Annotated in this window: 56 protein-coding genes, 1 tRNA gene and 1 pseudogene (1 of these 58 only partly in view); 21 read left to right on the forward strand and 37 right to left on the reverse strand. The window is 54.5% G+C overall.

The features are described 5' to 3' along the window. Window positions 1-42: 42 nt before the first annotated feature. From ACRDD5_RS06170 to mltB, 7 genes are all read right to left on the reverse strand, one after another. Window positions 43-135 (reverse strand) — tRNA-Ser (locus ACRDD5_RS06170). A gap of 341 nt (window positions 136-476) precedes the next feature. Next, entirely contained in the window at window positions 477-662 is a 186-nt protein-coding gene (csrA, locus tag ACRDD5_RS06175) for a carbon storage regulator CsrA (protein WP_000906486.1), read from the reverse strand. Window positions 663-896: 234 nt separating this feature from the next. Further along, the gene (gene alaS, locus ACRDD5_RS06180) at window positions 897-3,524 is read right to left on the reverse strand and encodes an alanine--tRNA ligase (protein WP_438676224.1); all 2,628 of its coding nucleotides are present in this window, start codon (window positions 3,522-3,524) and stop codon (window positions 897-899) included. Window positions 3,525-3,655: 131 nt separating this feature from the next. Continuing rightward, on the reverse strand, window positions 3,656-4,156 hold the full coding sequence (gene recX / locus ACRDD5_RS06185) for a recombination regulator RecX (protein WP_271281736.1): 501 nt from the start codon (window positions 4,154-4,156) through the stop codon (window positions 3,656-3,658). A gap of 70 nt (window positions 4,157-4,226) precedes the next feature. Next, window positions 4,227-5,285: a recombinase RecA gene (recA, locus tag ACRDD5_RS06190; protein ID WP_271281735.1), complete on the reverse strand. Its 1,059-nt coding sequence runs from the start codon at window positions 5,283-5,285 to the stop codon at window positions 4,227-4,229. 87 nt (window positions 5,286-5,372) lie between these two features. Next, window positions 5,373-5,870 (reverse strand): nicotinamide-nucleotide amidase, encoded by a 498-nt coding sequence (gene pncC / locus ACRDD5_RS06195; protein WP_271281734.1) that lies wholly within the window; start codon window positions 5,868-5,870, stop codon window positions 5,373-5,375. A gap of 173 nt (window positions 5,871-6,043) precedes the next feature. Further along, window positions 6,044-7,135, reverse strand: a complete 1,092-nt coding sequence (gene mltB / locus ACRDD5_RS06200) for a lytic murein transglycosylase B (protein WP_271281733.1) — start codon at window positions 7,133-7,135, stop codon at window positions 6,044-6,046. A gap of 275 nt (window positions 7,136-7,410) precedes the next feature. On the opposite strand from mltB, the gene srlA reads away from it, so the two are divergent. From srlA to gutQ, 7 genes are all read left to right on the forward strand, one after another. Next, entirely contained in the window at window positions 7,411-7,974 is a 564-nt protein-coding gene (gene srlA, locus ACRDD5_RS06205; protein ID WP_438676225.1) for a PTS glucitol/sorbitol transporter subunit IIC, read from the forward strand. After that, window positions 7,971-8,930, forward strand: a complete 960-nt coding sequence (srlE, locus tag ACRDD5_RS06210; RefSeq protein ID WP_438676226.1) for a PTS glucitol/sorbitol transporter subunit IIB — start codon at window positions 7,971-7,973, stop codon at window positions 8,928-8,930. Before srlA ends, srlE begins: the two co-directional genes overlap by 4 nt. Before the next feature lie 12 nt (window positions 8,931-8,942). Then, on the forward strand, window positions 8,943-9,305 hold the full coding sequence (srlB, locus tag ACRDD5_RS06215; RefSeq protein ID WP_271281730.1) for a PTS glucitol/sorbitol transporter subunit IIA: 363 nt from the start codon (window positions 8,943-8,945) through the stop codon (window positions 9,303-9,305). Window positions 9,306-9,319: 14 nt separating this feature from the next. Next, window positions 9,320-10,099: a sorbitol-6-phosphate dehydrogenase gene (gene srlD, locus ACRDD5_RS06220; protein ID WP_438676227.1), complete on the forward strand. Its 780-nt coding sequence runs from the start codon at window positions 9,320-9,322 to the stop codon at window positions 10,097-10,099. A 72-nt stretch (window positions 10,100-10,171) separates the two neighbouring features. After that, complete coding sequence (gene gutM / locus ACRDD5_RS06225; protein WP_438676228.1) at window positions 10,172-10,531, forward strand: transcriptional regulator GutM; 360 nt, start codon at window positions 10,172-10,174, stop codon at window positions 10,529-10,531. Between the two features lie 63 nt (window positions 10,532-10,594). After that, the gene (srlR, locus tag ACRDD5_RS06230) at window positions 10,595-11,368 is read left to right on the forward strand and encodes a glucitol operon DNA-binding transcriptional repressor SrlR (RefSeq protein WP_271281727.1); all 774 of its coding nucleotides are present in this window, start codon (window positions 10,595-10,597) and stop codon (window positions 11,366-11,368) included. After that, complete coding sequence (gutQ, locus tag ACRDD5_RS06235) at window positions 11,361-12,326, forward strand: arabinose-5-phosphate isomerase GutQ (protein ID WP_271281726.1); 966 nt, start codon at window positions 11,361-11,363, stop codon at window positions 12,324-12,326. The genes srlR and gutQ overlap by 8 nt, the downstream gene beginning before the upstream one ends. Here the strand turns inward: gutQ and norR are convergent. Then, complete coding sequence (gene norR, locus ACRDD5_RS06240) at window positions 12,323-13,843, reverse strand: nitric oxide reductase transcriptional regulator NorR (RefSeq protein WP_271281725.1); 1,521 nt, start codon at window positions 13,841-13,843, stop codon at window positions 12,323-12,325. The genes gutQ and norR overlap by 4 nt on opposite strands. A 189-nt stretch (window positions 13,844-14,032) precedes the next feature. Between norR and norV the strand changes: the two genes are divergently transcribed. Continuing rightward, entirely contained in the window at window positions 14,033-15,484 is a 1,452-nt protein-coding gene (gene norV / locus ACRDD5_RS06245) for an anaerobic nitric oxide reductase flavorubredoxin (RefSeq protein ID WP_438676229.1), read from the forward strand. Next, complete coding sequence (gene norW / locus ACRDD5_RS06250; protein ID WP_271281723.1) at window positions 15,481-16,614, forward strand: NADH:flavorubredoxin reductase NorW; 1,134 nt, start codon at window positions 15,481-15,483, stop codon at window positions 16,612-16,614. The genes norV and norW overlap by 4 nt, the downstream gene beginning before the upstream one ends. A 108-nt stretch (window positions 16,615-16,722) precedes the next feature. Here norW and ACRDD5_RS06255 read toward each other — a convergent pair whose 3' ends face one another. Continuing rightward, on the reverse strand, window positions 16,723-17,736 hold the full coding sequence (locus ACRDD5_RS06255; RefSeq protein WP_271281722.1) for a LacI family DNA-binding transcriptional regulator: 1,014 nt from the start codon (window positions 17,734-17,736) through the stop codon (window positions 16,723-16,725). A 242-nt stretch (window positions 17,737-17,978) separates the two neighbouring features. Between ACRDD5_RS06255 and ascF the strand changes: the two genes are divergently transcribed. Further along, window positions 17,979-19,430 carry a PTS cellobiose/arbutin/salicin transporter subunit IIBC gene (ascF, locus tag ACRDD5_RS06260; protein ID WP_438676230.1) on the forward strand — a complete coding sequence of 484 codons (1,452 nt, stop codon included), beginning with the start codon at window positions 17,979-17,981 and terminating at the stop codon, window positions 19,428-19,430. A gap of 19 nt (window positions 19,431-19,449) precedes the next feature. Then, complete coding sequence (locus ACRDD5_RS06265; RefSeq protein ID WP_438676231.1) at window positions 19,450-20,874, forward strand: 6-phospho-beta-glucosidase; 1,425 nt, start codon at window positions 19,450-19,452, stop codon at window positions 20,872-20,874. A 75-nt stretch (window positions 20,875-20,949) separates the two neighbouring features. Here ACRDD5_RS06265 and ACRDD5_RS06270 read toward each other — a convergent pair whose 3' ends face one another. Continuing rightward, on the reverse strand, window positions 20,950-22,041 hold the full coding sequence (locus ACRDD5_RS06270) for a peptidase domain-containing ABC transporter (RefSeq protein WP_438676232.1): 1,092 nt from the start codon (window positions 22,039-22,041) through the stop codon (window positions 20,950-20,952). Further along, complete coding sequence (locus tag ACRDD5_RS06275; RefSeq protein ID WP_438676233.1) at window positions 21,981-23,078, reverse strand: cysteine peptidase family C39 domain-containing protein; 1,098 nt, start codon at window positions 23,076-23,078, stop codon at window positions 21,981-21,983. Before ACRDD5_RS06275 ends, ACRDD5_RS06270 begins: the two co-directional genes overlap by 61 nt. Before the next feature lie 48 nt (window positions 23,079-23,126). Here ACRDD5_RS06275 and ACRDD5_RS06280 point away from each other — a divergent pair. Beyond that, window positions 23,127-24,238 (forward strand): IS3 family transposase gene (locus ACRDD5_RS06280; RefSeq protein WP_438676234.1). Its coding sequence is split into 2 segments (ribosomal slippage): window positions 23,127-23,388 and window positions 23,388-24,238, totalling 1,113 coding nucleotides; the frame shifts between segments, so codons are not numbered across the junction. A gap of 80 nt (window positions 24,239-24,318) precedes the next feature. Here ACRDD5_RS06280 and ACRDD5_RS06285 read toward each other — a convergent pair. The 9 genes and pseudogenes from ACRDD5_RS06285 to ACRDD5_RS06325 form a co-directional block, all read right to left on the reverse strand. Then, complete coding sequence (locus ACRDD5_RS06285) at window positions 24,319-25,584, reverse strand: HlyD family secretion protein (protein ID WP_438676235.1); 1,266 nt, start codon at window positions 25,582-25,584, stop codon at window positions 24,319-24,321. Further along, complete coding sequence (locus tag ACRDD5_RS06290; protein ID WP_438676236.1) at window positions 25,584-26,522, reverse strand: hypothetical protein; 939 nt, start codon at window positions 26,520-26,522, stop codon at window positions 25,584-25,586. Before ACRDD5_RS06290 ends, ACRDD5_RS06285 begins: the two co-directional genes overlap by 1 nt. 74 nt (window positions 26,523-26,596) lie before the next feature. After that, the gene (locus ACRDD5_RS06295) at window positions 26,597-26,794 is read right to left on the reverse strand and encodes a hypothetical protein (protein ID WP_438676237.1); all 198 of its coding nucleotides are present in this window, start codon (window positions 26,792-26,794) and stop codon (window positions 26,597-26,599) included. Window positions 26,795-26,972: 178 nt separating this feature from the next. Then, entirely contained in the window at window positions 26,973-27,146 is a 174-nt protein-coding gene (locus ACRDD5_RS06300) for a hypothetical protein (RefSeq protein WP_438676238.1), read from the reverse strand. Window positions 27,147-27,219: 73 nt separating this feature from the next. Beyond that, window positions 27,220-28,395: a glycosyltransferase family 2 protein gene (locus tag ACRDD5_RS06305; protein ID WP_438676239.1), complete on the reverse strand. Its 1,176-nt coding sequence runs from the start codon at window positions 28,393-28,395 to the stop codon at window positions 27,220-27,222. Further along, entirely contained in the window at window positions 28,388-29,041 is a 654-nt protein-coding gene (locus tag ACRDD5_RS06310) for a hypothetical protein (RefSeq protein WP_438676240.1), read from the reverse strand. Before ACRDD5_RS06310 ends, ACRDD5_RS06305 begins: the two co-directional genes overlap by 8 nt. Window positions 29,042-29,097: 56 nt before the next feature. Then, on the reverse strand, window positions 29,098-29,715 hold the full coding sequence (locus ACRDD5_RS06315; protein WP_438676241.1) for a hypothetical protein: 618 nt from the start codon (window positions 29,713-29,715) through the stop codon (window positions 29,098-29,100). 10 nt (window positions 29,716-29,725) lie between these two features. Further along, complete coding sequence (locus ACRDD5_RS06320) at window positions 29,726-30,211, reverse strand: toxin-activating lysine-acyltransferase (RefSeq protein ID WP_438676242.1); 486 nt, start codon at window positions 30,209-30,211, stop codon at window positions 29,726-29,728. Window positions 30,212-30,766: 555 nt separating this feature from the next. Next, window positions 30,767-30,853 (reverse strand): annotated as a pseudogene (locus ACRDD5_RS06325) (nitrous oxide-stimulated promoter family protein); the annotation flags it as partial. A gap of 174 nt (window positions 30,854-31,027) precedes the next feature. Between ACRDD5_RS06325 and ACRDD5_RS06330 the strand changes: the two are divergent. From ACRDD5_RS06330 to ACRDD5_RS06345, 4 genes are read left to right on the forward strand one after another with little or no spacing between them, the layout of a single operon-like run. After that, window positions 31,028-32,026 carry an ABC transporter substrate-binding protein gene (locus tag ACRDD5_RS06330; protein ID WP_271281719.1) on the forward strand — a complete coding sequence of 333 codons (999 nt, stop codon included), beginning with the start codon at window positions 31,028-31,030 and terminating at the stop codon, window positions 32,024-32,026. Further along, the gene (locus ACRDD5_RS06335; RefSeq protein ID WP_438676243.1) at window positions 32,026-33,063 is read left to right on the forward strand and encodes a FecCD family ABC transporter permease; all 1,038 of its coding nucleotides are present in this window, start codon (window positions 32,026-32,028) and stop codon (window positions 33,061-33,063) included. Before ACRDD5_RS06330 ends, ACRDD5_RS06335 begins: the two co-directional genes overlap by 1 nt. After that, window positions 33,063-33,824: an ABC transporter ATP-binding protein gene (locus tag ACRDD5_RS06340; protein WP_438676244.1), complete on the forward strand. Its 762-nt coding sequence runs from the start codon at window positions 33,063-33,065 to the stop codon at window positions 33,822-33,824. The genes ACRDD5_RS06335 and ACRDD5_RS06340 overlap by 1 nt, the downstream gene beginning before the upstream one ends. A 16-nt stretch (window positions 33,825-33,840) precedes the next feature. Then, complete coding sequence (locus ACRDD5_RS06345; RefSeq protein WP_438676317.1) at window positions 33,841-35,070, forward strand: MDR family MFS transporter; 1,230 nt, start codon at window positions 33,841-33,843, stop codon at window positions 35,068-35,070. Window positions 35,071-35,072: 2 nt separating this feature from the next. On the opposite strand, the gene ACRDD5_RS06350 is transcribed toward ACRDD5_RS06345, so the two are convergent. Continuing rightward, window positions 35,073-35,417: a nitrous oxide-stimulated promoter family protein gene (locus ACRDD5_RS06350; protein WP_438676245.1), complete on the reverse strand. Its 345-nt coding sequence runs from the start codon at window positions 35,415-35,417 to the stop codon at window positions 35,073-35,075. A 187-nt stretch (window positions 35,418-35,604) separates the two neighbouring features. Here ACRDD5_RS06350 and ACRDD5_RS06355 point away from each other — a divergent pair, with 187 nt between their 5' ends. From ACRDD5_RS06355 to ACRDD5_RS06365, 3 genes are all read left to right on the forward strand, one after another. Beyond that, window positions 35,605-35,835, forward strand: coding sequence for a SymE family type I addiction module toxin (locus tag ACRDD5_RS06355; protein WP_271281715.1), 231 nt, complete (start codon window positions 35,605-35,607; stop codon window positions 35,833-35,835). Window positions 35,836-35,948: 113 nt separating this feature from the next. Then, complete coding sequence (gene mutS, locus ACRDD5_RS06360; protein WP_438676246.1) at window positions 35,949-38,510, forward strand: DNA mismatch repair protein MutS; 2,562 nt, start codon at window positions 35,949-35,951, stop codon at window positions 38,508-38,510. A gap of 87 nt (window positions 38,511-38,597) precedes the next feature. Next, complete coding sequence (locus ACRDD5_RS06365) at window positions 38,598-38,975, forward strand: DUF4440 domain-containing protein (protein WP_438676247.1); 378 nt, start codon at window positions 38,598-38,600, stop codon at window positions 38,973-38,975. Between the two features lie 52 nt (window positions 38,976-39,027). On the opposite strand, the gene rpoS is transcribed toward ACRDD5_RS06365, so the two are convergent. From rpoS to cysG, 13 genes are all read right to left on the reverse strand, one after another. After that, entirely contained in the window at window positions 39,028-40,020 is a 993-nt protein-coding gene (gene rpoS, locus ACRDD5_RS06370; protein WP_271281712.1) for an RNA polymerase sigma factor RpoS, read from the reverse strand. Between the two features lie 60 nt (window positions 40,021-40,080). Continuing rightward, on the reverse strand, window positions 40,081-41,205 hold the full coding sequence (gene nlpD / locus ACRDD5_RS06375) for a murein hydrolase activator NlpD (RefSeq protein WP_438676248.1): 1,125 nt from the start codon (window positions 41,203-41,205) through the stop codon (window positions 40,081-40,083). A gap of 116 nt (window positions 41,206-41,321) precedes the next feature. Continuing rightward, the gene (locus tag ACRDD5_RS06380) at window positions 41,322-41,948 is read right to left on the reverse strand and encodes a protein-L-isoaspartate(D-aspartate) O-methyltransferase (RefSeq protein WP_271281710.1); all 627 of its coding nucleotides are present in this window, start codon (window positions 41,946-41,948) and stop codon (window positions 41,322-41,324) included. Then, complete coding sequence (surE, locus tag ACRDD5_RS06385) at window positions 41,942-42,703, reverse strand: 5'/3'-nucleotidase SurE (protein ID WP_271267076.1); 762 nt, start codon at window positions 42,701-42,703, stop codon at window positions 41,942-41,944. Before surE ends, ACRDD5_RS06380 begins: the two co-directional genes overlap by 7 nt. Further along, the gene (truD, locus tag ACRDD5_RS06390; RefSeq protein WP_271281708.1) at window positions 42,684-43,733 is read right to left on the reverse strand and encodes a tRNA pseudouridine(13) synthase TruD; all 1,050 of its coding nucleotides are present in this window, start codon (window positions 43,731-43,733) and stop codon (window positions 42,684-42,686) included. Before truD ends, surE begins: the two co-directional genes overlap by 20 nt. Beyond that, the gene (ispF, locus tag ACRDD5_RS06395; protein WP_040074259.1) at window positions 43,730-44,209 is read right to left on the reverse strand and encodes a 2-C-methyl-D-erythritol 2,4-cyclodiphosphate synthase; all 480 of its coding nucleotides are present in this window, start codon (window positions 44,207-44,209) and stop codon (window positions 43,730-43,732) included. The genes truD and ispF overlap by 4 nt, the downstream gene beginning before the upstream one ends. After that, window positions 44,209-44,919: a 2-C-methyl-D-erythritol 4-phosphate cytidylyltransferase gene (gene ispD, locus ACRDD5_RS06400; protein WP_271281707.1), complete on the reverse strand. Its 711-nt coding sequence runs from the start codon at window positions 44,917-44,919 to the stop codon at window positions 44,209-44,211. The genes ispF and ispD overlap by 1 nt, the downstream gene beginning before the upstream one ends. Before the next feature lie 19 nt (window positions 44,920-44,938). Next, window positions 44,939-45,250, reverse strand: coding sequence for a cell division protein FtsB (gene ftsB / locus ACRDD5_RS06405; protein ID WP_271267079.1), 312 nt, complete (start codon window positions 45,248-45,250; stop codon window positions 44,939-44,941). A 166-nt stretch (window positions 45,251-45,416) separates the two neighbouring features. Next, on the reverse strand, window positions 45,417-45,740 hold the full coding sequence (locus ACRDD5_RS06410; RefSeq protein ID WP_271281706.1) for a DUF3561 family protein: 324 nt from the start codon (window positions 45,738-45,740) through the stop codon (window positions 45,417-45,419). Between the two features lie 61 nt (window positions 45,741-45,801). After that, entirely contained in the window at window positions 45,802-46,407 is a 606-nt protein-coding gene (gene cysC / locus ACRDD5_RS06415) for an adenylyl-sulfate kinase (RefSeq protein ID WP_438676249.1), read from the reverse strand. After that, window positions 46,407-47,834: a sulfate adenylyltransferase subunit CysN gene (cysN, locus tag ACRDD5_RS06420; protein WP_438676250.1), complete on the reverse strand. Its 1,428-nt coding sequence runs from the start codon at window positions 47,832-47,834 to the stop codon at window positions 46,407-46,409. Before cysN ends, cysC begins: the two co-directional genes overlap by 1 nt. A 9-nt stretch (window positions 47,835-47,843) precedes the next feature. Beyond that, window positions 47,844-48,752, reverse strand: coding sequence for a sulfate adenylyltransferase subunit CysD (gene cysD / locus ACRDD5_RS06425; RefSeq protein WP_271267083.1), 909 nt, complete (start codon window positions 48,750-48,752; stop codon window positions 47,844-47,846). Between the two features lie 9 nt (window positions 48,753-48,761). Next, window positions 48,762-50,120, reverse strand: coding sequence for a siroheme synthase CysG (cysG, locus tag ACRDD5_RS06430; RefSeq protein WP_438676251.1), 1,359 nt, complete (start codon window positions 50,118-50,120; stop codon window positions 48,762-48,764). A 239-nt stretch (window positions 50,121-50,359) separates the two neighbouring features. On the opposite strand from cysG, the gene ACRDD5_RS06435 reads away from it, so the two are divergent. Beyond that, window positions 50,360-51,403 carry an aminopeptidase gene (locus ACRDD5_RS06435; RefSeq protein WP_438676252.1) on the forward strand — a complete coding sequence of 348 codons (1,044 nt, stop codon included), beginning with the start codon at window positions 50,360-50,362 and terminating at the stop codon, window positions 51,401-51,403. A 49-nt stretch (window positions 51,404-51,452) separates the two neighbouring features. Here ACRDD5_RS06435 and cysH read toward each other — a convergent pair whose 3' ends face one another. From cysH to cysJ, 3 genes are read right to left on the reverse strand one after another with little or no spacing between them, the layout of a single operon-like run. Next, window positions 51,453-52,187: a phosphoadenosine phosphosulfate reductase gene (gene cysH / locus ACRDD5_RS06440; RefSeq protein ID WP_271281701.1), complete on the reverse strand. Its 735-nt coding sequence runs from the start codon at window positions 52,185-52,187 to the stop codon at window positions 51,453-51,455. A 15-nt stretch (window positions 52,188-52,202) separates the two neighbouring features. Next, a complete protein-coding gene (cysI, locus tag ACRDD5_RS06445) occupies window positions 52,203-53,915 on the reverse strand; it encodes an assimilatory sulfite reductase (NADPH) hemoprotein subunit (protein WP_438676253.1) in 1,713 nt (570 codons plus the stop codon). Then, window positions 53,915-55,720 carry an NADPH-dependent assimilatory sulfite reductase flavoprotein subunit gene (gene cysJ, locus ACRDD5_RS06450; RefSeq protein WP_438676254.1) on the reverse strand — a complete coding sequence of 602 codons (1,806 nt, stop codon included), beginning with the start codon at window positions 55,718-55,720 and terminating at the stop codon, window positions 53,915-53,917. Before cysJ ends, cysI begins: the two co-directional genes overlap by 1 nt. Before the next feature lie 307 nt (window positions 55,721-56,027). Between cysJ and queD the strand changes: the two genes are divergently transcribed. Then, a protein-coding gene (queD, locus tag ACRDD5_RS06455) for a 6-carboxytetrahydropterin synthase QueD (protein ID WP_438676255.1) crosses the window boundary here: on the forward strand, window positions 56,028-56,259 show its 5' portion. It continues 131 nt past the right edge of the window; 232 of the gene's 363 nt are visible here — the first part of the coding sequence; it begins with the start codon at window positions 56,028-56,030; the stop codon falls past the right edge of the window.

The following is a 56,259-nucleotide window of genomic DNA, read 5'->3' on the forward strand; positions in this document are numbered from 1 at the left end:
TCGTAGCCGAGTACTCTATCCAGCTGAGCTACGGATGCAAAATGGCGGTGAGGCGGGGATTCGAACCCCGGATGCAGCTTTTGACCGCATACTCCCTTAGCAGGGGAGCGCCTTCAGCCTCTCGGCCACCTCACCACACAACGCCTCTTTCGAGTGCCTCGAGTTACTCGTTAAGAGCTTCTCGTCGCTGCGTGGCGCATATATTACTTTCTGGGACTTATAAGTCAAACCTTTTTCCATACTCTTTTTTCGTTTGCACAAATCGCAGGCAAATTGCATGTAAAAGCCACAAACAGAGTGTTTTATAAGCGTATTTTTCAGCGCTGATAACAATAATGTGCAGGTAGATAGAGGATCTCAGGTAGAGATAGCAGATGCGGATCGGTTAAAGAGGCAGCAGTTGAATTCGAACGGTAACTTTTGGCAGGAGTAGAGCGAGTGGGTTGCGTCTCGCCAGACAGCGAGACGCGATAATATCAGTAACTGGACTGCTGGGATTTTTCAGCCTGGATACGCTGGTAGATCTCTTCACGATGAACAGAGACTTCTTTAGGGGCGTTCACACCAATACGTACCTGGTTGCCCTTCACCCCTAAAACTGTCACGGTGACCTCATCCCCAATCATGAGGGTCTCACCAACTCGACGAGTCAGAATCAGCATTCTTTGCTCCTTGAAAGATTAAAAGAGTCGGGTCTCTTGTATCCCGGCATTATCCATCATATAACGCCAAAAAGTAAGCGATGACAAACACGTAATGTGTATGCAGTCACGGCATTACATTCTGTTAAACGTAAGTTTAGCCGATATACACAAACTCAACCTGACTTTATCATTATCGATAGCGCAGTGCGGCATAACGATAACGTTATGCCGCCTGTGTACGCTTTGTAGTTTTTACAGTTTAGAACTTACCCAGCCTTCTACACTGGCTAATGCTGCTGGGAGGGCTGCTGCGTCCGTACCACCGGCTTGCGCCATGTCCGGACGACCGCCCCCTTTGCCACCCACTTGCTGAGCGACCATACCAATCAGCTCCCCTGCTTTCACACGGTCGATCACGTCCTTAGATACGCCCGCAATCAGAGAAACCTTACCTTCCGCTACCGTTGCCAGAACGATAACCGTTGAACCGAGCTGGTTCTTCAGATCGTCGACCATGGTACGAAGCATTTTCGGCTCAACGCCCGCCAGTTCACTCACCAGCAACTTGACGCCATTAATCTCAACCGCTTTGCTGGAGAGGTTAGCGCTCTCCGCAACAGCAGCCTGCTCTTTCAGCTGCTGCAGCTCTTTCTCAAGCTGACGGGTACGTTCCATGACGCTGCGCACTTTCTCGCCCAGGTTATGGCTGTCGCCTTTCAGCAGCTGTGCAATATCGTGCAGCTGATCGCTCTGCGCATGCAGAACGGCAATCGCCCCTTCCCCAGTGACCGCTTCGATACGACGCACGCCTGCTGCCGTACCGGATTCGGAAACGATGCGGAACAGGCCGATGTCACCCGTGCGAGCCGCGTGCGTACCGCCGCACAGCTCGGTGGAGAAATCACCCATGCTCAGCACGCGCACGCGTTCGTCATATTTCTCGCCGAACAGCGCCATCGCGCCTTTATTCTTCGCCGCATCGAGATCCATGATGTTGGTCTCGATTGGCAGGTTGCGGCGGATCTGGGCGTTCACCAGATCTTCCACCGCGCGGATTTCTGCCGGTTTCATTGCTTCGAAATGTGAGAAGTCAAAACGCAGCACTTTGTCATTCACCAGCGAGCCTTTCTGCGCAACGTGCGTGCCCAGAACCTGGCGCAGCGCGGCGTGCATCAGGTGCGTCGCGGAGTGGTTCAGACGGATACGCGCGCGGCGCGCTTCGTCGACCAGCGCCTGCACGCCATCGCCCACTTTCAGCGCGCCGGAGGCCAGCGTACCGAGGTGACCAATCGCCTGGCCGTATTTCTGCGTGTCGGTGACGGTAAAGCCGAAATCAGCGCCTTTCAGCTCGCCTTTATCGCCTACCTGACCGCCAGACTCGGCATAGAATGGGGTTTTGTCCAGAACCACTACCGCGTTCTGGCCCGCGCTGATGCTGTCCACGGCTTTGCCGTCAACAAACAGCGCGGTCACTTTACCGTTCAGTTGCAGATGCTCGTAGCCCTGGAATTCGCTGCTGCCATCCACGCGAATCATCGCGTTGTAGTCGGCACCAAAACCGCTGGACTCACGCGCACGGCGGCGCTGCTCTTCCATTGCGGCTTCAAAGCCCACTTCGTCAACTTTGATATTGCGCTCGCGGCAAACGTCAGCCGTCAGGTCAACCGGGAAGCCGTAGGTGTCGTACAGGCGGAAAGCAGTTTCGCCGTCCAGCGTGTCACCTTTCAGCTTAGTCAGTTCGTCGTCCAGCAGAGCCAGACCGCGCTCCAGCGTACGTGCAAACTGCTCTTCTTCGGTTTTCAGAACCTGCTCAACCTGCGCCTGCTGGCGTTTCAGTTCGTCACCCGCAGCGCCCATAACGCCCACCAGCGGACCCACCAGCTTATAGAAGAAGGTGTCTTTCGCGCCCAGCATGTTGCCGTGACGGATAGCACGGCGAATGATGCGTCGCAGCACGTAGCCACGGTTTTCATTCGACGGGATCACACCATCAGCAATCAGGAACGCACAGGAACGGATGTGGTCGGCAATGACGCGCAGGGATTTGTTGCTCAGATCGGTCGCGCCAGTCACTTCGGCAACGGACTTAATCAGGGTGCTGAACAGATCGATATCGTAGTTGGAGTTCACGTGCTGCAGCACGGCGGCGATACGTTCCAGACCCATGCCGGTATCCACAGAGGGTTTCGGCAGCGGCTCCATGGTGCCGTCAATCTGACGGTTGAACTGCATGAAGACGATGTTCCAGATCTCAATGTAGCGATCGCCATCTTCTTCTGCGCTCCCCGGAGGCCCCCCCCAGATGTGATCGCCATGATCGTAGAAGATTTCGGTGCAAGGGCCACAAGGACCGGTGTCGCCCATCTGCCAGAAGTTGTCAGACGCGTAGGGTGCGCCTTTATTATCACCGATACGAATAATACGTTCGCGCGGGATACCCACTTCTTTTTCCCAGATTTCAAAGGCTTCATCGTCGGTTTCGTAGACGGTAACCCACAGACGCTCTTTCGGCAGGTTGAACCAGTTTTCACCGGTCAGCAGCTCCCATGCGTACTGGATTGCATCGTTTTTGAAATAGTCGCCGAAGCTGAAGTTGCCCAGCATTTCGAAGAAAGTGTGGTGACGTGCGGTATAACCGACGTTTTCCAGGTCGTTATGTTTACCGCCTGCGCGCACACAGCGCTGCGAGGTGGTCGCGCGGGAATAATTACGCTTGTCGAGACCAAGGAAAACATCCTTGAACTGGTTCATCCCGGCGTTAGTAAACAGTAAAGTCGGATCGTTATTTGGTACCAGGGAGCTGCTGGCAACAACCTGGTGTCCCTTACTATGGTAAAAATCGAGAAACGCCTGTCGGATCTCAGCGGTGCTCTTGCTCATAATTATCCTGAAATCAAGCTAACGAAATGTCACAGCGGGTCGCAGCGCAACGTTTGTTGGACGGACCAGCTACTGGAAAAAGTGGGAATAAGATAAGTTTTCTTGTGAGGGAAGTAAAATCCCGCATGCGTTCATTCGATAAAATTACGCCAGATATCCTGAATATCCTCCATCAGGTAGCCACGATAGAGCAAAAAACGCTGGATTTTGACTTTTTCTGAAAACTCCCGCGGCAGCGGTTCACCGTACTTACGCACCGCCTGCTCCCGCGCCTGCTCACACCAGTCGATCTCGCATTCGCGCATCGCTTTTTCGCTGGTTTCCCGCGCAATGCCTTTTTGATTCAGCTCCTGGCGGATGCGTGCCGGGCCGTAACCTTTCCGGCTGCGGCTGGCAATAAAGCGTGCGACAAAACGTGCATCATCAAGATAGCTGTGCTCATAGCACCAGGCGACAACGCGGTCATAATCTTCGGCAGTGGCGTCGATAGCTTCCGGCCCGTTTTTCGTCATCACGGGCGCGGTGAGTTTGCGGCGAAGTTCCTGTTCACTGTGGTCGCGAACTGCAAGAATGCGCACCGCGCGATCTAATAGTCGGGCGTACGCAGGACGACGTGCTGTGGATTCACTCATAGATAAACCTGCTACAGTTAAAAAGCAAAAAGGGCCGCATTATGCGACCCTTATTTATTTCAGCGAGTGATTAGAAATCTTCGTTGGTTTCTTCAGCGCCTTCGCCGTCAACGGCGAACTGCGGCTTAGCATCCTGGTTGGTGAGCAGCAGCTCACGCACTTTCTTCTCGATCTCTTTTGCTGCTGCCGGGTTATCTTTCAGCCAGGAAATGGCGTTCGCTTTACCCTGACCAATCTTGTCGCCGTTGTAGCTGTACCAGGCGCCCGCTTTTTCAATCAGCTTCTCTTTCACGCCCAGGTCAACCAGTTCGCCGAAGAAGTTGATCCCTTCGCCGTACATGATCTGGAATTCAGCCTGTTTAAACGGTGCAGCAATTTTGTTCTTCACAACCTTCACGCGGGTTTCGCTGCCCACCACGTTATCACCGTCTTTCACGGCGCCGATACGGCGGATATCCAGACGCACGGAGGCATAGAATTTCAGTGCGTTACCACCGGTGGTGGTTTCCGGGTTACCGAACATCACACCAATCTTCATACGGATCTGGTTGATGAAGATCAGCAGCGTGTTGGACTGCTTCAGGTTACCGGCCAGCTTACGCATCGCCTGGCTCATCATACGTGCCGCGAGGCCCATGTGAGAGTCGCCGATTTCGCCTTCGATTTCTGCTTTCGGGGTCAGCGCGGCTACGGAGTCGACGATAATCACGTCGACTGCACCAGAGCGTGCCAGGGCGTCACAGATTTCCAGCGCCTGCTCACCGGTATCCGGCTGAGAACACAGCAGGTTGTCGATATCAACACCCAGTTTACGAGCGTAGACCGGATCCAGCGCGTGCTCAGCATCGATAAAGGCACAGGTTTTGCCTTCGCGCTGTGCTGCAGCCACAACCTGTAACGTCAGGGTGGTTTTACCGGAGGATTCTGGTCCGTAGATTTCTACGATACGACCCATTGGCAGGCCGCCAGCACCCAGTGCAATATCCAGAGAAAGCGAACCGGTGGAGATAGTTTCTACATCCATGGAACGGTCTTCACCCAGGCGCATGATGGAACCTTTACCGAATTGCTTTTCGATCTGGCCCAGTGCTGCCGCCAACGCTTTCTGTTTGTTTTCGTCGATAGCCATTATTTCCTCTCATGCCGGGAGAAGCGACTGTGCTTCACCGTGGATTTCTGTTCTGTTGCCGCAATTATACTGTATGGTCATACAGTATCAAGTCTTTTGTAGAAATTGTTGCCAGAGCGTTTTTAACGCATATCCGGTCGCCTGACGGCGCACGCTTTCACGATCACCGCTAAAGCACTCCCGGCGGGTGATCCCTTCGCCTTGTGCCGTCGCAAAGCCAAACCACACGGTGCCGACAGGCTTTTCTTCGCTGCCGCCGTCCGGTCCGGCGATGCCGCTAATTGAGATAGCGTAATCCGCACGTGCGGCACGCAGCGCACCAATTGCCATCTCGACAACCACCGGTTCACTCACCGCGCCATGCTCAATCAGCGTTGGCTCGCGTACGGCGATCATTTGCACTTTCGCTTCATTACTGTAGGTGACAAAGCCGCGGTCAAACCAGGCCGAGCTGCCGGCAATATCGGTGATGACTTTTGCCACCCAGCCGCCCGTACAGGATTCTGCCGTCGTTACCGTCGCACCGCGCTGTTTGAGCGCCTGCCCCACGGCTTCACTCAGCTGCATCAATTCATGGTCAGTCATGTTGTTAAGCTCCTGAAAAACGTGCAGCACAAGATAGCACTTTACGCCGTAGCCTGAAGGAAGAGGAACCGGTTTTACGAGCCTCCTTCCGAAAACTGCCTGCCAGCGTTTGGGGAAAAGAAAAAGGTGAGTGGATAACCTCCCCTCACCTTCCTGACTGCCCAATCACGCCATTAATTGAACGGCGATGCCACCCGCGCCTGCGCCACGGCCAGCCCTAACTGCCAGACCGCCATCGCATAGTGCGTGCTGTGGTTATACCGGGTGATGGTGTAGAAGTTCGGCAGACCGTACCAGTACTGATAACCCGTACCAATATCCAGACGCAGCAGGCTCACCTGCTGATTACCGGCGATCGGTTGCTGCGGTGTTAACCCAGCAGCGGTTAGCTGTGCTGCGCTGTATTTGGTTTTGAAACCATTTTCCAGCCCGGCCGCCTGACCGTTGGCCTGAATGGCAACCGGCTCGCCTTTCTTCCAGCCGTGACCTTTGAAGTAGTTGGCGACGCTGCCAATGGCATCTTCGGGATCCCACAGGTTAATGTGCCCGTCCCCGTTAAAATCAACAGCGTACTGCTTATACGACGACGGCATAAACTGCCCGTAGCCCATTGCCCCGGCGAAGGAGCCTTTCAGATCCAGCGGGTCGTCCTGCTCGTCGCGGGCCATCAGCAGGAAGGTTTCCAGCTCGGAGGAGAAGTACTCCGCGCGGCGCGGGTAGTTAAAGGAGAGGGTCGCCAGCGCATCAAGAATGCGGGTTTTGCCCATCACGCGGCCCCAGCGGGTTTCGACGCCAATAATCCCGACGATGATCTCCGGCGGTACGCCGTACACCTGCCAGGCGCGGGTCAGCGCATCCTGATATTGGTCCCAGAACGCCACGCCGTTTTGCACGTTGTCCGGGGTAATAAACTGCTGGCGATAGCGTAGCCACGCGCCGTTCGGACCGGCCGGTGGCTGAGTGGTTGGGGCCTGGCGGTCCATCAGACGCAGTACATAGTCCAGACGCTTGGCCTGGGAGAGGATCTCCTGCAGCTGGGTTTTATTAAAACCGTGCTTGCTCACCATTTTGTCGATGAACTGCTCCGCCGCCGGGTTATTGGCAAAGTCGCCCCCCATCTGCATCACGTCGTGCTGAGGTTCCAGCAGAAAGCCGCCAGAAGGCGCGCCCGCGGTTTGCTGGGCCGCTTCGGTTTTCGGTTTGCTGCTGCAGGCAGAGAGCAAAATAAGCACAGGCAATAAGGCTGCGTAACGACGCTTGAACATGGCACATCCATTCCAGGGAATTCGATAAGTGGCAAGTATGGTAAAGCATCCGGGACACCTCAAGGAAGGGGCGCTGGCGTACGCCGCAAAATCTTTACGCTACCCAAAGGCAAATTCAGCGTCTTCTCAGCCGCATATGATTGCCCATCGCCAAAATCTTTCAAATTGATCAATTTTTCTTTCATTGTGAGATCTAATTAACACTTTAAAACCTTTCAAAGTGATTATTATTAGATGCCGTCAGACACGAACTCACACGTCCACAGGAGAGAAGAATGATAGAAACCATTACCCACGGTGCCGAGTGGTTTATCGGGCTGTTTCAGAAAGGTGGCGAGGTCTTTACCGGGATGGTCACCGGTATTTTGCCGCTGCTGATAAGCCTGCTGGTGATCATGAATGCGCTGATCAACTTCATCGGCCAGCACCGGATCGAAAAATTCGCCCAGCGCTGCGCCGGAAATCCACTGTCCCGTTATTTGCTGTTGCCCTTTATCGGCACTTTTGTGTTCTGTAACCCGATGACCCTGAGCCTCGGACGTTTTATGCCGGAGCGCTACAAGCCGAGCTACTACGCTGCGGCCTCGTACAGCTGCCACTCGATGAACGGTCTGTTTCCGCACATCAACCCCGGGGAGCTGTTCGTCTACCTCGGGATCGCCAGTGGCCTGACCACCCTCGGTCTGCCGCTGGGCCCGCTGGCAGTCAGCTATCTGCTGGTCGGCCTGGTCACCAACTTCTTCCGCGGCTGGGTCACCGACCTCACCACCGCCATTTTCGAAAAGAAAATGGGCATCCAGCTTGAACAAAAAGTCCATCTGGCAGGAGCAACAGCATGACCCGCATTCGGATTGAACAAGGCACGGGCGGATGGGGCGGCCCACTGGAACTGGACGCCACCGCCGACAAAAAGATTGTCTATATCACCGCCGGTACACGCCCGGCGATCGTCGACAAGTTGCGCGATCTTACCGGCTGGGAAGCAGTCGACGGCTTTAAAGAGGGCGAACCGCCGGAAGCGGAAATTGGCGTGGCGGTGATCGACTGCGGCGGCACCCTGCGCTGCGGCATTTATCCTAAACGGCGAATTCCCACGATCAACATTCACGCGACGGGAAAATCCGGACCGCTGGCGCAGTACATCCTTGAAGACATTTACGTGTCTGGGGTGCGAGAAGAGAACATTACCCTGGCTGACGGTGTCGCACCGGCGAAAAAGAGCGCCCCGCGCGAGTACGACACGAGTAAGAAGATCACCGAGCAGAGCGACGGCCTGCTGGCCAAAGTCGGGATGGGGATGGGCTCGGCGGTGGCGGTGCTGTTCCAGTCCGGGCGCGACACCATTGATACGGTGCTGAAAACCATTCTGCCGTTTATGGCGTTCGTCTCGGCGCTGATCGGCATCATCATGGCCTCGGGCCTTGGGGACTGGATCGCCCACGGTCTTGCTCCGCTGGCCAGCCATCCGTTAGGGCTGGTGACGCTGGCGCTGATTTGCTCCTTCCCTCTGCTGTCGCCGTTCCTTGGCCCTGGAGCCGTGATCGCCCAGGTGATTGGCGTATTAATCGGGGTGCAGATTGGGCTGGGCCATATCCCGCCACATCTCGCCCTGCCCGCGCTGTTCGCCATTAATGCCCAGGCCGCCTGCGACTTTATCCCGGTGGGTCTGTCGCTTGCCGAAGCGCGCCAGGACACCGTGCGCGTCGGCGTGCCTTCGGTGCTGGTCAGCCGCTTCCTGACGGGCGCGCCCACCGTGCTGATCGCCTGGTTTGTCTCCGGCTTTATTTATCAATAAGAGGTGCTTGCGATGACTGTGATTTACCAGACCACCATTACCCGTATCGGCCAGAGCGCCCCGGATGCGCTCTGCGACCAGATGCTGATTACCTTTCGCGAAGGCGCGCCTGCGGATATCGAAGAGTTTTGCTTTATCCACTGTCACGGCGAGCTGAACGGCGAACTGCTGCCCGGCAGCCAGTTAACCCTGGGGGAAACCCGCTATCCGGTCACCGCCGTGGGCAGTGTCGCCGAGCAGAATCTGCGCGAGTTGGGGCATATCACCCTGCGTTTCGATGGTCAGACCGAGGCGGAATATCCGGGTACCGTGCATGTCGCCGGGCCGGTTCCGCAGGCGCTGGCCACCGGTTGTGTACTGAAATTTGTAGCCTAATAAAGGAGAGAAAGATGAATCAGGTTGCTGTTGTCATTGGCGGGGGACAAACCTTAGGGGAATATCTCTGCCGTGGGCTGGCCGCAGAGGGCTATCGCGTGGCGGTGGTGGATATTCAAAGCGAAAAAGCCGCCCGGGTAGCCAGCGTTATTAATCAGGAGTTTGGCGAAGGGATGGCGTACGGCTTTGGTGCCGATGCCACCAGCGAACAGAGCGTGCTGGCGCTGTCGCACGGGGTGAACGAGATTTTTGGCCGCGTCGACCTGCTGGTCTACAGCGCCGGGATCGCCAAAGCCGCGTTTATCAGCGACGTCGCGCTGGGGGATTTCGACCGCTCATTACAGGTGAATCTGGTGGGCTATTTCCTCTGCGCCCGCGAGTTTTCCCGTCTGATGATCCGCGACGGCATTGCCGGGCGCATCATTCAGATCAACTCCAAGTCCGGCAAGGTGGGCAGCAAACACAACTCCGGCTACAGCGCAGCCAAGTTTGGCGGCGTGGGGCTGACGCAGTCCCTGGCGCTGGATCTGGCCGAGTACGGCATTACCGTGCATTCATTAATGCTCGGCAACCTGCTGAAATCGCCGATGTTCCAGTCGCTGCTACCGCAATATGCCACCAAGCTGGGTATTGAAGCGGATCAGGTGGAGCAATACTACATCGATAAAGTCCCGCTCAAGCGCGGCTGCGACTACCAGGATGTGCTGAACATGCTGCTGTTTTATGCCAGCCCAAAAGCGTCTTACTGCACCGGGCAGTCGATCAATGTTACCGGTGGGCAGGTCATGTTCTGATCGCGCGGCCAGATGCCCTCACGCCCCCTCTCCCACAGGGAGGGGGATCTGTTAATCACCCAGGAGCCACACATGGTCACCACCCTTATTACCGTCGCCGCTATAGCCTGGATTTGCCAGCTGGCACTCGGCGGCTGGCAAATCCACCGCTTTAATCGCGCCTTCGACGCCCTTTGCCAGCGCGGTCGCGTCGGCGTGGGCCGTTCCGGCGGGCGCTTTAAACCGCGGGTGGTGATTGCCATCGCGCTGGATGACGACGACCGGGTCTGCGACGCCCTGATGATGCGCGGGCTGACGGTCTTCGCCCGTCCGGTGAAAATTGCAGCACTCAACGGCCTTCCCCTGCGGGAATTAGAGCCTGGTGTGATCTTTCCCCATGATCCACTCTGTCAGAATGCACTATCATTAGCGCTTAAATTGAAACATGGATAATTTCGTTGTGAACGTTATAAGCTTGCGAAATTATCATTTCGCAACATAAGGAACTCAACGTCTATGAAACCACGCCAGCGGCAGGCGGCCATTCTTGAGCATCTGCAAAAGCAGGGAAAGTGCTCAGTCGAGGATCTGGCCCACCACTTTGATACCACCGGTACCACCATCCGCAAGGATCTGGTGATCCTGGAAAACGCCGGAACGGTGATCCGAACCTATGGCGGCGTGGTGCTGAATAAAGACGAAGCCGATCCGCCGATCGACCACAAAACGCTGATCAATACCCAGCAGAAAGCGCTGATCGCCGATGCCGCAGTGAAGTTTATCCATGACGGTGATTCCATCATTCTCGATGCGGGCAGCACGGTGCTGCAGATGGTGCCGATGCTGAGTCGCTTTAATAACATCACGGTGATGACCAACAGCCTGCACATCGTCAACGCGCTGGCGGAATTCGACAACGAACAAACTCTTCTGATGCCCGGCGGCACCTTCCGCAAAAAATCGGCATCGTTTCACGGCCAGCTGGCAGAAAACGCCTTCGACCATTTCAGCTTTGACCGCCTGTTTATGGGCACCGACGGCATCGATCTCAACGCGGGCGTCACCACCTTCAACGAAGTCTTCAGCGTCAGCAAAGCCATGTGCAATGCCGCCCGGGAGGTGATCCTGATGGCAGACTCGTCGAAGTTTGGCCGCAAAAGCCCTAATATTGTCTGTGCCCTTGAAAGCGTCGATACGCTGATCACCGACGCAGGTATCGATCCGGCGTTCAAGAAAGCGCTGGAAGAGAAAGGAATCAACGTGATCGTAACCGGAGAGAGAGATGAGTGATTTTCTGATCAACGCAGGTCGTCAAACCCTGATGCTGGAACTGCAGGAAGCCAGCCGCCTGCCGGAAAGGCTGGGTGATGATTTTGTTCTGGCCGCCAACACCATCATTCAGTGTGAAGGCAAAGTGATTGTCGCGGGCATTGGTAAATCCGGCCATATCGGCAAGAAGATTGCCGCAACGCTTGCCAGCACCGGCACCCCGGCCTTTTTTGTCCATCCGGCGGAAGCGCTGCACGGCGACCTGGGGATGATTGAAAGCCGCGACGTGCTGCTGTTTATCTCCTACTCCGGTTCGGCGAAAGAGCTGGATCTTATCCTCCCGCGCCTGCAGGAAAAATCGGTCGCGCTGCTGGCGATGACCGGCAAATCCCGCTCGCCGCTGGCGCTGGCTGCCAAAGCGACACTGGATATTTCAGTCGAACGCGAAGCCTGCCCGATGCACCTGGCGCCGACCTCCAGCACCGTCAATACGCTGATGATGGGCGATGCGCTGGCAATGGCAGTAATGCAGGCCCGGGGCTTTAACGAAGAAGATTTTGCCCGCTCCCATCCGGCCGGGGCGCTGGGCGCGCGTCTGCTGAATAAAGTGCATCACCTGATGCGCACCGATGACGCCATCCCGCAGGTGAAGCTGAATACCAGCGTAATGGACGCAATGCTGGAGCTGAGCCGTACCGGGCTGGGGCTGGTGGCGGTCTGCGATGAACACCATCAGGTCAAAGGGGTGTTCACCGACGGCGACCTGCGTCGCTGGCTGGTGGGCGGCGGTAAACTGGAGATCGCCGTCAGCGACGCCATGACCCGCGGCGGCCTGACCCTGAATGCCGACAGCCGCGCGATAGAAGCCAAAGAGCTGCTGATGAAGCGCAAAATTACCGCCGCTCCGGTGGTGGATGACAATGGCTGCCTGTGCGGGGCCATTAACCTGCAGGATTTCTACCAGGCAGGCATCATTTAAGGCTTCAGCCCCAGACGTTTTGCCAGCCGGTGCAGGTTGGCGACGTCTGTCTCCAGCGCCCTTGCGCTCGCTGCCCAGCTGCGGCTGTTCTGCTCCAGCGCCCGGCTGATCATCTGGCGCTGAAAATCTTCCGTGGCATCACGCAGGTTCCGATTCGTCACCTGCGGTTCTGGCATTTCCGACATCGTCGCAGGCGTACTCTCATCATGCAGGGAAAAATGGCGGGCGTGGATCACCACTTCATCGCCCGACCTCGCGGCCCGCGCCAGTACCACGGCGCGGTGGATCGCATGCTCCAGCTCGCGCACGTTGCCGGGCCAGCCGTAGCTCATCAGATGGGTGCGGGCACCAGGGCTGAGTACCACCCGGGATAAGCCCATCCGTAACCGGCACTGCTCGCAGAAAAAGCCCGCCAGCAGCACCACATCCTCGCCCCGCTCGCGCAGCGCCGGTACCGAAAGCGGAAACACGCTCAGGCGGTGGAACAGGTCAGCACGGAAATTCCCGGCCAGCACCTCTTCACGCAGATCGCGGTTAGTGGCCGCCAGCACCCGGACGTCAACCCGCAGGCTGCGGTCGTCGCCCACCCGCTGGATATCGCCATACTGCAGCACGCGCAGCAGCTTGGCCTGCAGCGCCAGCGACAGCTCGCCAATCTCGTCGAGGAACAGCGTGCCGTTGTCAGCCATTTCAAACTTGCCGCTGCGGTTGCTGATCGCCCCGGTAAACGCCCCTTTGACGTGACCGAACAGTTCGCTCTCGGCGACGCTCTCCGGCAGCGCGGCACAGTTCAGATAGACCAGTGGATTCACGCCGCGCGGCGAGGCCTCGTGGATGGATTTCGCCACCAGCTCTTTACCGGTGCCGGTTTCCCCTTCGATCAGTACGTTAAGATCGGAGGCGGCGACTATCTCAATCTCCTTCTTCAACTGCATGATGCCCGGTGACAGGCCGATCATCTCAGTGTGCGCCACCTGCTCAAACGCCGTCGGGCTGGCGGGGAGGCTGTTCTGGCTCTCCAGCTGCTCAATCAGCAATGCATTGTTCAGCGCCCCGGCAGCCAGCGCCGCAATCAGCCGCAGCTCTTCGTCGCTGAAGGTGTCGAACTGATCCGGCGACATGCCGTCGAGGGTCAGCGCGCCAATAAGATGTTGCCCGGCAAACAGCGGCAGGCCGATACAGGCATGCACTTTCAGGCTCTCCTGGCCGGGAATGAGTCCGTCATAGGGGTCGGGCAGATCGCTGTCGGCAGGAAAGCGAACCACATCCCCGGCGCGGGCGATGGTCTCCAGTCGGGGATGTCCCTCAAGGGTAAATCGCCGCCCGAGAACATCCTGCGCCAGCCCGTCTATAGCCAGCGGAATAAACTGCCGCCCTTCATAACGCAGCAGCGCCGATGCATCGCAATCCAGCACATGGCGCAGGGTCGAGATCAGGCGCTGAAAACGATCCTGATGGCCGATACCGCTCTGCAACTCAATGGCGATCCCCGCCAGCACTTCAACTGAAAAACTCATTTTCGCCTCGCTGTCATTCTGACAATGCATCTTGTCATATTGACTATATCAATGACAGTCAAATTGACTACCCATTAAGCGTTATTATTTTTAAAAACAATAAAAATCAATCACTTAAAAAGTTGGCACGCAAGCTGCAATAAGAAAAATATCTTTATCCCCATTCGCTTAATTATTTTCGAGGTTGCTATGTCTATTCTGGTTAAAAACAATATTCATTGGGTCGGTCAACGTGACTGGGAAGTACGTGATTTCCACGGAACTGAATATAAAACCCTGCGCGGCAGCAGCTACAATAGCTACCTCATTCGTGAAGAGAAAAACGTGCTGATCGACACCGTCGATCATAAATTCAGCCGTGAATTCGTGCAGAACCTGCGCAGCGAAATCGACCTGGCCGATATCGATTACATCATCATTAACCACGCCGAAGAAGATCACGCCGGTGCGCTGACCGAACTGATGTCCTGCATCCCGGACACCCCAATTTACTGCACCGCTAACGCTATCGACTCCATCAATGGTCATCACCATCACCCGGAGTGGAATTTCAACATCGTGAAAACCGGTGACGCCCTGGATATCGGTAACGGCAAACAGCTGATCTTCGTTGAAACCCCAATGCTGCACTGGCCTGACAGCATGATGACCTACATGACCGGCGACGCGGTGCTGTTCAGTAACGACGCCTTCGGTCAGCACTACTGCGACGAACGTCTGTTCAATGACGAAGTGGATCAGACTGAGCTGTTCGAACAGTGCCAGCGTTACTACGCCAACATCCTGACCCCGTTCAGCCGTCTGGTCACGCCAAAAATTACTGAAATCCTCGGCTTTAACCTGCCGGTGGATATGATTGCCACCTCCCACGGTGTGGTATGGCGCGAGAACCCAACCCAGATCGTTGAAATGTATCTGAAATGGGCCGCTGACTATCAGGAAGATCGCATCACCGTCTTCTACGACACCATGTCCAACAATACCCGCATGATGGCCGACGCCATTGCTCAGGGCATCAACGAAGTGGATCCCAACGTGGCGGTGAAAATCTTCAACGTGGCGCGCAGCGATAAGAACGAGGTCCTGACTAACGTCTTCCGCTCTAAAGGCGTGCTGGTGGGAACCTCCACCATGAACAACGTGATGATGCCAAAAATTGCGGGCCTGGTTGAAGAGATGACCGGTTTGCGCTTTCGCAACAAACGCGCCAGCGCATTCGGCTCCCACGGCTGGAGCGGCGGTGCGGTAGACCGTCTGTCCACCCGTTTGCAGGATGCCGGTTTTGAGATGTCCCTGAGCCTGAAAGCGAAATGGCGCCCGGATATCGACGCGCTGGAAATCTGCCGTCAGCACGGCCGTGACATTGCACGTCAGTGGGCACTCGCTCCGCTGCCAGCAGCGACCACCACTGCCTCGGCTCAACAGCAGGACGAGTGCGCCTGTGCCGCAGCGGCCGCTGCGGATCTCGGCCCTTGCATGCAGTGCAGCGTCTGCCAGTGGATCTACGATCCGGCGGTTGGCGAGCCAATGCAGGATGTACAGCCAGGCACTCCGTGGAGCCAGGTGCCAGACAACTTCCTGTGCCCTGAATGCTCCCTGGGTAAAGACGTCTTCGACGAACTGGCATCGGAGGCAAAATGAACCACGGCATCGTGATTATCGGCTCGGGCTTTGCCGCTCGCCAGCTGGTGAAAAACATTCGTAAACAGGATGCAAACGTCCCGCTGACGCTGATCGCCGCCGACAGCATGGACGAGTACAGCAAGCCAGACTTGAGCCACGTCATCAGTCAGAGTCAGCGTGCCGACGACCTCACCCGCCAGACGGCGGGGGAGTTTGCCGAGGAGTACAACCTGCGCCTGTTCCCTTACAGCTGGGTAACGGAAATCGACGCCGCCGCCCATGTGGTGAAAGCAAAAGACACCCAGTGGTCATATGACAAACTGGTGCTGGCAACCGGCGCAGCGGCCTTTGTTCCGCCGGTCGAAGGCCGCGAGCTGATGCTCACCCTGAACAGCCAGACCGAGTACCGCGCCTGCGAAACCACCCTGCGCGATGCGCGGCGGGTGATGATTGTCGGCGGGGGTCTGATCGGCACCGAGCTGGCGATGGATTTCTGCCGGGCCGGGAAAGCCGTTACCCTGGTTGACCATGCTGCCAGCATCCTGTCTGCGCTTATGCCAGCCGAAGTAAGCAGTCGCTTACAACATCGGCTGACCGATATGGGCGTGCACCTGCAGCTGAAATCCCAGCTGCACAGCCTGACCCAAACCGGGAACGGGATTTGCGCCATGTTGGATCGCGACCGCTGCATCGAAGTGGATGCGGTGATTGCCGCCACCGGGCTGCGGGCCGAAACCGTGCTGGCCCGGCGTGCGGGTGCAGAGGTAAACCGTGGCGTGAAGGTCGACAGCTATCTGCAGACCACGCAGCCGGATATCTATGCCCTGGGAGATTGCGCCGAAATTAACGGTCAGGTGTTGCCATTCCTGCAACCGATTCAACTCAGCGCCATGTACCTGGCAAAGAACCTGCTCGGCGGCAGCGCGCCGTTGAAACTGCCCGCGATGCTGGTGAAGGTGAAAACGCCGGAACTGCCTCTGCATCTGGCGGGTGAAACCCAGCGCAAAGATTTGACCTGGCAGATCGCCATTGAGCCGCAGGGTATGGTGGCAAAAGGCGCCGATGCCGAAGGCAACCTGCGCGCCTTTGTGGTCAGTGAAGATCGCATGAAGGAGGCTTTCGCCCTGCTGAAATCATTACCTGTTTAACCCTCAAGCTCGATCACTCTTTTGTTGTATGCCTGTCCGATTTTGCCTTTCGCAGCCCCGATGTCCCGGGGCTTTTTTATGCCGGACACCGGCGGTCACGCCGTAAGATCAGCGATGCGGGCCGGGCATCACCGAATCACGCAGGATCAGCTCCCCGTCAAAGGTCTGCCGGAAAGTAAAGTCCCCGCCATCGAGCATAAAGATCACCCGGCTGATGGTCTCTTTCACCATCTCGGTGACCGGCACCCGCACGCTTGAGAGCGCTGGGATCACGTATGGCGCCATCGCGATATCATCGAACCCGGCCACCGACACCTCGCCAGGTACGGCCACTCCGCTTTCATGCAGCTGCTTAATGGCGCCAATCGCCATGTCGTCGTTACTGGCCACCAGCGCCGTAAAGGTCTCGTCGCGCGCCAGCAGTTCCGTCACCCCTGCAGCGCCGCTGGCCGGGGTCCATTTGCCTTCGACAATCAGCGATTCACGCAGCGGGATCCGCTCTGCAGCAAGCGCGTCTTTATAGCCGGAGAGACGCTCAATCCCGGTAGGTGAATCGAGTGAGCCGGTAATAAACGCAATATCCCGATGGCCCTGCCCGATTAACTGCGCCACCGCCGCCTGGCTGGAGGCTTTATGATCCGACCAGACGCAGTGGCTGCTGTGCTTGCGCAAGCGTCGGTTCAGCACCAGCACCGGCTGCTCGTGCTTGTCGATGATCTCGTCCATCTCATCGACGCTGAGAAAACGCGGGTAGATGATGATCGCATCGCAGCGCATATCCAGCAGATACTGAATCGCTTCACGCTCTTCACTGGCGCTGTGCTTGCCGTCGGCGAGGATCAGCTGCCGCCCTTTTTCTTCGGTCATTCTGGCTGCGTGGAACAGCAACTCGCTGAAATAGACCCCGTGATAGAGGGTGTTGGTCACCACCAGCCCGAGGGTTTGCGTGCGCCTGGTCGCCAGATTGCGCGCCAGTAAATTCGGGCGATAGCCGCTCTCCTCAATCGCCTGAAATACCCTGTCTTTTGTCTCCTGGCTCACGTAGCCATTGCCCGAAAGCACCCGGGAAACCGTCGCCTTCGAGACCCCTGCCCGCTTCGCCACTTCCAGCATCGTGGTCATAATCTGTTCCGTCTGAAACCAATGAGCGGCAGTGTACTGCACCCCGTGAAAATTGTCGCAGCGCGAATACTGCGCTTTGTCGCGCGTTAGGTGATCGTCATCACGATTATAAAAAATGACCAAAATGTGATCTTGTTTGATCATGAGAAACTCTTCATGATTTTGTGGAACCGGTTTCCTATATAAGTTTCATCGCCCACCTGATGAAGACGTACCTTACTGATAAAACAGGATATAACCCGATGGCCAAAAATTATGCTGCGCTGGCAGATGCCGTTGTCAGCGCGCTCGGCGGCAAAGACAACATCGTCGCTGTCACCCACTGTATGACCCGACTGCGCTTTGTGGCGAAGGACGAGAGCCTGATCGACAGCGCCACGTTGAAAAGCATCAGCGGCGTGCTGGGCGTGGTGCGTAACGACAACCAGTGCCAGGTGATCATCGGGAATACCGTTTCCCAGGCGTACCGCGAAGTGGTGAACCTGCTGCCTGCCGACCTGCAACCTGCCGTGCCGCAGGGGCCACAAAAGATGACGTTTAAACGCGTGGGCGCAGGGATCCTTGATGCCCTGATCGGCACCATGTCCCCGCTGATCCCGGCGATCATCGGTGGTTCAATGGTCAAACTACTGGCGATGATCCTTGAGATGACCGGCGTGCTGACCAAAGGCGAACCGACGCTGACCATTCTGACGGTAATCGGCGACGGGGCGTTCTTCTTCCTGCCACTGATGGTGGCTGCGTCTGCCGCAGTGAAATTCAAAACCAACATGTCGCTGGCGATTGCCATTGCGGGCGTGCTGGTGCATCCGAGCTTTATCGAGCTGATGGCCAAAGCGGCGCAGGGCGAGCATGTTGAGTTCGCCTTTATCCCGGTGACGGCGGTGAAATACACCTACACGGTGATCCCGGCGCTGGTGATGACCTGGTGCCTGTCGTATATCGAACGCTGGGTAGATAAGATCACCCCGGCGGTGACTAAAAACTTCCTCAAGCCAATGCTGATCGTGCTGATCGCCGCCCCACTCGCCATTGTGTTGATCGGACCGCTGGGGATCTGGATCGGTAGTGCTATCTCCGCGCTGGTTTACACCATTCACGACTATCTGGGCTGGCTGTCCGTCGCCATCATGGGCGCACTGTGGCCGCTGCTGGTGATGACCGGGATGCACCGCGTGTTTACCCCAACTATCATTCAGACCATTGCCGAAACCGGCAAAGAAGGGATGGTCATGCCATCTGAAATCGGTGCCAACCTGTCGCTCGGCGGTTCATCGCTGGCGGTCGCCTGGAAAACCAAAAACCCGGAACTGCGCCAGACCGCGCTGGCGGCGGCAGCTTCCGCCATCATGGCGGGGATCTCGGAACCGGCGCTGTACGGCGTGGCGGTACGTCTGAAACGCCCATTAATTGCGAGCCTGATCAGCGGCTTTATCTGCGGCGCGGTCGCCGGGATCGCCGGTCTTGCCAGCCACTCGATGGCGGCACCGGGCCTGTTTACCAGCGTGCAGTTCTTCGACCCGGCCAATCCGATGACCATCGTCTGGGTGTTTGGGGTGATGGCGCTGGCGGTGGTGCTCTCCTTCGTGCTGACCCTGATGCTGGGCTTTGAAGATATCCCGGTTGAAGATGAAGCCGAGAAAGCGCGGGCGCTTCAAACCGCGCCGGTCCAGACCACAGAAGCACGCGCATAATTTGACTAGCGAGGTAAGAATGTCTGTTTTTCCACAAGGATTTTTATGGGGCGGCGCACTGGCCGCCAACCAGAGTGAAGGTGCGTACCGTGAAGGCGGCAAGGGCCTGACCACCGTCGACATGATCCCCCATGGCGCTAACCGCCTGGCGGTAAAAGTCGGTAAGGAAAAACGCTTTGCGCTGCGTGAGGACGAGTTTTATCCGAGCCACGACGCGATTGATTTTTACCATCGCTATAAAGAAGACATCGCCTTAATGGCCGAGATGGGCTTCACGGTGTTTCGCACCTCGATTGCCTGGAGCCGTCTCTATCCGAATGGCGACGAGCCGCTACCAAATAAAGACGGGATTGCGTTCTATCGCGCGGTCTTTGAGGAGTGCAAAAAGTACAACATCGAGCCGCTGGTCACGCTGTGTCACTTCGACGTGCCGATGCACCTGGTGACCGAGTATGGCTCCTGGCGCAACCGCAAGATGATCGACTTCTTTGCCCGCTATGCACGCACCTGCTTCGAAGAATTTAACGGGCTGGTGAAGTACTGGCTGACCTTCAACGAAATCAACATCATGCTGCACAGCCCGTTCTCCGGTGCCGGGCTGGTGTTTGAAGAAGGCGAAAACGAAGATCAGGTGAAGTATCAGGCGGCGCACCATGAACTGGTGGCCAGCGCACTGGCGACAAAAATCGCCCATGAGGTCAACCCGGAAAACCAGGTTGGCTGCATGCTGGCGGGCGGTAATTTCTACCCTTACTCCTGCAAACCGGAAGACGTGTGGATGGCGCTGGAGAAAGATCGCGAGAACCTGTTCTTTATCGACGTGCAGGCACGCGGCAGTTACCCGGCCTACTCTGCCCGCGTATTCCGCGAAAAAGGGGTGGTGATTGTTAAGGATCCGGGCGATGACCAGCTTCTGAAAAACACCGTCGATTTCGTGTCGTTCAGCTATTACGCCTCGCGCTGCGCCTCGGCAGACATGAATGCCAACAACACCAGCGCGGCCAACATCGTCAAATCCCTGCGTAACCCGCATATCGAGGTGAGCGAATGGGGCTGGGGCATCGATCCACTGGGCCTGCGCATCACCATGAACATGATGTACGACCGCTACCAGAAGCCGCTTTTCCTGGTGGAAAACGGACTGGGAGCGAAGGACGACATCGACGCCAACGGCGAGATTAACGACGACTATCGCATCAGCTATCTGCGCGAGCACATCCGCGCGATGGGCGATGCGATTGAAGACGGTGTTCCGCTGATGGGCTATACCAGCTGGGGCTGTATCGACCTGGTGGCGGCCTCGACGGGCGAAATGAGCAAACGCTACGGCTTTATCTATGTCGATCGCGACGATGCCGGGAACGGCACCCTTGATCGCAAACGCAAAAAATCGTTCTGGTGGTATAAGAAAGTGATCGCCAGCAACGGTGCCGATTTAGCGTAGTTTTTTGCCCGGTGGCGCAGCCAAATTTGCGGGTACCGGGCAATAAAAACGTCCTGCTGATTAAAGTCCTGTTGTCTACGCTTCGCAACAATCCTCTTTACCTCTTCCAGAAGAGGACGGTATCAACTTACCGTTTTCAAGCACCATAACTCGATCTGCAGAGGCAATAGTCTCAGGTCTGTGGGCAATCAACAGTATAGTTAAACCCAAGCCGCGCAGGGTATTGCCGATAAGAATTTCATTGGTCACATCAAGATGACTTGTAGCTTCATCCAGAATCAAAAGTCGTGGGCGTTTATATAATGCCCGAGCCAACAGCAAGCGCTGTTTCTGTCCACCAGACAAAGAATTGCCCAATTCGCCAAATAGAGTTTGATAACCCATAGGCAAGGCAATGATATCTTCATGCAATTGCGCGAGTACAGCACAATGCTGTGCCCTGGCTAAATCCATTTCTTGTGCAAAAAAAGTAATATTGTCGAGGATGGCCCCCTGGAACAACCGATCCTCTTGCATGACTGCACCTATAATTTGTCGAACCTGCCCAAAAACTTCTTGATGGTGATCTATTCCAAAAACCCGCAACCGTCCTGCAGAAGGTTGATATAGTCCTAAGATCAGTTTAGCTAATGTTGTTTTACCACACCCTGAGCGACCCACTAACGCGACCACTTCACCGGGCATAATACACATATCAGCCTCAGTTAAGATATTCACGTCTCCTTGACCATAGCTGAAGGCTACACTTTCCAGTTTCACTACCGGCCCATCCATTTTATTTAGAGGAAAAAAAGTGGAAACTGATTCAACTGCCTGGAAACTTCTTTCCTTTGGAGTCAGTACTATATCTGCTAATCGCTCGTTATAAATATCAAGCATCTGCCACGCAAAAAACTTATCAATAAGGCCATTAATGCTGGACGTGAAACGCCCTTGAAATGACATGTATGCAACCAACATACCGACAGAGAATTGACCTGATAATACTGCTTTGGCGCCAAACCATAGTACAGCAGCACCAACCACACTACCAATGACTGTATTAGCGATATCGTAATTAATGATTAATTTACTTTCACGTAACTGACTATTACGCCTTTCAACATTCAGATTACGCCATGCAGACTCACGCTGAGGTAATGCCCCATTAACTCGCAAACTGAGCATACCGTGCAGTGTTTCCAGAAATGACTAGACTCGAGCGTACTTGCCGTCCAACTGACTTCGGATGCCTTGCGTAAGGTACTAAACCACATTAATCGCAGCAAACAATATAACAGCGCAGCACCCAGAGCCACCATTGATAGTGGCACACTGTAAAGCAGCATCATGCTCAACGTACCCATTATCAACAACACATCCAGCAATGCCTCTAATATACTGGTAGTAAGTGTATTCTGAATGGTATTGACAGCATCAAATTTGGCACTGATATTCCCGATATCACGCTTCTCAAACCAGTCAATTGGTAGACGTAAAAGATGTTGAAAAACATTGGCGGTCCACTGCATATTGAAATTCACCGCCATTGTCAGCGTAGCCCATTGCCTTGCCAGGCCAATCAGCATCTGAGTTGTGCTCATTAATAACATAGCAATAATAATTAACACTAATAGACTATCATCTAAAGCCACCAGGACTTCATCAATGACGATTTGATTAATTAATGGACTTAATAGCGCGAAGACTTCTAACGCTAAAGCGAAGCAGAAAATACGTATCATTGCTGCTTTCAGTCCCACGGTACGACCTATCAGTTCAGCAAGTTTTATTTTATGACGCTCATCGCGCTGGACAAAATCGTGGGTTGGTGTCAGTTCCAGTGCAATACCTGTAAAATGTCGATCTGCTTGCGACATCGACATTCTAATTTCGCCACGCGCAGGGTCATGTATTTCTAATTTGTCACCACGCACCCGTTTAAGTACAACAAAGTGGTTAAGATCCCAATGAAGAATGCAAGGCATAACAAGGAGGTTAAGCTCCTCAAGCTCAACACGAACCGCGCGACCTGTCAGTTTCAAGTTTTGAGCGCACTCTATTAAATAAGCGAAAGTCATTCCGTGTGTTGAAATGTTGAATTTTGAACGCAAATTTGGCAAATCAATACGGTGACCGTACCAACCCGCTATCATAGCAAGACATGCTACACCGCATTCCGCAGCTTCAGTTTTGTAAGCATCCCGCTTAAACGAACCATTCATTTTTAGAGATCTTCCGACATACTGATTATGTCCTGTGAGGAGATCACCATGCGTAAAGCCCGATTCACCGAACACCAGATCATTGCCGTTCTGAAGTCCGTCGAAGCCGGACGTACCGTTAAGGATGTCTGCCGTGAAGCCGGTATCTCTGAAGCCAGCTATTACAACTGGAAAGCGAAGTTTGGCGGTATGGAAGCCTCTGATATCAAAAAGATGAAAGACCTGGAGGATGAAAACCGTCGCCTCAAACAGATGTTTGCTGATCTCAGCCTTGAATGCCGGGCACTTAAAGACGTCATCGAAAAAAAGCTTTAAAACCAGCGATAAAGCGTGAGCTCGTCGGTTATCTGACTGCGCAATTTACCATGAGCATCCGCCAGGCCTGCAGGACGTTATCGCTGAGCAGGACGGTCTATTTTTACCAGCCCGATACCCGGCGCGATGACCCGGTGATCCAGGCACTGACTGAGCTGGCGGAGCGCTATCCGCGATACGGGTTTAAGAAGCTGTTCCAGATGATACGCAGGCAGGGTAACGCCTGGAACCATAAACGCGTTCACCGGATTTACTGCCTTCTGAAACTGAATTTTCGTCGCAAGGGAAAACAGCGTTTACCCGCGCGTAACCCGGCGCCACTGGTGACGCCTGAGGCCCTTAACCAGAGCTGGTCCATCGATTTTATGCATGACGCGCTGGTCTGCGGCAGACGCTTTCGGACCTTCAATGTGGTTGATGACTTTAACCGCGAAGCCCTCGCAATAGAAATCGATCTGAATATCCCGGCGCAGCGGGTGGTCAGGGTGCTGGACAGAATCGTGGCAAACCGGGGTTATCCACTAAAACTGCGGATGGACAACGGACCGGAATTGGTCTCACTGACGCTGGCGCAGTGGGCTGAAGAGCATGGAGTGATGCTGGAATTTATCAAACCGGGAAAGCCAACGCAGAATGCCTTTATTGAACGGTTTAACCGGACCTACCGGACAGAAATTCTGGATTTTTATCTGTTCAGAACCCTGAATGAAGCGCGGGAAATCACAGAGCACTGGCTGATTGAATACAACAGCGAGCGGCCTCATGAATCCCTGAATAACCTGACACCGGAGGAGTACCGGTTGATGGCCGAAAACTCGGAAATCTCAAAAAGTGCATGGAACTAAAACGGGTGTGCTTACAGTTTGACGTATGAGGGGCAAGCGCGGACGCCAATGAAAATGCAAATTTTCTGTCCATTCCATGGTTAAATCTTCCCCTGAAGACTCCACAAAGGTTCCAGCAACCATTCATAAAGATGGCGACTCTCCAGTTCTACATCTGCTGCGACAGTCATTCCAGTACGGAGCGGTTCTTGCCTTCCATAAACTGTCACACTTGATTTATCTGGTTCCACAATAACGCGATAGTGTCCTTCATTCTCTTTCCAGACTATCGGGTTACGCGGCATTACATCGACAGAACTTAAGCTAGTGCGGGTGATGGCGCGGGTTGTACCGTACTGCACGCCAAATTTTTCGTACGGGTAAGCAGCAAAACGCAAGCCTACTCGCTGATTAGGCTTTATAAAGCCCACTGATTTACTCGTTGCGTAAAGTTCAATCTGCAAATGTGATGACAGAGGTACAACCGTTAAGAGAAGTTCATTCTGGTTGACCGTTTGTCCTTCTCTAACCATTACAGCTGCAATGTGACCCGCTACGGGCGAAGTTAAGGTCACCTCCGCCTGTGCTTGCAGTTCAATTTTTTGTTGATGAATCCCTTGTAGTAAACGATCCAACTCAGCCTTACGGCTCAGGCCTTGCTGCTGCAAACTCTCTTGTTCAGTTTCAATTTCAGTTAATTCTCTTTGCAAGCGATGTTGCACCTGCCTGTTATTTTCAACATTGGCTTCAGTTACAGCCAACTCGATCTGTTTGTGCTGAAACTCAATCTCAGAAACATATTTATTTCCGACCAGCAGCTGGTAACGCTCCATTACCGATTTCGTAAGCATCGCCTGTCGTAATGCTAATTTCAGAGCTTCATTAGCACTTCGCAGTTCATCTTTTAATTGGCTTTCTCGTCTTTGTAAACCTCGTAATTGCATTATGTTAGTGTCCATCTCTTGTTGCTGTTGCTGCTCTAACATCTCATACTGTTGCATCATAGACAGTTTAAGTGTTGCCAGAGTCGCTGTTCCCATGCCGTCATATCTTTCACTACTTAATCTATAAAGCAACTGCCCTGAAGAAACCATATCCCCTTCTTTCACAAGAAGATTCTTCACAAATCCTTCTGTACGTGCTACTACCTTCACAACCCCTGTAGACGGCATTACTACGCCTTCCAACCGCGCTTTACGGGTATACGTACCGAGGATCAAAAAAGCAATTAATGCACAAACCAAAGCGCTACTAAGGCAAGCGAATATAGTCATTCCAGGAGCAGGTGAAATTAACACCCTACCTTCACTACGCGTGCTCTGAGCAGAGAAATAAGCTTTTCGATAAAGATGATGGTTGTCATTCATTATTCAACACGTGATTTACTGGAACATATATCCGGCCCACATTGGCATATTTTAGTATGACAAATGGTTGGTTCCTTCGGTAAATTTAGAACATCATCATAAATACTGCCGATTGGCCCATCTTGCATACACCATGCACGATAAATATCCCCGTCAAAAGTAATTATGATATTTTCAATACCGGAATGACAATGCCAACCGCTAAAGTTATTTTGTTGATTAACGAGCAGATCAAAAGTACTTTTGCACTTAACAGATCCATCACGATATACAACATCCATTGTACCGCGAGGGTTAGGGATATTTTTGATAGTTTGATGACCACTGAATTCAACCATAGTCTTCTCCTGAGACTTCGTGTACGCAAATCTGCCAGAAATCCCTCCACCACCAAACCCGTGATAGAGCGGTTGCAGTGATATTCCACAATCAACTTGTTGGCGTAATTTCTCAGCAAATATCAAACATTCTGAAAAACGTTCAGGTAACATCATAACATTAACCTGTAAACGTGTAGTCGGAGAGTCTGCAACCGTTTTTGCCACCGCAATAAAATGGTTTTGTGATTTTATTTGTTCGGAGTGATAGCTCAAACTAACACTGTGCAGCATTGGAGTGTGCTTTTTCCACCATGCTAACGGAGTGGAAGCATTAGATATTATTGATACTAAGCCATGACGCTTGTGAATTGCACATAGAACTTTGCTAAACCAGGCAAGGTATGTTACCTCTCCACCACCAAATTCAAAATAAGGCGAAACCCTTCTGGTTTCACAAGATTGAAAGATGCTGTCAATAAATTTCAATACAGCATCCAGTGAAGAGGATTTTACTTTCCCATTGTGTAAACCTGGATGACAGTAGGTGCAATTATAATTGCAAATAGTCGTCAACGCCCAATTTATGCCGAAATATCTCCTACCTTCATTAGTTTGCATCAAGATATTATACTCCATATACACCCTTATCCAATAAATATAATATCCACTCGCTACAAATCATCAATCGATAATTACTTCCGATTATTTTCATATTCCACTAACATATCGTTTATTTTAAACAACCCCATAAATGAAATCACTACAATAACGACATCAAATATTGATAAATCATTACCATCGAAATAAACCCCAACTTGCCCAAAGCTATATATTAATATTGAAGAAGCCATTACATTCACTGTTTGTCGAAATATTATAACTTTATTCATTTTAACCACCCTCACAAACATCAATTTCATTATGCGCGATGAAGTTAAATCATCGCGCTATTTTTATTGGCTAATGAAGTATGTTACCAACCACATTTTCCCATGCCGCCACTATATGCTCCACCTATAGCCCCGGCCCACCCACCACCAGTAAAACCGCCATTAATAGCGCCACCAATTACTCCTTGCACACATGCTCCACTAATAGCTCCTGCATTTGACGAGCCTCCAACCTGACCGTTAGCTTGTCCTCCATATCCAATACCTGATGAGCCATTTGATTGATTAGATGTAGCAACACCATCCCCCCACCATCGATCATCATAATTTCACCAGCAGTTAAACAATACATTAGATGTCTCCTTGTAATTTGCAGCAATTGTGGGCTGCACCACATTTACCCAGCTGGTAATTCATACCAGACCTTAGCGTGTCAACCACTTTTTATTTCCCTTAGTTATTTCATCTATATAACCAAGGATATTTGGCGTCCAAACAAGTAATTCAAGGATCAAAATAAACATCGGCACTCGTATTACATCTGTGAATGTCGCATTCTGCCTATTGCTACAGAAAGTAATATAAGCAAAGGTAATAATTAAATATAAAATGAGTGTGAATAAGCTAATTAAAATCGGCAACCAAAACTGAAAATAAATCAGTACAGGCAACATTATCAACCCAGGAGGTAACAGCAACTGCATGCTTGTAATAGCAAACCAGGGTGTAAACAGCACACCTTTCCAGACAGACACATGCCACGCCGTAACAAATGCTTCAACCCTTCCGCGAGCCCATCGTCTTCGCTGACGAAAAAAACCCAGTAAAGTTTGTGGACACTGTGTCGTAGCTAAGGCATCAGCCGCATAACCTGTATGAAAATTCATTGCCAGAGCCTTCCAACACCAGGAAATATCTTCAACCAGCCAATTACCCCAGCCTCCTACGGCTTCAACTGCACTTGCTCTATGTGCAACAAACGCTCCTGATAAAATAGGTACGCGTCCGAGACGATCTTGAGCGCAACGAATCGCACCATGAAAACCGATCAACTCATAAAATTGCACATCGTCCAGTAGAGTTCTTCGAGGATTTTCCGGTGATAATGAACCACATACAGCGGCACATCTAGGATTCTGCCAAAGCCGGGCTGCCAGATGCGCTATTCCTTCAGGCTCAATAAAAGTGTCACTGTCGACTATCACATATATATCCCCTTTCAGCACACCAGTAGCTAATGCATAGTCCAACGCAGTGCCTTTACGTCCACCATTACATTCACGTGTAATCAACTGATAATCCTGTAAATGAGGTTTTAGTAGCCACAATTTAAGATATTCAGGAGTGTCGTTAGTTGAACCGTCATCAATAATTACCACATGTAAGGGCTTTGGATAATTCTGTTTTTCAATATGGTCTAATACCTTTATTAAGACAACTGCATCTTCATTATAAACTGGCAACAGAACTGAAACGCCTGGTAATTCTTGGTGTTGAGTTACACGCTTTTCTGAAAAAATAAATATAGCAAATAGCCCTAGTGTCATGGCACATGTAATGACTGGTGGGATAGTTAATATCAATATAATGATTTCACGCACGATCTGTCTCCCGGCCAATGTAACTTTCTATAAGCTTGCTAATGCTCCCGCGATCTGCTCCGTAGTTAACTATTTTATCTTTAATCGCCTGCGTCAGCGTATAAATTGAAAATCGTTTATGCCTTAATGGAAACATTGTAGAAGATGCAGAAATCCCTAACGGTAATAAAGCACTTGATAATTGATTGATGAAATCATTATTATCAAAGCCATTAAATATTTTTGATTTTCTCTTGCCGTTGCGTAATTTCTCCTTAACTTTACTTCCGTTCTCCTCAAGAAAAACTTCGCAACCCTGTAAACCTACATGCAAAGCTAAAGCCTTGTTTTCCTGCTTCTCAAGGCAATCATAAAAATAGGCAATCAAAGTATTTAGCTGCTGCTGATTCAATTTTTCAGGGTGGTATTTATTAATAAAGAACCCTAAGTGACGTAACCACTCTGCAATCAGATGATGGTCGTCCCATACACCTCCCTGACCAGCGGCTAAAAGATAGTTATCAAAATCTGATACTGACGATAGTGTGCCAAAGTCCAGAAAGCGTCCATCAATTGATATATTTGAACTTGTCAGTGACCCATGCGGAATACCCTTTATTCGTGAAACCGCGATTTGACATGCCATTCTTTTTACAAAATTTGTCAAACCTGTAACTAATCCCTTTTCTCCTCCAGGAAGAAAATGATGTAACCTTTCAACAGCTAGCTGAACACGCAGTGCATCATCATTTCGTAATTGAATATATTTATTTTCTGGCCAAAAAAAGTAGCTCGTTCAAAATGTGCTGGTCGGATAGCTATTTCGCGAATAGCCAAAGCACATGGTTGCACATGATTTCCTGGCCGCCCATAACTAGCCTCAATCCATGCACCTGTTTTTATAATTGCCAGAGTACGTATAGCACCATAAGGCAATTCGCGATGACAGATTTCTCCCCACACAGCCTCAGAAATAGCTTTAGTCAGACAGAGTTTTCCATGAGAGTGATCTTTATCGATATTTATGGCTATTAAAGGATTACGCCCTATGCCTTTAATTTGCCAGTTATTAAAAATACCGCAACGCGCACTGCCACCATTGCAAGCCTCATAACGTGATCCATACCTGTCAGCAAGAAAAATTTTCCAATCTTGTTCGTTTAGACCAGATTGTGAAATATAGTCATGTGTAACATAAGCATAGTTACTGAGTAGTTCATCTTCAGTCAAGCCTGCCATTTCATGCATTTCTGGGTTTACCCATACCAGTTCAGGTGCATTCAATTTCATTACTTTAAAAGGAACGTAACTATGATCTGGAAGTACATTATATATTGGCATTATGCTGTCCCTAAAAATTTAAACAACATCCATGTGGCTTGATTCTATTCCGCGTGGACCATCGATAATAAACTGAATTCAAGCCTAATTTTCTCAGTTCCCGGCGTTTCTTTAATAATTGACGCAAGCAGGGAGTGGTATTGTCCAAACAGCAAAAGTCTATAATGACCAGGTTATCCCCTTCATTCCATTCAGAAGGGTGTAGAATAAATCGTTCGTCGTTGATATATCTTCTTAATGTTTCTTTATTAACCCACGCCCAACTGATGTAGCCATAAGGTTGAACATCTCCCTCACGCCATAAAAAAAGATACTGATGATGAAGAACTGCAGGTTTCACCCAATGAAGAAAAGAGCAAATGTCTATACCTGCGCAGTCTGGTATCCGGGCACAGAGCTCAAGCAATGCTCCTATTTGCTGCTGATTAGTATCCCTGGATTTATCCGTTAACGGGTGAATCGCAGCGTTGATAATACTAATTTTACGCAACTCCATGTCGCCCTCGGTACAATTAGTGAAAAAGCATATTTCTAACAATTTGTTCGCTTGTAAAATTAAAGCCTGTCAAAAACAAATTACATGCAATATAAAATAGCTTTTAAAATGATGACGTAGCATCTAAAATACGTTTCATTCCTTTAAACCCAATTTAAATATTTTCATAAAATAAAAAGGTGATGAAAATCAAAAAATCATAGTGAAAAAGAAAAAGGAATAAAATCACAAAAAATGTAAGAAATGAAAATTAATAAACCCTCAACTATAGATATACAACAGATTATATTGGTGCAAATAACTTACATACATCAATTCATCATAAAACATTCTTGATTACTCACAAAATATACACATGAGAAATCATATTACTCAGGATAATATTTACCCTTGTTATTGTAAAAATGGATACATTACATGAAATTATTATTGCGAAAGAATTTTCTAATCAGATTGTGATTCAAGAAAGATAATTTCAAGTCTAATTATTAAATAAATATCCACGCTCTTATTTATTTTAACGAACAACGGCAAATGGTATCCCATGTACCCGCATTATTTTTTCGGGCTGTACTTTTCCGGCAGCTCCGGCTCCGGACGGCGATCGTCAATCAGCTGGCGGAAAGTTAAAATCTGATGACGCAAGTGGACTGCCCGGCCCACCCCTTATGCAATAAACCCAATAATTTCATCGCGTTATTGTCATTCATTGACACCATCAATGTATCATTGTATAAAACTCCGCCGTAATAATGATATTCATTCTCAGCCAGGTGCCCGGGCTGTCAAAAATAAATTAATGAAGGATAGCGTTTCATGAAAAAGATCATCAGCGCATTAGGATTACTGATTGCAACTGCAGGTTCCGCTTTTGCGACCACGTATCCTCTGACGATTGAGAATTGCGGATTTAAAGAAACCTTCGCCAAAGCACCTGAACGCGTTGTCGCGCTGGGACAAAACACCGTTGAAATTCTGCTGCTGCTGGGCCTGCAGGATAAAGTGGCCGCCAGCGCCTTCTGGCCGACCAAAGTGCTGCCGCAGCTGGCCGAAAAGAATGAAAAAATCAAAACCCTGACCGTGGAGATCCCGACCTTAGAATCGATTCTGGCGCAGAACCCGGACTTCGTACCAGCCCAGTTGCCTTTACTGCTCGGCCCGGAAAGTAAAGTCGCGAAGCGCGAAGATCTGGCGACGCTGGGGATCAACAGCTATTTATCGCCGGGCATGTGCGCGACCAAAAAAGGGGTCGGCGATATGTACGGCAGCCGCCAGAAGCTGTGGGACATGGCATATCTCTACCAGGAGATTACTGATTTCGCGACCATCTTTAACGTGCAGCCTGCCGGTGAGGCATTGATTGCCGACTTCAAAAAGCGCGAAGCGGATCTGCGGGCTGAATTCAGCAAAAACAAAAAAGACCTCTCCTTTGTGTTCTGGTTCTCCAGCGCATCACCGTCATCTGACGCCTACGTTGGCGGCAAAAACAGCGCCTCCGGCTTTATCGCTAACGTGCTCGGCGGCCACAACGCCATCACCTCCGAGACCGAATGGCCGACCGTCGGCTGGGAAAGCATCATTGCCGCTAACCCGGATGTAATTGTGGTGTCCAGCCTCGACCGCAACCGCTGGGCGCTGGACAGCGCTGAGGAAAAAATCAAATTCCTGAAGAGCGATCCGGCCATCAGCCAGCTGGATGCCGTCAAAAAAGGTCACATTGTGATCATGGACGGCCAGGCGATGAACCCGACCATCCGTACTATTTACGGCGCGGAACAGGTGGGTGAGCAGCTCAGAAAAATGGGGCTCAATTAATGACCGCAGTGGTTCAACCCACCCGCCACGGGTGGTTTCTTCCCACCGCCGCCCTGCTGGCGGTGGTGCTTTTACTGCTGGTGATTGCCATCGGTGTCAGCGTGGGGGAGCTGTCGATCCCCCTGCAAAGCGTGTTCTATGCCTTCACCAATAAACTCGGCTTAACCGACGCGCCGCTCAATCGCATCTACGAGAGCGTAATCTGGGACTTTCGCCTGAGCCGGGCGCTAGTGGCCGCCTGCTGCGGCGCGGGGCTGGCAATCTGCGGCGCCGTGCTGCAAAGCCTGCTGAAAAACGCCCTCGCTGAACCCTACGTGCTGGGCGTTTCCGCAGGCGCGTCTACCGGCGCAGTCTCCGTGGTGGTGCTGGGCATTGGCAGCGGTACGGTAACCCTCTCCGCCGGGGCCTTCGCCGGGGCGTTTGCCGCCTTTGCCTTCGTGGCTTTCCTGACCAACGGCGCGCGCGGCGGCAGCGAACGCACCATCCTGGCCGGGGTGGCCGCCTCGCAGTTGTTTAACGCTATTACCGCTTACACCATCAGCACCTCCGCCAGCGCGCAGCAGGCGCGGGACGTGATGTTCTGGCTGCTGGGCAGCTTCAGCGGCGTGCGATGGCCGGAGTTGCAGCTGGTGCTGGTGGTGGTGCTGATCGGTCTGGCTGTCTGCCTGTATTACTCCCGGGCGCTGGACGCCTTCACCTTTGGCGACGATGCCGCAGCCTCGCTTGGCATTGCCGTGCCGTGGGTACGCCTGATGCTGTTTATCACCACCGCGTTGATTACCGCGACCATCGTCAGCATGGCGGGGTCAATCGGCTTTGTCGGACTGGTTGTACCGCACGTGATGCGCTTCTTCTTTGGCCCGCTGCACCGCACGTTGCTCATCGCCAGCGCGCTGGCCGGTGCGATCCTGATGGTGCTGGCGGATATCGCCTCCCGCCTGCTGATTGCCCCGCAAAGCCTGCCGGTTGGCGTGGTGACGGCGCTGGTTGGCGTGCCGTTCTTCGCCGTGATCATCTATCGTTCCAGGACTAAATAATGAGTATCAGCGCTGAAAACATCACCTGGAAGGTGGGCAAAAAGGTGATCGTCAATAATGTCTCTCTTGCAGTATCGCAGGGGCAGACGGTGGGCCTGCTGGGGCCGAACGGCTGCGGTAAATCCTCTCTGCTGCGGATCCTGGCCGGCCTGCGCCGCCCGCATACCGGCACCGTCGCGCTGGACGGCAAAAGCATCGCTGGGATGGCCAAAAAACAGTTCGCCCGTCGGGTGGCCTTTGTTGAACAACACGGCATGACCGATGCCAATATGCGCGTGCGCGACGTGGTGAAGCTGGGGCGTATCCCGCACCACTCCCCGTTTTCCAGCTGGACCCCGCAGGATGACGAGACCATTACCTCGGCGCTGAAAACCGTCGATATGCTGCATCACAGCGAGCAGGGCTGGCAGAGTTTGTCCGGCGGTGAGCGCCAGCGGGTGCATATCGCCCGGGCGCTGGCGCAAATGCCCACCGAGATCCTGCTGGATGAACCGACCAACCATCTGGATATTCACCATCAAATCCAGCTGATGCAGTTAATCAGTCAGCTGCCGGTGACCAGCCTTGTCGCCATTCACGATCTGAACCACGCCTCGATGTTCTGCGATGCGCTGATCGTGATGCAGCAGGGGCAGATTGTCGCCACCGGTACCCCGCAGGAGATTTTGACCGAAGACCTGCTGTGGGATGTGTTCCGGGTAAAAACCAAAATTGAGCTCTCGCCTTTCCATGGCAAAAAGCACATCCATTACCTCGTCTGAGGCGAGGTAAGCTGTGATCGTACTCCGTCCCGCCACCCAGCTCTGGCCGCCCGTCTTACTGGGCAGCCAGTTTGTGTTCAACATCGGTTTTTATGCCGTCGTTCCTTTCCTGGCGATATTTCTACGCGACGATATGCTGCTCTCCGGCGGGCTTATCGGGCTGGTACTTGGGTTGCGGACCTTCTCCCAGCAGGGGATGTTTATTGTCGGCGGCGCCCTCTCCGACCGCTACGGCGCGCGCAGGGTAATCCTGTGCGGCTGCATCGTGCGCGTGGTGGGCTACCTGCTGCTGGCGTACGGACATTCCCTGCCGCTGATTATTGCCGGGGCGTGCCTCACCGGGATTGGCGGGGCGCTGTTCTCCCCCTCCATCGAAGCGTTACTGGCAAAAGCGGGCACCCGCAGCGAGGCGCAGGGCAAACGCAGCCGTGCAGAATGGTTCGCCCTGTTTGCAGTCTGCGGCGAGCTGGGGGCGGTACTCGGCCCGGTGGTGGGTGCACTGCTGACGGGATTCGGCTTTCGTCAGGTGGCGCTGGCGGGCGCGGCGGTCTTTGTGGTGGCGTTAATTGTGCTGTTCTTTTGCCTGCCGCCTGCCGTTGCCAAAAACCAGCCGCTGCAGATCGCCCCGTGGTGGACCACCTTTCGTCAGCCGCGTTTTGTGGCGTTTATCATCGCCTGGAGCAGCTGGTTATTAAGCTATAACCAGCTCTATCTGGCGCTGCCGGTGGAGATCCAGCGCGCAGGCGGCAGCGAAAAAGATCTCGGTCCGCTGTTTATGCTGGCCTCTGGGCTGGTGATCCTCTTCCAGCTGCCGCTGGCGCGCGTTGCCCGTCGGGTAGGGGCAGTGCGGATCCTGCCGGTCGGGTTTGTGCTGATAGCGGCGGCGTTTCTGAGCGTGGCGCTGTTTGCCAGCTCACAACCGGCACAGGGGTGGCTGCGTCTGCTGCCTGCAGCCTGTTTTGTCACCCTGCTGACCAGCGGGCAGATGCTGCTGGTGCCGTCGGCGAAGGATATCGTGCCGTGGTTTGCCAGTGAATCGACGCTGGGGGCGCATTATGGCGCGCTTGCCACCGCTGGCGGCTGTGCGGTACTTGCGGGGAATTTACTGCTCGGCGACCTGCTCGATCAGGCGCTGACGCCCTCTACTGAAGCGACCTTCCCGTGGCTGCTGCTGGCGGTATTCCCGCTGTGCAGCGCTATTGCCATGGTCTTTATCTGTCGACCGATGCGCAGACCGCGGGTCTGACATTATTTTTTTGGGCGGTACTTTTCCGGCAGCTCCGGCACCGGACGGCGATCGTCAATCAAATGTCGAATCGTTAAAATGGGGTGGCGCCACAGCATACGCGGCCCCGCCCAGCGCATCACCTGCTTCATCTCTTCACGTTTAGCAGGCTGATAACAGTGTACCGGACACTGCTTGCAGGCCGGTTTTTCCTCGCCAAACACGCATTTATCCAGCCGCTTGTCAGCGTAATCGTTCAGCGCCGGGTAGTGCCCTGCCTTTTTCGATGCCTGCGGGCACTGCTTCTCATACAGCGCGATCATCTTGTGGATAGTCTCTTTTTCGCGCGCGATTCGTTTTCCAGACATGACTGAGCCCCGACCGATAAGTTGCATTTATGATACCTTTTCTGCTGCCGCTTTTCAGCCCGATTTCATTTTTTACATTGCGTTTTCTGAAGACGCTTCGCAGTTCCAGGTTTGTCTCTTCGCTATTTTACTGGCATTTTATACAGGTGTTTATTTCACCCGGTGTACCCAAAGAAAAGGAGTTTCTATGTCAGAGATGTGCATTGCCCTACCAAGCCGTCGGTTAACGGTGGGCTATTTCAGAAAGCGTCATGAAGATCGCAAAACCAAGATCCCGCAACGCTACAGCGTGCATGCATCGCTGAGCCTGAAAGGCGACTGGCTGGAAGAGGCCGGGTTTAAAACCCATGCGCAGGTGCGGGTGCTGGTCGAACAGGGAAAATTAGTGATTGAACTGATTGCGGAAGAGGCCTCGTAAAGTCGCGACATTTTGCTGCGCGGTGCCATTTTTTCATGCGACAATAGTGCCAACTTATGGCTCTAATGTCGCCTGAACCGCACTATTTTCAAAGAAATGGACATCATCACTCCATGACCACTACAGACAATTTCGACGCCCACACCCCCATGATGCAGCAGTATCTGAAGCTCAAAGCGCAGCATCCGGAAATTCTGCTGTTTTATCGTATGGGCGACTTTTACGAGCTGTTTTATGACGATGCGAAACGCGCCTCGCAGCTGCTCGACATCTCCCTGACCAAGCGCGGCGCCTCAGCCGGGGAACCGATTCCGATGGCGGGTATTCCGCACCATGCGGTGGAGAACTACCTGGCCAAGCTGGTCAATCAGGGTGAGTCGGTCGCCATATGCGAGCAGGTGGGCGACCCGGCGACCTCAAAAGGTCCGGTCGATCGCAAGGTTGTCCGCATCGTAACGCCCGGCACCATCAGCGATGAAGCCCTGCTGCAGGAGCGTCAGGACAACCTGCTGGCGGCCATCTGGCAGGACAGCAAAGGTTTCGGCTATGCCACGCTGGATATCAGCTCCGGGCGTTTTCGCCTGAGCGAACCGGCCGATCTCGAGACCATGGCGGCAGAGCTGCAGCGTACCAACCCGGCCGAGCTGCTGTATGCCGAAGATTTTGCCCAGATGTCACTGCTTGAAGGCCGTCGCGGCCTGCGTCGTCGCCCGCTGTGGGAATTTGAAATCGACACCGCGCGCCAGCAGCTCAATATGCAGTTTGGCACCCGCGACCTGGTCGGCTTTGGGGTCGAAAATGCCCCGCGCGGCCTGTGCGCCGCAGGCTGTTTGCTGCAGTACGTCAAAGACACCCAGCGCACCGCCCTGCCACATATTCGCTCCATAACCCTCGATCGTCAGCAGGACAGCATCATTATGGATGCCGCCACGCGCCGCAATCTGGAGATCACCCAGAACCTGGCGGGCGGTGTGGAAAACACCCTGGCGTCGGTGCTCGACAGCACCGTGACGCCGATGGGCAGCCGAATGCTCAAACGCTGGCTGCACATGCCGGTACGCGATACCGACACACTTACCGGGCGCCAGCAAACCATTGGCGCACTGCAGGACAGATACAGCGAGCTGCAGCCAGTACTGCGTCAGGTGGGCGATCTGGAACGTATTCTGGCGCGACTGGCGCTGCGCACCGCCCGTCCGCGCGACTTAGCCCGCATGCGCCACGCGTTCCAGCAGCTGCCTGAACTGCGCAGCCAGCTGGCAGAGATCGACAGCACGCCGGTGCAGAAACTGCGTGAAACCATGGGTGAATTCAGTGAACTGCGTGAGCTGCTGGAGCACGCCATCATCGACGCACCGCCGGTACTGGTGCGCGACGGCGGCGTGATCGCCCCAGGCTATAACGAGGAACTGGATGAGTGGCGCGCGCTGGCCGATGGCGCGACGGATTATCTGGATAAGCTGGAGATCCGCGAGCGCGAACGCCTCGGGCTGGATACGCTGAAAGTGGGCTATAACGCCGTGCATGGCTACTTCATTCAGATCAGTCGTGGACAGAGCCATCTGGCCCCTATCCACTATGTGCGCCGCCAGACGCTGAAAAACGCCGAGCGCTACATCATTCCTGAGCTAAAAGAGTACGAGGACAAAGTCCTTACCTCGAAGGGCAAAGCGCTGGCGCTGGAAAAACAGCTGTATGACGCCCTGTTCGACAGCCTGATGCCGCATCTGGGGGATCTACAGCAGAGCGCCGCCGCGCTGGCTGAGCTGGACGTACTGGTGAATCTGGCAGAACGCGCCGAAACGCTGAACTACAGCTGCCCGACCTTTACCGATAAGCCCGGCGTGCGCATTCTCGAAGGCCGCCATCCGGTGGTCGAGCAGGTGTTGAACGAGCCTTTTATCGCCAACCCCCTGAACCTGTCGCCACAGCGTCGGATGCTGATCATTACCGGCCCAAACATGGGCGGTAAAAGTACTTACATGCGTCAGACGGCACTGATCGCACTGTTGGCCTATATCGGCAGCTACGTCCCGGCGCAAAAAGTAGAGATCGGCCCTATCGATCGCATTTTCACTCGCGTGGGCGCCGCGGACGATCTGGCGAGCGGGCGTTCAACCTTTATGGTGGAGATGACCGAAACCGCCAACATTCTGCACAATGCCACGGAAAACAGCCTGGTGCTGATGGATGAAATTGGCCGCGGCACCTCAACTTACGACGGCCTGTCGCTGGCGTGGGCCTGTGCCGAAAGCCTGGCCAATAAAATCAAAGCCATGACTCTGTTTGCCACCCACTACTTCGAGCTGACGCAGCTACCGGAGAAAATGGAAGGCGTGGCGAATGTGCATCTGGATGCGCTGGAGCATGGCGACACTATTGCCTTTATGCATACCGTGCAGGATGGCGCCGCCAGCAAAAGCTATGGCCTGGCCGTTGCCGCACTGGCGGGCGTGCCGAAAGAGGTGATTAAGCGCGCGCGCCAGAAGCTACGCGAGCTGGAAAGCCTGTCGCCAAACGCGGCGGCAACTCAGGTTGATGGCACCCAGATGTCGCTGCTGTCGCCAGCAGAAGAGACCTCCCCGGCGTTGGAAGCGCTGGAAAACCTCGATCCGGATTCCCTGACCCCACGACAGGCGCTGGAGTGGATCTACCGGTTAAAAAACCTGGTGTAACCTCTTAACCAGCGTTTATCCAAAGGGAAGTGCGCAAACACGCAAAACGGTAACAACGTTACCGTTTTGCTATTAACTGGAGAAACCATGAACCACTACGAAGCAGAAATTATCGAAGCCCACATCGCCATCGAAAACTGGTTAGGTCGCGGAGAAGGCGATATTAATGCATTACTCGCCCGCTTTCGTCCGGACTTTATGATGATTGCTCCAACCGGTGTCCACCTAGATTATCCCACGCTGGCGCGTTTTTTTGATAGCCAACGCGGCAGTCGGCCGGGGCTAAAGATCGTGGTAGATGAATTTACCCTTCTGCAGACGTGGGATAACGGTGCACTTGTTCACTATCGCGAGACGCAAACGCGTCCTGAACAGCCAGTGAATGTGCGCTGGTCGACAGCCGCCCTGACGCAAGAGGGCGTTAACATCACGTGGCGCCTGCTGCACGAGACCGCTCAACCCTGATACAAAAGAAAAAGGCCAGTCTCTCGACTGGCCTTTTTTGACGAAGAGTGGCTTACTCGCGGAACAGCGCTTCGATATTCAGCCCTTGCCCCTGCAGGATTTCACGCAGGCGACGCAGACCCTCTACCTGAATCTGACGAACACGTTCACGTGTCAGGCCGATTTCACGACCGACGTCTTCCAGTGTCGCAGCTTCATACCCCAGCAGACCGAAACGACGCGCCAGCACTTCACGCTGTTTGGCGTTCAGTTCGAACAGCCATTTGACGATGCTCTGTTTCATATCATCGTCTTGCGTGGTGTCTTCCGGGCCGTTGTCTTTTTCATCGGCCAGGATATCCAGCAGCGCTTTCTCGGAATCGCCACCCAGCGGGGTGTCAACGGAGGTAATACGCTCGTTGAGACGCAGCATACGGCTAACATCATCAACCGGTTTATCCAGCTGCTCGGCAATCTCTTCCGCGCTTGGCTCGTGGTCCAGTTTATGGGACAACTCGCGTGCAGTACGCAGATAGACGTTCAGCTCTTTCACGATGTGAATCGGCAGACGGATGGTACGGGTTTGATTCATGATCGCCCGTTCAATCGTCTGTCGGATCCACCACGTTGCGTAAGTCGAGAAACGGAACCCACGTTCAGGGTCAAATTTCTCCACGGCACGGATCAGCCCCAGGTTACCTTCTTCAATCAGATCCAGCAGTGCCAGACCACGATTGCTGTAACGACGGGCAATCTTCACCACCAGACGCAGGTTACTTTCGATCATGCGACGGCGTGAGGCAACATCTCCACGCAGCGCACGACGAGCGAAATACACTTCTTCTTCTGCTGTTAACAGTGGAGAGTATCCAATCTCCCCAAGGTAAAGCTGAGTTGCGTCGAGCACGCGCTGAGTGGCACCCTGCGATAACAGCTCTTCTTCAGCTAAATCGTTATCACTGGGTTCCTCTTCTACTAAGGCTTTTTCGTCAAAAGCCTCTGCTCCGTTCTCGTCAAACTCCGCGTCTTCATTTAAATCATGAACTTTCAGCGTATTCTGAGTCATAAAGGTGGCTCCTACCCGTGATCCCTGGGCGCAACACACCAATTGGTATGTCCCGCCAAATTATCGCTGCGGTAAATACTGCAGCGGGTTTACGGATTTCCCCTTGTAACGAATTTCAAAATGCAAGCGTGTAGAACTGGTTCCGGTGCTACCCATGGTCGCTATTTTTTGCCCCGCCTTAACTTCTTGTTGTTCCCGGACCAGCATCGTATCGTTATGGGCGTAGGCACTCAGGTAATCATCGTTATGTTTTATGATAATAAGATTACCGTAACCGCGCAGAGCGTTACCGGCGTATACCACACGACCATCTGCGGTCGCGATAATAGCCTGTCCCTTACTCCCTGCGATATCGACCCCTTTATTTCCCCCCTCGGAGGAAGAAAAGTTCTCGATAACTTTGCCTTCAGCAGGCCAGCGCCAGGAAGAGATTGGCGAACTGGACGTCTGACTACTGGCAGCGGGCACGGTAGAGCTAACCACAGGTGCCGTAACGGGTGCTGTGACAACGGTCGCAGTCCCTTTATTATTCGGCAACATCTTGTTAGCACTCTGTTCACCTGAGTCCTCAGAATACGTAATTGTCGGTTGCGACGCAACCACTGTGCTTGATTTTTGCGCAGGCATCACACTGTTATTTTGCGCAGAGACATCCGCAACCGAAACGGTATTGCCTGGCGTTAACGGTGTACCTGTCGCATTGCCCACCTGCAGCGCCTGGCCCACTTCCAGGCCATACGGGGCCGGCACGTTATTTCGTTGCGCAAGGTCACGGAAATCGTTCCCGGTGATCCAGGCAATATAGAAGAGGGTATCGCCGCGCTTAACGGTGTAGGTACTGCCGCCGGTATAGCTCCCTTTCGGAATGTTCCCATACTTACGGTTATACACAATGCGGCCATTTTCGGTCTGCACAGGCGTATTCACTGGCTGGATCTGCGTTGGCTGGGTAACAGGACGCTGTACAGGCTGAATTTGCGGAGTTTGCTGCGCAGGCACCGTGCCCATTTTAGGCGGTGGGGTGATCAGCATACCGCCGGAAGAACTGCCCGAGCTGCTGTTGCCGCCAACCGAGCTCACTGGCGCAGGGGCGTTATTAGAGTTAGTACAGCCTGCCAGCCAGAGTGAAACCAGTGATAATGCCGCAACACGGCTGATGGTGAATTTTGGGCTTCCCGCGCTCATTTATCCCCCAGGAATGTGTTAATTACCAGTGACTTAATATTAACCGTGATGTCACGATGCTTTTGCGCCACACCATACGCTGAATTGGCCTGAATAATCCTGGAAAATTCCGAGTCTCAGGCCAGCTCACCTTTTACCAGAGGCACAAAGCGCACGGCTTCCACGGTATCGATGATGAACTCGTTGCCCCGTCGACGGACGCGCTTTAACAGCTGATGTTCGTCGCCCACCGGTAGCACGAGGATCCCGCCGTCATCCAGCTGCGCCATTAGCGCAGAGGGGATTTCCGGCGGGGCTGCCGTCACGATAATGGCATCAAACGGACCGCGGGCCTTCCAGCCTTGCCAGCCATCGCCGTGACGAGTAGAGACATTATGCAAATCGAGCTGCTTTAAACGACGACGCGCCTGCCACTGCAGGCCTTTGATGCGCTCCACCGAGCAGACGTGATGCACCAGATGCGCCAGAATCGCGGTCTGATACCCCGAACCCGTGCCAATCTCAAGCACCCGTGAGTCCGGCGTCAGCTCCAGCAACTCGGTCATGCGCGCCACCATGTAAGGCTGCGAAATAGTCTGCCCCTGCCCTATCGGCAAGGCGACGTTTTCCCACGCTTTGTGCTCAAACGCCTCATCCACGAACTTCTCACGCGGCACCAGTGAGAGTGCGGTAAGCACATGCTCATCGGCAATCCCCTGAGCGCGTAATTGATTCAGAAGTGTTTGTACACGCTTACTTACCATTGCGAACTCACCCCGGCGCGATCCAGCCAGCCCGACACCACATCATGCGCGTTATACGCAGTCAGATCCACATGCAGCGGCGTGACGGAAACGTAGCCTTCATCTACCGCCGCGAAATCGGTATCCGGCCCGGCGTCGTGCTTTTCGCCCGGCGGGCCTATCCAGTACAACGTGTTGCCACGCGGATCCTGCTGCGGAATAACTTTATCCGCCGGATGACGGCTGCCGCAGCGGGTGACGCGAATGCCTTTGATCTGATCCAGCGGCAGGTCGGGCACGTTGATATTGAGGATGCGCCCGGTGCGCAGCGGCTCGCGGTTGAGTGCCCGCAGAATGGAACAGGTAATGGCAGCAGCGGTATCGTAATGCTGATGGCCGTTAAGCGAGACCGCCAACGCCGGAAAGCCAAGATGACGACCTTCCATGGCGGCGGCGACGGTGCCGGAATAGATCACGTCATCGCCCAGATTAGGCCCGGCGTTGATCCCGGAGACAACCACGTCCGGACGCGGACGCATCAGGGCGTTCACGCCCAGAAAGACGCAGTCGGTCGGCGTGCCCATCTGAACGGCGATATCACCATTGTCGTAGGTAAAGGTGCGAAGCGACGACTCGAGCGTGAGCGAGTTAGAGGCACCACTGCGATTACGATCGGGGGCCACAACCTGAACCTCGGCAAATTCACGCAGCGCTCTGGCCAGCGTCTGAATGCCTGGCGCATGGATCCCGTCATCGTTACTCAGCAATATTCGCATAGTCACCCGAAGTGTTGATAAGTTCCCTGACAACGCTGGTGGCAAAGCTGCCTGCCGGCAACCAGAAGCGCAGCTCGACGGTTGCGTCATCCCACCAGTTCCAGCTCAGCTGCTGCGGATAGAGCAGCATCGCCCGGCGTGCTGCTTCGACTTTTTCCCGCATCAGAAGAGACAGTAATTCTGTTTCACCGGCAATGGCGGCCTGCTCGAAAAGAAGCGCCTCCCCTTGCGGGCCCCACTCGCCGGTCCCCGCCAGCGCAGCGGTGATCAGCAGCGTTTTAGCATCGACGCGTGCCTGTAAATCGGGCATTTCTTCAGCTGTGGCAACAAACCAACTGCCGCGCCCCGCTAATTGTAGCGCATCGCCGACAACAACTTGATTCGCGTCCGGTTTTTTCAGCCTTTCGCTCACAATTTGATTAAACAACGCGCTGCGGGCTGCCGACAACCAAAAACTGCGTTTATTTCGATCCCGAACCGGGGCATTGCTTTGTGACCAGCGCAGCGCACCCTGCAGGTTGCTACCGCCAATGCCAAAGCGCTGCGCGCCGAAGTAGTTCGGGACGCCCTGCTCGCGGATGGCCACCAGCCGCTGCTCCACATCATCGCGATGGCTGACGTCGCGCAGCACCAGCGTAAAAGCATTGCCTTTCAGCGCGCCGAGACGCAGCTTGCGCTTGTGGCGGGCGTACTCGAGTACCGTGCAGCCTTCCGGCTGGAACTTGCTTAAATCCGGCATCGCATTGCCCGGCACGCGCGCGCAGAGCCACTGCTCGGTAACCGCGTGTTTGTCTTTCTGCCCGGCGAAGCTCACTTCGCGGGCGGATATTTTCAGGAACTTTGCCAGCGCCTCGGCCACGAAGCGGGTGTTGCAGCCGTTTTTCAGGATCCGCACCAGAATGTGCTCTCCTTCGCCGTCCGGCTCAAAACCCAGATCTTCAATCACCACAAAATCTTCCGGATTGGCTTTCAGCAGGCCGGTTCCCTGTGGCTGACCGTGCAGCCAGGTCAGGTTGGTGATGTCGATCATTTTGCCGCCTTCACCAGCAGCGCCACCGCTTCACAGGCAATGCCCTCGCCGCGGCCGGTAAAGCCGAGCTTTTCGGTGGTGGTGGCTTTAACGTTGACATCGTCCATGTGACAGCCGAGATCTTCGGCGATAAAGACGCGCATCTGCGGAATGTGCGGCAGCATTTTCGGCGCCTGAGCAATAATCGTCACATCGACATTCCCAAGGGTAAATCCTTTCGCCTGAATACGGCGCCAGGCTTCGCGCAGCAGCTCGCGGCTGTCCGCGCCCTTAAACGCCGGATCCGTGTCCGGGAAGAGCTTGCCGATATCGCCCAGCGCCGCCGCACCGAGCAGCGCATCGGTTAAAGCATGCAGTGCAACATCGCCATCAGAATGCGCGAGCAGCCCTTTTTCATAAGGGATACGCACGCCGCCAATGATAATTGGGCCCTCGCCGCCAAAGGCGTGTACGTCAAAACCATGTCCAATTCGCATTATGCCTTCTCCTGATGGGTCGAACGGGTAAGATAAAATTCTGCCAGCTGTAAATCTTCGGGGCGCGTCACTTTTATGTTATCTGCGCGCCCTTCAATCAGTTCGGGGTGAAAACCGCAATACTCCAGCGCCGACGCTTCATCGGTGATGGTCGCACCTTCATTCAGCGCGCGGGTTAAGCAGTCGTGGAGCAGTTCGCGGGGGAAAAATTGCGGCGTCAGCGCGTGCCAGAGATCAACGCGATCCACCGTATGGGCAATGGCCTGCAGGCCCGGCTCGGCGCGCTTCATGGTATCGCGCACCGGCGTCGCCAGAATACCGCCGATGCGGCTGGTTTCGCTGATGGCCAGCAGCCGTGCCAGGTCGTCCTGATGCAGGCACGGACGCGCCGCATCATGCACCAGCACCCATTGCGCGTCACCGGCAGCCTGCAGACCCGCCAGCACCGAATCGGCACGCTCTGCGCCGCCGTCGACAACGGTGATTTGTGGGTGGCTGGCAAGCGAAAGCGCGGCAAAGCGGGCATCGCCCGGGCTGATAGCAATAATCACCCGCGTCACGCGCGGGTTCGCCAGCAGCGCCGCCACGGCGTGCTCAAGGATCGTTTTGTCACCAATTGAAAGGTACTGCTTAGGACATTCTGTCTGCATGCGCCGGCCAAACCCGGCGGCCGGAACAACGGCGCATACGTTCGAAAAAGTTACTGCCATGGCGTAATCCTGGGCCTGATTATCGAGTGTTTTGTACTGAGCCCTGGTTGCGTTTAGACGCATCCGGCACCAGACGATAGAAAGTTTCGCCCGGCTTAGTCATGCTGAGTTCATTGCGCGCGCGCTCTTCAATCGCTTCTTGTCCGCCATTGAGATCGTCAATTTCAGCGAACAGCTGATCGTTTCGCGCTTTAAGTTTGCCGTTTGTTGCCTGCTGCGCCGTCACGTCGTCATTGACGCGACTGTAGTCGTGAAGACCGTTCTTACCGAACCACAGCGAATACTGAAGCCAGACCAGCAAAGCCAGCAACAGCAGCGTAAGTTTACCCATCCTGCCCCCTGAAAAACGGCATCATCATCCCATAACTTTCCCCACGACTCTACATCGGGGCTACAGAGATGCCGCAACATTGCGGGCAAATGTACCACATTTTTTTCGCAGATTCGCGCAGCCAACATTGTCTCATAGTTGGTTACGGTTTGAATTATGGATGAACTTATCCCATGAGCCACAAAAATAACAGCCCGAACATCACGGCCACCGCGACAACGGTGGTGAGGGCGCTATAGAGCAGCTTGCCATTGAGAAGAGAGTGCAGCGCAATCCCGACCACCACGGCAACGGGCATCAGCGCCAGGAAGAAAGGCCAGGTATAGAGGAGGAAGAATAAGGTATTGCTGCCATACAGCAGGAAGGGGATGCCCAGCGCCATCAGCCATGACGCAAAGCCGACGATCGCCCCGGGAAAAGACCAGGTCGTTTCGTCAGTCGCCGCTACCGAATCTGACCTGGTGATAATGTAGTTTTCGCTGTTCCGCATAGCTGATCCCGTGACCATGTTGCACCGATGATGGATAACCTGCTTCCTCATCGATGCTGTCTCAGGATCTGATAATATCGTCCTGCCGGAGCAGGTCTAATAATTCACCCACCAAATTTGTTACCAATTGTTCACCCTTGAGGTGAATGTCCGGTGATTCGGGGGCTTCATATACGGCATCAATGCCGGTGAAATTTTTCAGCTCACCCGCGCGGGCTTTCTTATACAGCCCTTTCGGATCGCGCTGCTCGCAGATCGCCAGCGGCGTGTCGACAAAGACTTCAATAAAACGATCCTGACCGACCCGCTCGCGCACCGTCTGCCGCTCGGCCCGGTGCGGAGAGATAAACGCCGTTAAGACCACCAGCCCGGCGTCGGCCATCAGGCTGGCCACTTCGCCCACCCGACGGATGTTCTCTTTGCGATCGTCGTCGCTAAAGCCCAGATCGCTGCACAGCCCGTGACGCACGTTGTCGCCATCCAGCAGGTAGGTGCTGACCCCATTCTGATGCAGGGCCTCTTCCAGCGCCCCGGCCACGGTGGATTTACCCGAGCCGGAGAGCCCGGTAAACCACAGCACAACCCCACGGTGACCGTGGAGTTGTTCACGCGCGGCAACGGTCACCGGATGAGGATGCCAGACAACGTTCTCATCATGCAGGGCCATTACTTGCCTCCCAGCAGATCGCGTGCGCCCCAGTGCGGGAAGTGTTTACGCACCAGCGCGTTCAGCTCCAGCTCAAAGGCGCTGAATTCAGACGGCACGGCAGTCGATTGTTTATGCGGCTCATGGACCATTCCGGCACCCACGGTAACGTTAGACAGACGATCGATGATAATCAGCCCGCCGGTCACCGGGTTCTGCTGATATTGATCCAGCACCAGCGGCTCGTCAAAGGTGAAATCGACCAGACCAATACCGTTCAGCGGCAGCTCCGCCACGCTGTGCTGCGCCAGGGTGTTGATGTCCACCTGATACTGAATGGCGTCCACGCGGGCGCGGGTTTTCTTACCGGCGATTTTAATGTCATAGCTCTGGCCGACGCTCAGCGCCTGCTCCGCCATCCACACCACATCGATCGAGGCGCTTTGTACCGCGGGTAGGGCGTCGGACGCGTCCACCAGCAGATCCCCACGACTGATGTCGATTTCATCCTTCAACACCAGCGTCACCGCCTCACCTGCACCGGCTTCCTGCAGATCGCCATCAAAAGTGACAATACGGGTAACGGCAGACTCCACGCCAGAAGGCAGAACTTTCAGGCGCTGGCCGACGCTCACGCGGCCACCGGCAATTGTGCCGGAGAAGCCGCGGAAATCGAGATTCGGGCGGTTAACGTACTGCACCGGGAAGCGCAGCGGCTGGGTCTCGACGCTGCGCTGCAGTTCAACGGTTTCCAGCACTTCCAGCAGCGTTGGGCCGCTGTACCACGGCATGCTAGCGCTCTGGGAAGCAACGTTGTCCCCTTCCAGCGCCGACAGCGGCACAAAGCGGATATCGAGGTTGCCCGGCAGCTGCTCGGCAAAGGTCAGGTAGCTTTCGCGGATCTCGTTAAATTTATCTTCGCTGAAATCCACCAGATCCATTTTGTTGACTGCCACCACCAGGTGCTTGATCCCCAGTAAGGTGGAGATAAAGCTGTGGCGACGGGTTTGATCCAGCACGCCTTTACGGGCGTCGATCAGCAGGATCGCCAGGTCACAGGTGGAGGCACCGGTGGCCATGTTGCGGGTGTACTGTTCGTGCCCCGGGGTGTCGGCAATAATAAATTTGCGCTTCTCGGTGGAGAAGTAGCGGTAAGCCACGTCGATGGTGATGCCCTGCTCGCGCTCCGCCTGCAGGCCATCCACCAGCAGCGCCAGATCGAGCTTTTCGCCCTGGGTGCCGTGACGTTTGCTGTCGTTGTGCAGCGAGGAGAGCTGGTCTTCATAGATCTGACGGGTGTCGTGCAGCAGACGGCCAATCAGCGTACTTTTGCCGTCGTCGACGCTGCCGCAGGTCAGAAACCGCAGTAAACTTTTGTGCTGCTGCGCGTGCAGGTAGGCTTCTACGCCGCCTTCATCGGCAATCTGTTGAGCAATAGTGGTATTCATGGCGGCTCCTTAGAAATAACCCTGACGTTTCTTCAGCTCCATTGAGCCTGCCTGGTCGCGGTCAATCACGCGCCCTTGTCGCTCGCTGGTGGTCGAGACCAGCATCTCTTCAATGATCTCCGGCAGCGTCTGCGCGTTCGACTCTACCGCGCCGGTCAGCGGCCAGCAGCCGAGGGTACGGAAGCGCACCATCTGTTTTTTGATCACTTCCCCTGGCTGCAGATCGATACGATCGTCATCAATCATCATCAGCATGCCGTCGCGCTCGAGCACCGGGCGTTCTGCCGCCAGATACAGAGGAACGATGTCGATATTTTCCAGATAGATGTACTGCCAGATATCCAGCTCGGTCCAGTTCGAGAGCGGAAACACGCGAATGCTTTCGCCTTTGTTAATCTGGCCGTTGTAGTTATGCCACAGCTCCGGGCGCTGGTTTTTAGGATCCCAGCGGTGGAAGCGATCGCGGAAGGAGTAGATACGCTCCTTGGCGCGGGATTTCTCTTCATCACGGCGCGCGCCGCCGAATGCTGCATCAAAACCGTATTTGTTCAGGGCTTGCTTCAGCCCTTCGGTTTTCATGATGTCGGTGTGTTTACCGCTGCCGTGCACGAACGGGTTAATGCCCATCGCCACCCCTTCCGGGTTTTTATGCACCAGCAACTCGCAGCCGTACGCTTTGGCGGTACGGTCACGGAATTCATACATCTCACGGAATTTCCAGCCGGTATCCACGTGCAGCAGCGGGAACGGCAAGGTGCCCGGGTAAAACGCTTTACGCGCCAGGTGCAGCATCACGCTGGAGTCTTTACCGATGGAATACATCATTACCGGATTAGAAAACTCAGCGGCTACCTCGCGGATAATATGAATACTTTCCGCTTCCAGTTGCCGCAGGTGAGTCAGTCGTTTTTGGTCCATAACCGTTCCTTAAGCCAAATTTATAACAGAAGAACCAAACCCTTCTGCATCTGTTGTATGTTGAAACCAGGCGAGCGTGTCGTGCAACTGCACAACTTCTCCCACCACAATCAGGGCGGGCATCGGGGCGTCTTTTGCCAGGCTTGCAAGCTGATGTAATGTGCCGGTTGCGACCTGTTGATCCACACGAGTACCGCGCGAAATCACGGCAACAGGCGTTGTTCCGTCGCGGCCATGCTGGATCAGTTGCTGACTGATCTCTGCCGCCTTCATGGTGCCCATGTAGATAGCCAGCGTCTGGCGACCCTGCGCCAGGTGCTCCCAGTCCAGCGGCGCGCTGTCGGCCTTGTAGTGGCCGGTCACAAAGGTCACGCTCTGGGCGTAATCACGATGGGTGAGCGGGATACCGGCATAAGCCGTGACGGCAGATGCCGCGGTGATCCCCGGTACCACCTGGAAAGGCACACCCGCCTCGGCCGCCGCCTGCAGCTCTTCGCCACCACGGCCGAAGATAAACGGATCGCCGCCTTTCAGACGGACCACTGTTTTACCCGCTTTGGCCGCCGCAATCAGCATCTGATTGGTGTCATGCTGCGGAACTGCGTGCCCACCCGCGCGTTTGCCGACGCAGATTTGTTCCGCATCCCGGCGGATCAGTTCGCGTATGCCGTCAGTGACCAGATGGTCGTAAAACACCACGTCAGCGTCCTGCAGCACCTGCAGGCCGCGAAGCGTCAATAATCCGGCATCGCCAGGCCCGGCTCCAACCAGAATAATTTCGCCCGCGCTGCTGCCTGGGTTATCCAGCTCATCTTCCAGCAGCTGCTGGGCTGCAGTTTCGTTGCCTGCCTGCATCAGGCTGACAAAGCGGCCACGGAACACGCGCTCCCAGAAGCGACGACGTTCCGTCACGCTGGTCAGGCGGGTTTTCAAATGGTTGCGCCAGAAGCTGGCTTTCTCTGCCATCCGCCCGAGGCTTGTCGGCAGCAAGGCTTCGATTTTCTCACGTAACACGCGCGCCAGCACCGGTGCGGTACCGCCGGAGGAGATCGCCACCAGCAGCGGCGACCTGTCGACAATCGACGGGAAGATAAAGGAGCACAGCGGCTGATCGTCCACCACGTTCACCAGACGGTGGCGGGCATGAGCGGCAGCCGAAATGCGCTGGTTGAGCGTCCGATCTTCAGTGGCGGCAATCACCAGCACCACAGCATCGATAAGCGATTCATCAAAGTCCGCCTCGGCCACAACCTGCACCTGCGCACCTGCACGCTGTAAAAAGGCGATTTTGCGCAGCGCGATCTCTCCGCTACCGACAACCAGCACCGGACGGTCTTTTATGGCAGCAAATAAAGGAAGGTAATCCACAATGCTACAACTCGCTAACAACCAGGAATAGTGGGACTATAGGGGGCTGTTCGGGGCGAATGAAATTACGAATTGGAATGAGTAGTTACTCAATGGAATAACGCCGTGAAAAAGCTCATATCAAAAAGTGCTTAAGACGCGCCATGACAGGCATTTAAGAGCAATTCAAATTGTGTAAGCGCCGTCACGGTTTCATACTAGGCGCGTTAAAATTTTGATCTCTTTTTTAAGGATGCATTATGTTTTCCGCAATGCGCCACCGGATCGCTGCCCTGGCGTTCGGCGTTTGCTTTATCCTGCCCGTTCAGGCAAAAACCCCCGCCATGGGTGAAATGGCCGCCTCGCAGGCGCGTCATATTGCGACATTTTTCCCCGGCCGCATGACCGGTACCCCTGCCGAAATGCTCAGCGCTGACTATGTCCGCCAGCAGTTCGCCGGGATGGGGTACCAGAGCGACATCCGTACCTTCCAGAGCCGCTATATCTATACCTCACGTAATCAAAGCAAAAACTGGCACAACGTGACCGGCAGCACCGTGATTGCCGCCCATGAAGGTAAAACCGAACAACAAATTATTATCCTCGCGCATCTGGATACTTACGCCCCGATGAGCGACAGCGATAGCGACCACAACCTCGGCGGCCTGACCTTACAGGGCATCGATGACAATGCCGCAGGCGTCGGAGTGATGCTGGAGCTGGCCGATCGACTGAAAAGCATCCCCACCCAGTACAGCATTCGCTTTATTGCCACCAGCGGCGAGGAAGAGGGAAAGCTGGGCGCGGAGAATGTGCTTAAGCGCATGAGCGCGGCCGAGAAGAAAAACACCCTGCTGGTGATCAACCTCGATAACCTGATCGTCGGCGATAAGCTCTATTTTAACAGCGGCAAAACCACCCCAGCCCAGGTGCGCAAGTTAACCCGCGACCGCGCGCTGGCCATTGCCCGCACTCACGGCATTTTTGCGGCCACCAACCCAGGCGGCAACGCAGCGTTCCCGAAAGGCACGGGGTGCTGTAATGATGGTGAGGTGTTTGATAAAGCCGGGATCCCGGTCCTGTATGTCGAAGCCACCAACTGGTCGCTGGGTAAAAAAGACGGCTATCAGCAGCGGGCAAAATCGAAAGCCTTTCCAACGGGCACCAGCTGGCACGACGTGCGGCTGGATAATCAGCAGTACATTGATGCCGCGCTCCCGCACCGGATTGAACACCGCAGCCGGGACGTGGTGCGCGTGATGCTGCCGCTGGTAAAAGAGCTGGCGAAAGCGGCCAGGGCCTGAGAAAACGCCCGGTAATGGCTACGCCTTACCGGGCCGCATTTTAGTGCCGTTAACCTTCGTGCAATCCGCACTCGCGCTTCAGGCCAAAGAAGCGCGTCTCTTCTTCTGCCATACCGGGCTCCCATTTGCGGGTGGTATGGGTGTCGCCCACCGACAGATAACCCTGATCCCACAGCGGGTGATACTTTAGCCCATGCTGCTGCAGGTACTGGTAAATGGTACGGTTATCCCAGTCGATAATCGGCAGCACTTTGAACACCCCGCGCTGGAGAGCCAGCACCGGCAGGCTCGCGCGGCTGCCGGACTGATCGCGACGCAGGCCGGCAAACCAGGTTTGCGCATTGAGTTCAGACAGGGCGCGGTTCATCGGCTCAACTTTGTTGATGTCGTTGTATTTCTCAATGCCCTCAACGCCCTGCTCCCACAGCTTGCCGTAGCGTGCTTCCTGCCAGGCGGCGCTCTGCTCAGCGCGGTAAACCTTCAGGTTCAGCTTGAGCTTGTCCGTTAGCTCATCGATAAACTGGTAGGTTTCCGGGAACAGGTAGCCGGTATCGGTGAGGATCACCGGGATATCCGGGCGGATCTGATTCACCAGATGCAGGCTGACGGCCGCCTGAATACCAAAGCTCGATGAGAGCACGTATTCACCAGGCAGATTCTCCAGCGCCCAGGCGACGCGCCCTTCGGCATCAAGCTTTTCCAGTTGGCCGTTCGTTTCGGCCAGCGCCAGAATGCGTTCCACTTTGGGCAATGCGTTAAGCGCATTTAGATCGAGTACGGACATAATGACCTCTCGTGGTTACTCCCAGAAATCCCTTGCGGGATCGAGCACCGGGCGAATAATGCCCGCACGCACCGTAAAGTCGCCGAAGCCTTCACCCGCTTCGCGCTCTTTCGCCCAGCGCCCGATCAGCTCGTCAATTGACTGCAGAATTTCCGGCTCGGTAATGTTTTCGCGATACATTCGCGGAATACGCGTCCCGCTGCGATTCCCACCCAGATGCACGTTGTAGCGGCCAGGGGCTTTACCCACCAGACCCAGCTCGGCCAGCAGCGCACGGCCACAGCCGTTCGGGCAGCCGGTCACGCGCATCACAATATGTTCATCAGGGATGCCGTGTTTTTCCAGCACCGCTTCCACTTTGTCGGTGAACGACGGCAGGAAGCGCTCAGCTTCGGCCATTGCCAGCGGACAGGTCGGGAACGACACGCAGGCCATGGAGTTTTCACGCTGCGGTTTCACCGTATCCATCAGCGTATGTTCCCGGGCCAGCTTCTCGATCTTCGCCTTCTGGCTCTCCGGCACGCCGGCGATGATCAGGTTCTGGTTGGCAGTAATGCGGAACTCGCCTTTGTGGATCTTCGCGATCTCCAGCAGACCGGTTTTCAGCGGACGGCCCGGATAATCCAGAATACGGCCGTTCTCGATAAACAGCGTCAGGTGCCATTTATTGTCGATGCCCTTCACCCAGCCGATGCGATCGCCGCGACCGGTGAATTCGTAAGGACGGATCGGTTCAAACGTGATGCCCGCCCGGCGCTCCACCTCTTCCTTGAAAGTATCGACGCCGACGCGCTCAAGGGTGTATTTGGTCTTGGCGTTTTTACGGTCGGTACGGTTACCCCAGTCGCGCTGAGTGGTCACCACCGCTTCAGCCACCGCAAGGGTGTGTTCCAGCGGCAGATAGCCAAACTCACTCGCGGTACGGGCGTAGGTTTTCTTGTTGCCGTGCTCAATGGACAAGCCGCCGCCCACCAGCAGGTTAAAGCCCACCAGTTTGCCGTTCTCAGCAACCGCGACAAAGTTCATGTCGTTGGCGTGCAGATCGATATCGTTCTGCGGCGGGATCACCACCGTGGTTTTGAACTTACGCGGCAGATAAGTCTGGCCGAGGATCGGTTCAACGTCGGTGGTGGCCACTTTTTCCTGATCGAGCCAGATCTCGGCATACGCGCGGGTCTGCGGCAGCAGATGCTCAGAGATCTTCTTCGCCCATTCGTAGGCTTCGGCGTGCAGCTCGGACTCGTACGGGTTGGAAGTACAGAGTACGTTACGGTTCATGTCGTTGGCGGTCGCCAGCGCGTCCAGCCCTACCGAGTGCAGCATCTGGTGTACCGGCTTCACGTTCTTCTTCAGAATACCGTGGAACTGGAAGGTCTGACGGTTGGTCAGACGGATGCTGCCGTAAATCGTGTTGTCATGGGCAAACTTGTCGATCGCCTGCCACTGTTTGGTGGTGATGATCCCACCCGGCAGACGGCAGCGCAGCAGCATCGCATGACGCGGCTCCAGCTTCTGTTCAGCACGCTCGGCGCGGATATCGCGGTCGTCCTGCTGGTACATACCGTGGAAACGGATCAGCAGGAAGTTATCGCCTTTAAAACCGCCGGTCAGACCGTCATTCAAATCTTCGGCAATGGTGCCGCGCAGATAGTTGCTATCAACCTTCATGCGCTCGGCATCAGTCAGCTTGCCTTCGACCACCAGAGGGCCAGGATGTTTTTCGCTCATTAGTAGACATCTCGCTGATAACGGCGCTCTACGCGCAGCTCACTTAAAAATTCATCCGCCGATTCAGTATCCATGCCACCGAATTCAGCAATCACTTCCAGCAAAGCCTGCTCAACGTCTTTCGCCATGCGATTGGCGTCGCCGCAGACATAAATGTGGGCACCGTTATTGATCCATGCCCACAGTTCTGCGCCCTGTGCGCGCAGTTTGTCTTGTACGTATATTTTTTGTTGTTGGTCGCGAGACCAGGCCAAATCGATGCGCGAGAGCACGCCCTCTTTGACGTAGCGTTGCCACTCAACCTGATAAAGGAAATCTTCCGTAAAGTGCGGGTTGCCGAAGATCAGCCAGTTTTTACCGGAGGCTTCATCGGCGGCACGCTGCTGCATAAAGGCGCGGAACGGCGCAATACCGGTACCTGGACCAATCATAATCACCGGGGTTTCCGGGTTGGCAGGCAGACGGAAGTTGTCGTTGTGCTCAATAAACACCCGGACTTCGCCCTCTTCCTCAACGCGATCCGCGAGGAAGCTGGAGGCACCGCCCGCACGGGCGCGGCCTTCGATGTCGTAACGCACCACGCCGACGGTCACGTGCACTTCACTCTCCACTTCTGCCTGAGCAGAAGCGATGGAGTAGAGGCGCGGCGTCAGTGGACGCAGCAGGCCGGTTAATGCCTCCGGGCTCAGCTGTGCCGGGGCAAAACGCACCATATCCACAATGGGGGTGGTGGTGGCGTAGTGCTGCAGTTTCGCTTTGTCACCCACCAGCGGCAGCAGTGCCTCGCTGCGGGTGAGGGTGGCGTAGTTTTCCACGATATTGGCGGTGTTGACGGTCAGTTCGAAATGCCACTGCAGCGCTTGCGCGAGCGGCAGGGTTTTGCCTTCTACCGTTACCGGCTCATCGCCCTTCAGCCACAGCAGTTCTACCAGCTCGTTCACCAGCACCGGATCGTTCTGATACCAGACGCCAAGCGCATCGCCCGGCTGGTAACGCAGACCGGAGTCGCCCAAATCAATTTCGATATGGCGCACGTCTTTTTCAGAATCACGACCGGTGATTTTCTGGTTAACAGAGAGGCTCGCCGTCAGCGGCGCTTCTTTGGTATACGGGCTGGTGTGGATATCGTTGACCACGCCAGTGGCGGTCACGGCAGCCTGCGCCGGCGTGTCCTGCGGGACGCGGGCTTTCAGCACATCAACAATGCGTGCGCGCCATTCGGCAGCGGCGGCCTGATACTCGACGTCGGTATCAACGCGGTCCAGCAGGCGCTCACCGCCCAGTTCCGCCAGCTTGCTGTCAAAATCTTTGCCGGACTGGCAGAAGAATTCATAGGACGAGTCGCCCAGGCCGAAGACGGCAAACGCGGTATCCGTAAGTTTGGGGGCTTTTTTCGAGAACAGGAACTTATGCAGCGCAACGGCTTCTTCAGGCGGCTCACCTTCGCCCTGGGTTGACGTGACCACCACAACCAGTTTTTCTGACGCGATTTGCTTAAATTTATAATCCCCGGCGTTCACCAGGTTCACGTTCAGTTTGGCCGCGAGCAGGTCGTCGCGCAGTGCTTCGGCGACGCGGCGCGCGTTACCGGTTTGTGAAGCAGAGATAAGCGTAATTGCCGGGATCTCAACGGCCGTAGCCGGTGCGCTTACCGCGCTGCCGGGCTGCTGGTTGAGCATTCCCCAGAAATAACCGGACACCCAGGCGAGCTGGGTAGGCGAAAAATCAGTGGTGGCCGCCTGCAGGCGTGCCAGTTGCTCCGGGTTCAGGGGAAGCAAATTTGAAGGTGGGGCCTGTGTTGTCATGCGTCGTTATGTTCCAGTAGCAAAGCTGAATTTTTATCTTAAAGACAGAACAGAGTGTAAGGTTAACGGCGCGGATCATAACAATTAAAGAAGGGATGGAAATAATAAATAACCAAAAGAACTAACCTCTTTTAGCTATTGTTCTTAACAATAAAAACGATTAATTAAGCCTATGAAATTAAAACATAAAGCCGTGAGTCATCGCAGTGTAAGCAGCATCCCGGGAGAATGCCCGTTTTAGTTAATGATAAAAAAGGTACTTTCCGGTACTCTACGGCGGTTTTTTCCGCATTTTTGAGAGTCCACGATGTCCACCACACTGTTTAAAGATTTCATCTTCGAAGCCGCCCATCACCTGCCTCACGTCCCTGAAGGGCATAAATGTGGTCGCCTGCACGGGCACTCCTTTATGGTGCGCCTGGAGATCACGGGTGAAGTCGATCCGCACACCGGTTGGATCATGGATTTTTCCGAGCTGAAGGCCGCCTTCAAGCCGACCTATAATCGCCTCGATCACTACTATCTGAATGATATTCCAG

The organism is Silvania sp. (assembly GCF_051656365.1).
Lineage (GTDB): Bacteria > Pseudomonadota > Gammaproteobacteria > Enterobacterales > Enterobacteriaceae > Enterobacter > Enterobacter hatchlandensis.

What these genes read in the sequence shown, in the direction of transcription:
- ACRDD5_RS06270 (WP_438676232.1), bottom strand. Translation starts at nt 22,041, where the DNA reads ATGCTCAGTTTGCGAGTTAATGGGGCATTACCTCAGCGTGAGTCTGCA.
- gutM (WP_438676228.1), top strand. Translation starts at nt 10,172, where the DNA reads ATGGTCACCACCCTTATTACCGTCGCCGCTATAGCCTGGATTTGCCAG.
- ACRDD5_RS06380 (WP_271281710.1), bottom strand. Translation starts at nt 41,948, where the DNA reads ATGGTAAGTAAGCGTGTACAAACACTTCTGAATCAATTACGCGCTCAG.
- nlpD (WP_438676248.1), bottom strand. Translation starts at nt 41,205, where the DNA reads ATGAGCGCGGGAAGCCCAAAATTCACCATCAGCCGTGTTGCGGCATTA.
- ACRDD5_RS06330 (WP_271281719.1), top strand. Translation starts at nt 31,028, where the DNA reads ATGAAAAAGATCATCAGCGCATTAGGATTACTGATTGCAACTGCAGGT.
- cysC (WP_438676249.1), bottom strand. Translation starts at nt 46,407, where the DNA reads ATGGCCCTGCATGATGAGAACGTTGTCTGGCATCCTCATCCGGTGACC.
- ispD (WP_271281707.1), bottom strand. Translation starts at nt 44,919, where the DNA reads ATGGCAGTAACTTTTTCGAACGTATGCGCCGTTGTTCCGGCCGCCGGG.
- pncC (WP_271281734.1), bottom strand. Translation starts at nt 5,870, where the DNA reads ATGACTGACCATGAATTGATGCAGCTGAGTGAAGCCGTGGGGCAGGCG.
- ACRDD5_RS06285 (WP_438676235.1), bottom strand. Translation starts at nt 25,584, where the DNA reads ATGAATGACAACCATCATCTTTATCGAAAAGCTTATTTCTCTGCTCAG.
- truD (WP_271281708.1), bottom strand. Translation starts at nt 43,733, where the DNA reads ATGATCGACATCACCAACCTGACCTGGCTGCACGGTCAGCCACAGGGA.
- mutS (WP_438676246.1), top strand. Translation starts at nt 35,949, where the DNA reads ATGACCACTACAGACAATTTCGACGCCCACACCCCCATGATGCAGCAG.
- ACRDD5_RS06315 (WP_438676241.1), bottom strand. Translation starts at nt 29,715, where the DNA reads ATGCCAATATATAATGTACTTCCAGATCATAGTTACGTTCCTTTTAAA.
- norV (WP_438676229.1), top strand. Translation starts at nt 14,033, where the DNA reads ATGTCTATTCTGGTTAAAAACAATATTCATTGGGTCGGTCAACGTGAC.
- cysH (WP_271281701.1), bottom strand. Translation starts at nt 52,187, where the DNA reads ATGTCCGTACTCGATCTAAATGCGCTTAACGCATTGCCCAAAGTGGAA.
- srlA (WP_438676225.1), top strand. Translation starts at nt 7,411, where the DNA reads ATGATAGAAACCATTACCCACGGTGCCGAGTGGTTTATCGGGCTGTTT.
- norR (WP_271281725.1), bottom strand. Translation starts at nt 13,843, where the DNA reads ATGAGTTTTTCAGTTGAAGTGCTGGCGGGGATCGCCATTGAGTTGCAG.
- alaS (WP_438676224.1), bottom strand. Translation starts at nt 3,524, where the DNA reads ATGAGCAAGAGCACCGCTGAGATCCGACAGGCGTTTCTCGATTTTTAC.
- ACRDD5_RS06355 (WP_271281715.1), top strand. Translation starts at nt 35,605, where the DNA reads ATGTCAGAGATGTGCATTGCCCTACCAAGCCGTCGGTTAACGGTGGGC.
- norW (WP_271281723.1), top strand. Translation starts at nt 15,481, where the DNA reads ATGAACCACGGCATCGTGATTATCGGCTCGGGCTTTGCCGCTCGCCAG.
- cysN (WP_438676250.1), bottom strand. Translation starts at nt 47,834, where the DNA reads ATGAATACCACTATTGCTCAACAGATTGCCGATGAAGGCGGCGTAGAA.
- cysI (WP_438676253.1), bottom strand. Translation starts at nt 53,915, where the DNA reads ATGAGCGAAAAACATCCTGGCCCTCTGGTGGTCGAAGGCAAGCTGACT.
- ispF (WP_040074259.1), bottom strand. Translation starts at nt 44,209, where the DNA reads ATGCGAATTGGACATGGTTTTGACGTACACGCCTTTGGCGGCGAGGGC.
- ACRDD5_RS06320 (WP_438676242.1), bottom strand. Translation starts at nt 30,211, where the DNA reads ATGGAGTTGCGTAAAATTAGTATTATCAACGCTGCGATTCACCCGTTA.
- ACRDD5_RS06335 (WP_438676243.1), top strand. Translation starts at nt 32,026, where the DNA reads ATGACCGCAGTGGTTCAACCCACCCGCCACGGGTGGTTTCTTCCCACC.
- cysD (WP_271267083.1), bottom strand. Translation starts at nt 48,752, where the DNA reads ATGGACCAAAAACGACTGACTCACCTGCGGCAACTGGAAGCGGAAAGT.
- surE (WP_271267076.1), bottom strand. Translation starts at nt 42,703, where the DNA reads ATGCGAATATTGCTGAGTAACGATGACGGGATCCATGCGCCAGGCATT.
- srlR (WP_271281727.1), top strand. Translation starts at nt 10,595, where the DNA reads ATGAAACCACGCCAGCGGCAGGCGGCCATTCTTGAGCATCTGCAAAAG.
- ACRDD5_RS06365 (WP_438676247.1), top strand. Translation starts at nt 38,598, where the DNA reads ATGAACCACTACGAAGCAGAAATTATCGAAGCCCACATCGCCATCGAA.
- mltB (WP_271281733.1), bottom strand. Translation starts at nt 7,135, where the DNA reads ATGTTCAAGCGTCGTTACGCAGCCTTATTGCCTGTGCTTATTTTGCTC.
- cysJ (WP_438676254.1), bottom strand. Translation starts at nt 55,720, where the DNA reads ATGACAACACAGGCCCCACCTTCAAATTTGCTTCCCCTGAACCCGGAG.
- ACRDD5_RS06275 (WP_438676233.1), bottom strand. Translation starts at nt 23,078, where the DNA reads ATGAATGGTTCGTTTAAGCGGGATGCTTACAAAACTGAAGCTGCGGAA.
- ftsB (WP_271267079.1), bottom strand. Translation starts at nt 45,250, where the DNA reads ATGGGTAAACTTACGCTGCTGTTGCTGGCTTTGCTGGTCTGGCTTCAG.
- ACRDD5_RS06435 (WP_438676252.1), top strand. Translation starts at nt 50,360, where the DNA reads ATGTTTTCCGCAATGCGCCACCGGATCGCTGCCCTGGCGTTCGGCGTT.
- ACRDD5_RS06255 (WP_271281722.1), bottom strand. Translation starts at nt 17,736, where the DNA reads ATGACCACGATGCTGGAAGTGGCGAAGCGGGCAGGGGTCTCGAAGGCG.
- srlB (WP_271281730.1), top strand. Translation starts at nt 8,943, where the DNA reads ATGACTGTGATTTACCAGACCACCATTACCCGTATCGGCCAGAGCGCC.
- ACRDD5_RS06340 (WP_438676244.1), top strand. Translation starts at nt 33,063, where the DNA reads ATGAGTATCAGCGCTGAAAACATCACCTGGAAGGTGGGCAAAAAGGTG.
- ACRDD5_RS06265 (WP_438676231.1), top strand. Translation starts at nt 19,450, where the DNA reads ATGTCTGTTTTTCCACAAGGATTTTTATGGGGCGGCGCACTGGCCGCC.
- ACRDD5_RS06295 (WP_438676237.1), bottom strand. Translation starts at nt 26,794, where the DNA reads ATGAATAAAGTTATAATATTTCGACAAACAGTGAATGTAATGGCTTCT.
- ACRDD5_RS06410 (WP_271281706.1), bottom strand. Translation starts at nt 45,740, where the DNA reads ATGCGGAACAGCGAAAACTACATTATCACCAGGTCAGATTCGGTAGCG.
- ascF (WP_438676230.1), top strand. Translation starts at nt 17,979, where the DNA reads ATGGCCAAAAATTATGCTGCGCTGGCAGATGCCGTTGTCAGCGCGCTC.
- srlE (WP_438676226.1), top strand. Translation starts at nt 7,971, where the DNA reads ATGACCCGCATTCGGATTGAACAAGGCACGGGCGGATGGGGCGGCCCA.
- gutQ (WP_271281726.1), top strand. Translation starts at nt 11,361, where the DNA reads ATGAGTGATTTTCTGATCAACGCAGGTCGTCAAACCCTGATGCTGGAA.
- recA (WP_271281735.1), bottom strand. Translation starts at nt 5,285, where the DNA reads ATGGCTATCGACGAAAACAAACAGAAAGCGTTGGCGGCAGCACTGGGC.
- rpoS (WP_271281712.1), bottom strand. Translation starts at nt 40,020, where the DNA reads ATGACTCAGAATACGCTGAAAGTTCATGATTTAAATGAAGACGCGGAG.
- recX (WP_271281736.1), bottom strand. Translation starts at nt 4,156, where the DNA reads ATGAGTGAATCCACAGCACGTCGTCCTGCGTACGCCCGACTATTAGAT.
- ACRDD5_RS06290 (WP_438676236.1), bottom strand. Translation starts at nt 26,522, where the DNA reads ATGCAAACTAATGAAGGTAGGAGATATTTCGGCATAAATTGGGCGTTG.
- ACRDD5_RS06350 (WP_438676245.1), bottom strand. Translation starts at nt 35,417, where the DNA reads ATGTCTGGAAAACGAATCGCGCGCGAAAAAGAGACTATCCACAAGATG.
- srlD (WP_438676227.1), top strand. Translation starts at nt 9,320, where the DNA reads ATGAATCAGGTTGCTGTTGTCATTGGCGGGGGACAAACCTTAGGGGAA.
- ACRDD5_RS06300 (WP_438676238.1), bottom strand. Translation starts at nt 27,146, where the DNA reads ATGTATTGTTTAACTGCTGGTGAAATTATGATGATCGATGGTGGGGGG.
- csrA (WP_000906486.1), bottom strand. Translation starts at nt 662, where the DNA reads ATGCTGATTCTGACTCGTCGAGTTGGTGAGACCCTCATGATTGGGGAT.